This is a genomic window from Paenibacillus rhizophilus (genome assembly GCF_003854965.1).
GTDB classification, from domain to species: domain Bacteria; phylum Bacillota; class Bacilli; order Paenibacillales; family Paenibacillaceae; genus Paenibacillus_AQ; species Paenibacillus_AQ rhizophilus.
On the sequence record NZ_RQPI01000021.1, the window covers coordinates 1 to 57,671 of the forward strand.

Below are 57,671 nucleotides of genomic sequence, written 5' to 3' on the forward strand. Positions count from 1 at the left end.
TTTGCCTCCAGCTTCCTTCAGATTCCGCCTCGCGACGGACACCCTTGCCTTTGGCTAACAGTTCCTACTGCCAAGCCTGTAGCGGACTTTCACCGCCTAGTTATCGCCCATGCCGGGCGCACTATAAAAAGAGGGCTGCCGCCTCTGCCGATCAACGGCTTGCGGGCAGCAGCCCTCTTTTCTATCCCCGCGCGGCGGCCAACAGGATGATATGGCATACGCGGACACACTCACAGCGTTCGGAAAGCTTCGGAAGCGGCAAGCACCGCTTTTGAATCAGCCGCACGCCGCGCGCTGATCCGAAGGAATAGCCCCGATAGCGACGCCAGAATCTGCTGAAACAGCATGCCGGAAATAACCGGCAGCGCGACGGCCGGCGGGAAATACTTCAGCGCCAGAACCGCTCCCGCGCTGAGATTGCGCATACCCGAATTGAACTGGACGGCAACCGAGTCCTCGTAGTTCCAGCGGAAGCGCCGGGCCGTCAGCGCCCCGATGACATAACCGAGCACAACCGTCGCGAAGGTGACGGATATGATGATAAACAGCTGGCCGTCCGGATGCTTCAGATAGCGGGCGATGCCTGCCCCGTTGATAGCCACCACGGCGAACAGCCCCAGCTTCACAAAGGGCGCAAGCGGCGGCCCCCATACCTTGTTCACCCGCCCCTTGGTCCACTGGTTCAGCAGCATGCCCACAACGGAAGGGGCAACAATCATGTACAGCAGTCCTTTCATCATATCCCACAGCCGGATTTCGATGCTCGTGCCCATCAAAAGATGCAGCGTGCCCGGCACAATCAGCGGCGACAGCAGCGTGTCGATCAGGATCAGCGCCAGCGTAAGCGCGATATTTCCGCCGTATATCGACACCCAGACAACGCTGACCACACCGGTCGGAATGGCAAATAGAAGCACATAGCCCGTCACCGTATAGGGATCGTCCAGAAAGACCGCCCTTGCGGCAAGCCAGCCGACGACCGGCATAATGACATGAAGAATAATCATCAGAATGATCAAACGCTTCGGCTTCGCCAGTACGGCGAGCAAATCCCAGATGTTGGATTTCAAACTGCCGACCAGGGTCATCACGGCAAAAATCCAAGGCACCAGCCATGCATACGGCAGCAGCCGGCTCTCGTTCAAGACACCGAACGCAATCGCGCTTGGCGTGAGCAGCGGCATGATTTTTTCCAGAAAAGAATTGGACCGCATCAGTCCATCGCGCAAAGACAATGATCTCCCCCCCTGTGTGTACGTAATCCGACCTGTTGTCTCGATAGGGTTTGCCCGGTTTCGCATACCCAAATCATAACAGATTTTAAGCTTTATGAGATGTCGAAACCGTGGCTTATTACAGGCACGGCGGCAGTTCCGGGAAGAATTTACGGCGGAATGCCGACTGGTCATTATTACTGAGACGGCCATCTTGAGACGGCTCGCCCCTTGCAAAACGCCGTCAGGGCCGTCCCCCGATGCGCTGCTGCGCTTGGGAAACGGCCCTGACGGCCTGTCTATATCGGCTGCCGATTGGCGGAGTGTCAGCTTTCCGACCAACTGACCGTAAATTCGTTATATCCTTTTTTCGTCTTGGACGCCGCCCCATTAATGGTCAAAGGGCTAGTTCCTCCGAGCCGTCCCTTTATTGAAATCGAGCTCGAAGTCACGCTCTGTGTTCCTTCGCCGAGGCCCTTGATTCGAACGTACTCCGAATAGACCATTCCCATCGTATCCAGCGTTTCCTGCGTATAATACGTCAGCTTCGACTGCCGTACTCCTCCAAGAACGGAATCCGAAGAAACCGTAATTACGGCATCGTAAGGAACCGGAAAATCGAGCGGCAGATACTGCGGGCGCTCCTTGCTCTCGGACGAGCTTCCGCCGCTTGCCGTACTTCCGCCCGACCCGCTTGCCGCCGACCCGGATGTGGAACCGATCTTCACCTTCTGATTGGCCGCGTCATACGCAATCGGAATATCGAGTGCATCCGCGAGCGCCCGGGTCGGCAGATAGGTCAATCCGCCATATGTGATCGGCGTCAGCGTCTTGCCGTTCCCGTCCTTGAGCTTATAAGCGGAGCCGTTCACCTCAATGCGAAGGCTGTGATTGAGATACGCCTTGATCTGCTGCAAATTGGCCCCGGCGAAGACTCCCGCCGAGCCGGACGCCAGCATAGCGGTCGTCAGACCCGCAATGAACCACTTCTTTTTCACAAGTATCCTCTCCCGTCCCAAGAAATGATGAATCTTACAATCTCTTTATCATTAACACATTCGGAAAAAGGCTAATCGCTCCGGAACGCGTCCGTCGGGAAGTCTAGACTCCCTGCGGAAACAGCGCATCCAGCGCGGGGCAAGGCTGGCGGTCCAGAAAGCGTTCCAGTTCCGCCGGCATCGGTTTATAAATATCTTTAAGTGAAGTCCCTTCGTAAATATTTCCGATAACGACCGGATGGCATAATTCGGAGATCAATATATCGCCATTGCCGTGCAGATGCAGCTGGGTCTTGCCCTCAATGCAGTGCGGAAAATAAACGCCGGGCTGCTCCCGGAAGCCGAGCGCTTCCATGAACCGGTCCATGCAGGTGAAGTACAGCACGGTATCCTCTTTTTTGTGGGCAATCAGATCGTTGACTGCTTGTTTAAGCGCCTCCCGGGCCGCAATCGATTTCCAGCCGGTGTGGTCCATAACGATACTGTTCTGAATTTCGTGCGTGCGGACGCCCATGGAGTAGACATGCTCGCTGATTTCCCGCATACGATGCTCGGTCTCGCTGAACAGCAGCGTTTCCAGCACAGTGTCCACTTCCGTCTTCGCGAACAGCGAGATGTTCTCCCTGATTTTTTTGTACACGTTAGGATGGATGTTGTAATACCGCGAGAATTCATCTGCCGAAGTGAAATTAAACGAAATATGTATGGTCGTCAGTCCCGCGAGGGCAAGCTTGTCAATTCTCGCCGCGCTCAGCAGACTGCCGTTGGAATTAAGCTGCGTCTGGATTCCTCTTGATGCGCAGTATGCGACCACCTCCAGACAATCGTCGAACTTCAGCGTTACTTCACCGCCGGAAAGGCGGACTCTTTTTAAAGAAGGAAGCTCTTCAAGAATTCGGATAATCTCTTTCCCCTCAAGGCCCTGCCCGTCGTTCCGTTTATATGCGCAGCAGTAGTCGCAGCGGAAGTTGCAGTTCGACGTAACGCCGATTTCCAGCCCCTCCAGCTCCCAAGTTTGCGGTTTGACAAGCTCCAGTGATTTGTAGGTCATGCTCTTAGGTCCTCCCGAGAAGTATTTGTGGGCTTCGCCCGATGCTTGAACCTAAGTGATTATAGCGGTTTACGCTCCCGGAATATGTGACTTTTTTCGTGATCAGGCGCACTACCTCCAAATACCGTTCATGTATAGTAAAACTATGAAAGAAACGCCAAGCCTCATCCTGAAACTTTCAAAATTTGATTCAAATCCTCTTTTTTGAACGGCTGCCCGGATACAATGAATTTGCTGGTCAACCAATCAACCTACAGGAGGTCAAATTATATGATTGCAAATCTCAAGATCGCCGATAACACCTATTGGGTCGGAAAAATAGACGACCGTGAAGTTCCGTTCCACCGTCTCGTGCTGGCAAAGGGCACCACCTATAATTCCTATTTATTAAAAACGGGCAAGCCCACCGTCATCGACACCGTTGATATGGAGTTTGGACGGGAGTATGCGGAACAACTGGCTGAAATGATCGATCCGCTGGACATTCATTATATTGTGATCAACCATACCGAACCCGACCATTCCGGCGGACTGGCCGCACTCGCGGGAAAAGCAGTCAATGCCGTCATCGTTTGCACGGAAATCGCTGTACCGGAGCTTCAGGAAATGTACAAGCTTCACAACCGGAACTTCCTTGTTGTAAAAGACGGAGACACGCTGGACATCGGCGGCAAGACGCTGCTGTTTAAAGAAACGCCTTACCTTCACACAGCGGAAACGATGATCACCTACTGCATCGAAGATAAAATACTGTTCCCGTGCGATATTTTCAGCACGCATGTCGCGGCTAAGCGCCTGTTCGCTGACGAAGCCGGCTTTGATATTACCGAAGATTTCAAGGGCTATTACAGCGCCATTATCCATCCGCACCGCAGATATGTAAGAACACTGATCGAAGCGGTCAAGGACCTTGAGATCGAAATGATCGCCCCCTCCCACGGATTCGTCATCCGTCAGGATGTGCGCAAATTTATCGACCTGTACGCCGAATTGAGCCGTGAAACGACTCAAGGAAAAAAAGCCGCCATCGTCTATACCACCATCAAGAACAATACACGGAAAATGGCTATAATTCTGCAGGATTCCCTTCAGGAGAATGGAATCGAGACAGCGGTCTGGGATGCCGACAAAGCGGATGCGGCGGATATTCTGGCCAGCGTCACGGCAGCCGATGCCGTCTTCGTAGGCAGCTCCACCCGGTATGCGGATATGATCGGAAATCTGGAGCCGATTTTGGAGCAGATGCAGACGATGAACCTTGAAGGCAAGCTGGCCGCCGCCTTTGGCTCATACGGATGGAGCGGGGAAGCGATCGAGGTAATCCAGGACTATCTGAACGGGACCAACATGAGCGTGCAGAGCACTTCGGGAGTTATCAAGACGACCGGGATGACCCATGTTGAATTTCCGGTAAGAGTCCGTTTCTCGCCCAAAGAACCCGAGAAAGAACAAAAAATCAGACATGCGGCGGAATTCGTTTCAGACCTGCTGCTGAGCTCATTTTAGAAAGGAGGAAGCGTTCATGACGAAACCATATGTCATTATAGGCGGCGGGGTGGCTGCCGTTCATGCGGCAAAGGCGATCCGGGACCGGGACGAAGTAACGGAAATTATCATTTTCGGCGAAGAGAATCATCTTCCTTACAGCCGGATCAAGCTGACTAAGGGCCTGTTCACCGACCTGCACAGTGAAAAGGTGCTGATTAAAAAAGAAAAATGGTATCTCGCCAACCGGATAACCGTGTGTACATCCACGCGCGTCGTAGCTCTCCGTCCGGATCTCCGCCAGATCGAGACCGAAGATGGAAGAACGTGGGAGTACGGCAAGCTTCTCCTGTGCATGGGAGCCCGGAACCGCGCGTTCCCCGTTCCGGGAGCCGGACTCCACGGGGTTCATTCGATTCGGGACATGAAGGATGCCGATACGCTCAAGTCAGGCCTTACAAGCGGCAGCCGCGTCGCCGTAATCGGAGGAGGCGTTCAGGGCCTGGAAACGGCATGGGCGCTGCGTGAAGCCGGTTACGCGGTAACCGTCATCGAAGCCTCTCCCCGACTGATGGCCCGCCAGTTGGACCGCCATTCCTCGGAGCGCCTCCGTTTGGAGCTGGAAAGCTCCGGCGTCACGGTCCGCCTGCATTCCGGCGTTGCCGCCATCGAGGGAACCGGATCGGTTCAGGGAATCCGGCTGGAAGACGGCTCTCAGGTTCCCTGCGATCATGTTGTCTATTCCATAGGCATCCAGCCGAATACGTCCATTGTCAAAGATACGGACCTTGAGGTTCGGAACGGCATCGTTGTGAACGACCGCCTGGAAACCAGTATAGCGGGTATTTATGCCGCCGGAGACGTAGCCGAACTGAACGGCCATGTGGAGGGGCTTTGGGGCGGAGCGCTCGAACAGGGGCGTACGGCGGGCTTCAACATGGCTGCCGACGACCAGGAAGTCTACGTCAAAGCGGTGCCTGTTACTCTGTTCAACGCCTTCGGCATCTCGCTGTTCTCCATCGGAACGGTCGATGAAGACCGGTGCGACCTCATGCTGACCGGCGAGCAAAACGGAGTGTATACGGCCATCTTTGTGAAAGAGAACACAATAATCGGCGCCGTTTCCTGGGAGGGCGCAGCCGCCTCCCTGAGCTACAAGGAAGCCGTCGAGCGGAAAATCGGGCTTGAAGGCATGAACCTTGCCGGTATGGATATAGCCTCGGTCATGGACGAAGTGAAGTCCCGGCTGAGCGGGAAGACATGCAGCGCCTAACCCAAATTACATTCAGGAGATGAGTAAGATGAAAAAATACATCTGCGAGCCTTGCGGTTATATATACGATCCGGCGGTTGGCGATCCCGACGAGGATGTCGCTCCGGGAACCGCTTTTGAAGATCTGCCCGAAGATTGGGTCTGCCCCGTCTGCGGCGAGGATAAAGATCATTTCGCGCCGGTCGGGGGCGCGTAAGCTTAAGCGCCTTTTCATGAAGCAAAGACCGGAGCCCAAACCGTGATAACAGGAGTGATGAGAGATGACCGAGCATTCATGCCAATACGCCGCTGAGCCCTGCACCCGGAAGGTACCGATCTTTGCTTCGCTCACCGATCAGGATCTGTCCCGCATCGGAGCTATGATCAAGCATCGTAAATATGTTAAGGGACAGCCGCTGATTCTGGAAGAGCAACCTTCGGATACGCTCTTTATTATTCGCCGGGGCCATGTGAAATTGTCCAAAATGACCCCCCAGGGGAAGGAGCAAATTTTGCGCATTTTGACGGCGGGCGAGTTTTTCGGCGAGCTCAGCATTTTTGGCGGCGGGGAGCTCAGCAACTTCAGCGCGTATGCGCTGCAGGACACCGATATCTGCAAACTGACCCGGGCCGATATGGAGACGATTATTACCGCGAATCCGGATATTTCGCTCCGGCTGCTGAAGGCCGTTACCCAGCGCCTCGCCCATACGGAAAATTTGGCGCAGAGCCTTGCGACCAAAGATCCGGAAATCCGGATCGCCCATATGATTCTGGAGCTTAGTGTAAAATACGGCAAGCTGCGGGACGGCAGTCTGGACATTCAGCTTCCCCTGTCCCGGGAAGAAATGGCCAATTATGTCGGTGTGACCCGGGAGACGATCAGCCGTAAATTCGCCCGTTTCGAGGAACTGAAGCTGATCAAGCTCATCGGCAATAAGCGGATGATTCTGAAAGATCCGGCCGCCATGGAGAAGTATTTGGATTAGCGAAGAAAGAGATACGGGTGTCATGCCGTTTGGCTTGACACCCGTTTTTTATGTTCTTTTTCTGTGTGTAAATATGAAATAATATTTTATTTGACAGTTACTATCATTTTATATAGAATGCCATTATCGAATTCATTTTTTTGAAAGGTGGTTTATCTATATGACAGGTTCTTTAAGATCGAAATGGTGGGTCCTCTTCGCGCTCACCTTCGGTCTGCTCGCTGTCGGGCTGGATATGACCGTTCTGAATGTGGCATTGCCGACACTGGCCGTGGATATGCAGGCATCGACGGGCCAACTTCAGTGGATTTTGGATTCTTATAATTTGGTGCTGGCCGCCATGCTGCTTCCAGCCGGCATGCTGGGCGACCGTTACGGACGAAAAAAGCTGCTTCTATTCGCTCTTGTCTTGTTCGGCGCCGCTTCGGCGGCATGCGCCTACTCCGGCACTCCCGCTATGATGATCGGCATGCGGTCGCTGCTCGGGCTCGGCGCGGCGTTTCTGGTTCCGCTGTCGATGTCCGTGCTGCCGGTGATGTTCACCGGGGCGGAACGGACCAAGGCCATGATCATCTGGGCTTCCGCCAATATGCTCGGCATCCCACTGGGTCCCATCCTCGGCGGCTGGCTGCTCAAGCATTACAGCTGGGGCTCCGTCTTTCTGCTCAACCTCCCGCTGATCGCCGTCGCGTTGATCGCCGTCACGCTGCTTATGCCGGAATCGCGCAGCGCTGTGCGCCCCCGTCTTGATATTCCCGGCGTTCTCGCTTCCAGCCTGGGTCTCACCGGTGTTACCTACGGAGTGATCCGTGCCGGTGAACACGGCTGGGGAAATCCGGGAACGCTCGGCACGCTGATTGTGGGGGCTTTGATTCTGACGGCCTTTATTCTTTGGCAGCGCCGGACGAAGCATCCACTGATCGAGCTGTCTCTTTTCCGGTCTCCCAGCTTTACTTGGGGCACGATTCTTGCCACCAGCGTATCCTTCGCCATGTTTGGCCTGCTCTTTGTGATGCCCCAATATTTTCAGGCCGTTAACGGGGCAGATGCTTTAGGCACCGGGCTCCGCCTTCTCCCCATGATCGGCGGGCTGCTGGTTGGAGCAAAGGCAGCCCAGGCTCTTCTTCCCCGGCTTGGCGCAAAGTACACCGCCGCGGGGGGCTTTGCGTTCATGACGGCCGGGCTTGTTGTCGGGACAGCCACCGGCCTGGATACCGGCTACGGATTCGCTGCTCTCTGGATCACCGTTGCCGGGCTTGGCCTTGGATTCGTGCTGCCTACCGCCATGGACTCCGCGCTCGGCGAGCTGTCTGCGGAGCGGAGCGGCGTCGGCTCTGCTCTAATCATGGCGATGCGCCAAGTCGGAGGAGCCGTAGGGGTAGCCCTGCTGGGGGCGGCGCTTAACTCGACCTACCGCGGCAATCTCGCGCTCGGCGGACTCGATAGTCAAACCGCGGACACGATCAAGCAAAGCGTATCCGCTGGAGCCGCTGCGGCGCGGCAGACCGGCTCAGAAACGCTCCTCGCCGCTGTCCGGTCCGCTTTTGTCCATGGGATGGATACGATGCTGTGGATCTGCGGAGGCATTGCGGCGGTCAGCTTCCTGCTTGCTCTCCTTTTCCTTCCCCGCCAAGCTGTCCGCAAGGAGGCCGACGCGCCTTCTGCAGAGCTTATTTGAACACCGGGGTTGTCCCTCTCCCGAAAAAAAAGGTACACTGGAGAGAGGGCTCCTCTTCCGGAGTCCCGCTGAAAAGGGTTGATGGAGGGATTGCCGTGCCGGATTTAACTCGGCCGAAGGTCGGACTGCGTGAACGAAAGAAGATCAAGACGAAGGCCTCAATTCAGCAGAACGCGCTGCGGCTGTTCCGCGAGCAGGGCTATCAGGCCACCACGGTGGAACAGATTGCCGAAGCCGCCGAAATTTCGCCCAGTACTTTTTTCCGGTATTTCGCGACAAAAGAAGCTGTTGTGCTGGAGGATGACTACGATCCGCTGCTAATTGAAACGTACCGGAACCAGCCTCCCGAACTGGACGCCGTCCAGGCATTCCGGAATGCCGTCCGCGAAGGCTTCCTGCAAATTCCCGAGGAGGAACAGGGCGGCATCTGGGAGCGGGTCTCGCTGGTCATGTCCGTACCCGAACTGCGCATCGCGATGATTCACCAAATTGCCGGAACTACCGAGATGGTGGCCGGCATTATTGCCGAACGCGCGGGACGCGAAGCGGGCGAGCTGAAGGTCCGTAATGTGGCCGCTGCTGTTATCGGTTTGGTCATTTCCGCGCAGATGTATTATGTCGAACACCCGGAAATGGATTTTTTGGAGATACTGGATGAATCTCTGGCGCATATGCAAGCCGGGTTCCCGCTTTGATACAGCGTCCGGCTCTGACAACGCCTGCCTGGATTCTCGGGCGCCGCGCGGCGTCTGTAAACTAAACGAGGCTGTCCGAAGATTTTAAGTATCACCTTCGGGACAGCCTCGTTCGTCTTATTCACTTAACTATTCGCTAAATTACTCGCTTAATTCCACCGACTTGTTCATCTCATTCCACGCCTTTTGGCCGATCAGGCCCAGACGCCAAACGGCAATCCCTTTCAGACCGTAACGCTTGGCAAGGCCGATCTTCGTATTGACGGAGCTTTCGTTCTCGCTGTAGAGAGAGACGCCCAGCACCAGCTTGTCCTTCGTCGTCTGCTTCAGGGCGAGCCGGATCGCCTCGTCTACTTTGGCCGTCGGTTCGGGGCGTTTTTCGTCCTCGTAGGCGTAAGCCATCACAATCAAATCGTCGGCCAAAGACGCGAGCGTCTTGTAATCGTAGCCGGTGTAAGAACTGTTGATCGGATGGACGGCGATGCTGAGCTTAAGCCCCTGCGCGCGCGCTTTGCCGGACAGATTCTTCACAAAAGCGTTATACTCCGCAGCAGCCTTCGCCTTGTCTCCAGTCATGCCGAGACCCTCCAGATCCAGCATGATGCCTTTGAAGCCCTTTTGCACGGCCAGCTCCATAATATTCGCGATCGTTCTCTCCTGAAGCGCCTTGTCCTCCAGGTTCTTGGTCACTTCCAGGCCGTCGTCTCCGGAATAGACCATAAGATATGGCGTTGTTCCTCCGGTGTCTGCGTTCTGCACCATATATTCCGGCGTAATGTCGCCGTCTGCCTGCGGCCAGTAGTGATCCGCGCCCGTGGTGGTCAGCTCGCCGTTCTTGTCCAGCCGGCTCCATCCGAACGCCATCGCGTCAAAATCCGGAAGCAGCGCATATTCGCTGTAAGAGGAAATCGCATAAAAGCCTAGTGTGTACATCTCCGTCTTCGGCGACGTGATCGACACTGTCTTCGTCAACTGGTTCCACGATACTTTCGCGCCAAACTGCTGGCTGAAGAAACTCAGCGGGATCATCGTTGTCCCGCGTATCGTCTGCGGCGCAACGGCCAGCTTCGCGGAACCGCCGTTCACCAGCGCTGTCTTGCTGCCAAGCGTCAGAACCACCTTTTTCACTCCCGCTTTGTCCAATCTGGAGGCGGTAATTTGCTTCGCGCTCTGATTCCACAGCACCGTAATTCCCAGCGCTTCGGAAATGGCCCGGAACGGCACCATCGTCGTGCCATTCATAACCGATGGCTCCACCGGAAAAGGCAGCGGATAGCCGTCCAGAATAATGCCGACTCCACCGGCCGCCGAAGCGGTCCCCGGCGCGGCCGCCGGGGCGCTCCCCAGCAATAGCGCGCCGCACAGCAATATTTTTCCCCAATGCTTCATTAGTCCAATTCTCCTGTTCCCTATAAAAATAGCAACCCTATCTTTAAACGCTTTAGGAAGCATATAGTTGCCATTTTTCAGGGAATTTTTATAAATGTAACGACGCCACAGGCGCTCGCCGACCGCCGTTTGGGACTTTTCACCCTAAAGATGACGCCCATGCTGGGCGTACATTGAAAAAAGGCCCTTTCGGACTGAATCCGAAAAGGCCTTGGAATTTTGCCGTCTACTGCGGGTCAATCGGCGTTGAATCAGCTCAGCGTAGCAAGATCCTCCCGCTTGAAGGGCTGCAGTTCTTCGATGCGATCGTTGCGGATCTTGGCCGCCCAAGCGGGGTCAGTCAGCAGTGCTCGACCGACGGCGACGAGGTCGAACTCTCCGTGCTCCAGACGCTCGATCAGGTTGTCAATGCCGGCATACTGCCCGCCCTTGCCCTCCTCGAACAGGCTTGTGAAATCGGAGTCCAGGCCGATAGAGCCTACGGTAATAGCCGGCTTGCCGGTCAGCTTGCGAGTCCAGCCCGCCAGATTGAGGTCCGAGCCCTCGAACTCCGGTTCCCAGAAGCGGCGAGTGGAGGCATGGAAAATATCGACGCCTGCCGCAGACAACGGCGCGAGGAAGCGCTCCAGCTCCTCCGGGTTCGCTGCAAGCTTGGCGCCGTAATTGACCGGCTTCCACTGGGAGAAACGGAAGATAATCGGGAAGTCAGGGCCGACCGCAGCTCGCACCGCCTCGATGATCTCCACCGCGAAGCGGGTGCGGCCAACCAGGTCGCCGCCATACTCATCCGTACGCTTATTGGTAAAGTCCCAGAAGAACTGGTCAATGAGATAGCCGTGCGCGCCGTGGATCTCCACCGCGTCAAAGCCAACGCTCTTCGCGTCGGCAGCGGCCTGGGCATAAGCCTGTACGAGACCGCGAATCTCTTCAACCGTCAGCGGTTCTGATACCTGCTCACCGGTCAGGCTGAGGCCTGACGGCCCGATCGGGTCGGCATTCGAATCCGGGAATTTCTTCCGCTCGCGGGCGGTTCCGGTATGCCAAATTTGCGGAGCGATTTTGCCGCCCGCTTCATGAACTTCGCGAACGACGCGCGCCCATCCTTCTAGAGCTTCCTCCCCGTAAAAATGCGGCACGCCGTGGTCAGCAGCCGCAGCAGGATGGTTAATGACTGTTCCTTCGGTGATGATGAGACCGACGCCGTTTTCCGCCCTCCGGCGGTAATATCCGGCCACGTCTGGACCTGGAACGCCTGTTGGCGAAAAGGATCGGGTCATCGGCGCCATGACAATACGATTTTCAAGCTTAAGTCGGCCGCCTTCAAAAGGCTTGAACAGAGCCGCAGCAGTATTGGATACAGTCATCTCATTCTCTCCTCCTATATATAAAAAGTATTAATATGTAAATACAAATATATAGATTAATCGATGGAAATGCAAGCTATACGGAGAAATCCTCCAGGGCTGCTACTTCTTCGCCTGCAGTCCGGCCGCAAAGCCCTCCAAAAAGGCTGTGATCGCTTCTTCATTTCGTCTGTAATAGGTCCATTGGCCATAGCGGCGGGACTCCAGCAGTCCGGCCTTCTGCATAGATGACAGGTATGAGGAGATGACCGACTGCGCGAGACCGGATTTTTCCTGAATGCTTCCCACGCAGACACCGCCCGGGAACTCTTCTTTAATGACATTAGGCAGATTCTCATTCATTTTTTCCGGCTCCCGCAGCCAGCAAAGGATGTTGAGGCGAGTCTCATTAGACAGAGCCTTCAGTACCGCAAGAATATCTTCATTTTTCATTACTCGACACCCATTCTTGGTTGATTTGTTCCCAGTATACCAAAAGTTCTACCTTTGAGAATAATCATAAACACATTATTTATTCAGACTGCGCATTCCGCCGGGAGACCTGTTAAAATTTGATGAGCGTTAAAAAGCGCCCTTTTTATATGTAAAGCTTAACTGCTTCTATAAGCAATGGCGTCCAGCATACATAGGCATGCCTCGTTCACGAAATCTGTAGTCGTCGTCATTCGCGCAGGAAAATGATCCTTCTTGAAATATTTATAAAACACATCCTTCGCCGCGCTGAAATCCTTAATATTCTTGAGATACAGATTGATCTGGATAATATCGTCAAATGTAGCTCCGGCCGATTCCAAGGTAGACGTCAAGCTGTCAAAGCTGGCTTGCATTTGGTGTACGATATCATCTGATTCATGCCCGCCTGCGTGATGCGAGAGAAAGATAAAATCCCCTGCCGATACGTAAGATGAGCAGGTATCATCTCCATAATGCGATGGCGTTCTAACAATCATCCCAAACATCCCTTTCCGGTGGAAAATAATTGCGTATGCCCATTTTACCAAACATATGTTCGTAATACAACCTCTATTTTACATGAAAAAAGACAGCCGCCAGGCTGCCCTTTTCCGTTAATTCAATATTAAGTTTACCTTAGACTTACGACAACCGGCCGCTGTAATCCTCATAGCCGAAGGTGCGGATCACCTTGATGCCTTCTTCTTCGTTGTAGGACACGATCGAAGGCAGGTTGACGCCGTTGAACATATGGTTCTTGACCATCGTGTAATGCGCCATGTCGAGGAATACGAGACGGTCGCCGTTCTTCAGCGGCTGCTTAAACGAATAATCGCCGATAATGTCGCCTGCGAGACAGGTCAGTCCGCCAAGGCGATACGTATGCTCATACTCGCCCGGCTGCCCGGCGCCGATGATGTTCGGCCGGTAAGGCATGGCCAGCACATCGGGCATATGGCATTCCGCCGAGGTGTCGAGAATGGCGATTTCCATGCCGTTCTTGACCACGTCCAGCACTGTCGCCACCAGATATCCGGTATTCAGGGCGATGGCTTCGCCCGGCTCCAGGTAAATCTGGACATTGTATTTTTCCTTCATATATAAAATACAGCGCACAAGCGTCTCCACATCGTAATCGGAACGCGTAATATGATGCCCGCCGCCGAAGTTCAGCCACTTCATGCCTTTCAGATAGGGGCCAAATTTCTCGTCCACGACCTTGATCGTCCGCTCCAGTGTATCCGAGTTCTGCTCGCACATCGTATGGAAATGCAGACCCTCGATACCGTCCAGCTCCTCCGGCCGGAAGTTGTCCAGCGTCACGCCCAGTCTGGAGTTGTTGTAGCAGGGATCGTACAGCGGAATCTCGATTTCGGAATACTCGGGATTCACGCGGATGCCGCAGCTGATGTGCTTTGAAGCGCTCTGAACCTTCTCCTTATAGCGATTCCACTGGTCAAAGGAGTTAAAAACCAGATGATCGCTGTACTTCATCAGCTCGTCAAATTCCGAGTCCACATACGCCGGAGCGTAGGCGTGAACCTCTTTGCCCATTTCCTCATAGCCGAGACGGGCTTCAAACAAGGAGCTGGAAGTGACGCCTTTCAGATATTTCCCTACCAGCGGATAGAGAGCATGCATGGAGAAGCCTTTTTGGGCCAGCAGGATATGCGCGCCCGTACGCTCTTGAACATAGTTCAGCAGCTCAAGATTTTTGACAAGAAGCCTTTCGTCTACAACGTAACTTGGTGTAGGAACCGCGCTGAAATTGATCTCTTTCATCGTTCTTCCTAATCCAACAGCGTAGGCGAGAAATCTTCCTGCCACGGCAGTCCTTTAGTATTCAGCAGCTCCATAAATGGATCCGGGTCAAGCTCTTCCACATTATATACGCCCGGCTTCATCCAGGTGCCCTTGATCATCAGCATAGCGCCGATCATGGCCGGTACGCCCGTTGTGTAGGAAATGGCTTGGGAGCCTACTTCACGATAGCATTCCTGATGGTCGCATACATTGTAGACGTAGTAATTCTTCGGCTCGCCGTCTTTGGTGCCTTGAGCGATGATGCCGATGTTCGTCTTGCCCTTCGTTCTCGGTCCGAGCGACGCCGGGTCCGGCAGAACCGCCTTCAGGAACTGCAGCGGAATGATTTCTTTGCCTTCGAACATAATCGGCTCGATTGAGGTCATGCCGACGTTCTCCAGAACCTTCAGGTGAGTCAGGTAGTTTTGGGAGAAGGTCATCCAGAAGCGGATTTTCTTGATTCCCGTAATATTTTTGGCCAGGGATTCCAGCTCTTCATGATACAGCAGGTAAATATCCTTCGGTCCGATTTCCGGCAGGTCGTATACCTTCTTCTCGGAAAGCGGCGGCGTTTCGATCCATTCGCCGTTCTCGTAGTAACGTCCGTTAGCGGTAATTTCGCGGATGTTGATCTCCGGGTTGAAGTTGGTCGCGAACGGATAGCCGTGATCACCCGCGTTGGCGTCCACGATATCGATGGTATGAATTTCGTCAAAATAATGCTTCAGCGCATAGGCCGAGAATACGCCGGTTACACCCGGGTCAAAGCCGCATCCAAGGACAGCCATAATGCCGGCTTCTTCAAATTTCTTCTTGTACGCCCACTGCCAGCTGTATTCGAATTTCGCCGTTTCCGGCGGCTCGTAGTTCGCGGTATCCAGATAATGCACACCCGTTGCAAGACAGGCATCCATAATGGTCAGGTCCTGGTAAGGAAGCGCGACGTTAATAACGACGTCCGGACCAAAGCTTTTGATGAGTTGAATAACCTCGTCGGTATTGTCCGCGTCAACCTGGGCCGTCTGAATCTTTGTGCGGCCTCCGTCCAATTTATTTTTCAAAGCTTCGCATTTTTCGACCGTTCTGCTCGCAATACAGATCTCCTCAAAAACATCCGGGTTCTGGCAGCATTTATGAACAACAACGCTTGCGACGCCGCCAGCGCCGATAATTAACGCTTTTCCCAAAATGAAAGACCTCCTCAAAAAAGTTTGTGGTGAAACAGCTTCATTAAAATATGATTTCAGCACAATTCGCTTCGAAAGCGCATGCTTATGAAAAATCAACAACGCTGATTATACAAAACATGCCGCAAATAATCAATAAAAATCGACGAATACCGTGATAAATTTACACAAACGCTAATTTTCCTTGGGAATCCTCAAAAATCCAAGGTAATCCTCCGTTTTTCATCGCTTTAAAACGATAAAATCGGCAGAGCCTACAGTTTAGCTATACCCTTTTCCGGCAGAAATAAACGGCCCTTGTGAGGCCGCCATACTGAATGGATCAATTAATTCATTGTATCACAGTCGACTTTAGGATCACAGCATGCCGGGTTTTACCCGGGAACTGATCGTTTCGGCCATATCGGCATCACCGAGCTGCCGTTCGGCTTCCGCGCCTCCCATCGGCGGCTGCTCCGAACCCAGCGTTTGAGTGGCCGGCGTAGGGGGCTGGCATTTTCCTACTAATGTGCAGGTTTTTCAGGTGAATTTGGCCCGTTCCCCGACTACGGAAATAGGGACGACACAGACACAGTGATAAAACGATCAAGGACCCAATCTCCCGGCAGCCCGGGGATGGGTCCTATTGAATGGTCATGACGGGGTGAAATCAAGCTTCTACTGCCCGAATCCCACCCGCGGACGCTGCCGCTCTTTCGTCTCCACACATACCGAACGGACGGACGTAATCGGAATGTAATGAATCTGGTAGTCGGTCACATATTTGATGAACTTCTCACCCACCTCTTCCAGAACGCCATCATTCAGGCAGGAACCGTCCAGAAAATAAACCGCCGCTTTCTCTCCTTGCAGTGAATTTAACATGTTCTCTCTCCTTCCAGTTACTACAAATGGGTAATCACTTTGTCGATAATGCCGTAATCCAAAGCTTCCTCGGCGGACATGAAGAAATCCCGGTCCATATCCTTCTCGACTTTCTCAACCGGCTGACCGGTCCGCTCCGAGGTGATACGGACGATCCTTTCCCTCACCTGCAGGATGCGTTTGGCGCTGATCGCAATGTCACTGGCCTGCCCCTGCGCCCCTCCGTGCGGCTGATGGATCATAATCTCGCCGTTCGGGAGACAGCATCGTTTGCCGGTCGCCCCCGACAGCAGCAGAAAGGCGGCGAAGGAAGCCGCGAAGCCCGTGCAGATCGTATTCACCTGGGGCTTGATCAATTGCATCGTATCATAAATGCCGAACCCCGCGGAAGTGGAGCCCCCCGGACTGTTAATATACATATGAATATCCTTGTCCGGGTCCTCCGCCGCCAGGAACAGCAGCTGGGCGATAACGCTGTTGGCCAATTGGTCGTCGATCGCCGCCCCTAGGAATACAATCCGGTCTTTCAGCAGCCTGGAGTAAATATCGTAGGAACGCTCCCCCCGGCTCGTCTGTTCCAGCACATAAGGAATATAGCTCATTTTCGCTTACCTCCACTGATTGAATTTTATGTCCGTTTCCTGACCCGTATACGGTTGAAGGCACCAAAAAGATACCGAGGTAGAGACCTGATAAAAAAGTTTTCAGCCGCGTATCGTTTCCGCTTCGTTATTCGTTTACACTGGGAAGAAAGAATGGATTAGAGACATCTCTTATGCGGAGGAGGAATGCGCATGATCACCCCGAAACGCGCGGATGAAGGGAAGCTGCTGGATGAGAGCGGAATTCTTCTTTTGCAGGCGGCACTGAAAAGATACTGTCTGTCGCTTACCCGCTCAAGCTGGGATGCCGAGGATTTGGCGCAGGATACCTGGCTAAAGGCGCTTACCCCCCTGCGGGCCGGGCACGGCAATCCGGAAGCCTTCCTGCTGCGCGTCGCCAAAAATACATGGCTCGATGCGGCGCGGAGAAAATCCGTGCTAAGCCGAAAGCTGCCGCTGATGAACGAACCGGCGAAGGTTGCTCAGGGCAGCGGAGATTTCGCGGCGGAAATGGCCCTTCAGGCGATGATGAAGCATCTGTCCCCGCTTCAGCGGACGGTGTTTCTCTTGCGGGACGTGCTGGAGTATTCGGCCGTTGAAGCGGCGGAGCTGCTGGGCACCACGGAGGGAGCCGTCAAAGCGGCGCTGCACCGGGCGCGCCGGGCCTTGCCCGCGCTGCGCGAGGAGCTGGCCCCGGACGGTCCTCCGCTGCCGGAGGAGCCCGGCTTCCGCGAACTGCTGAAGCGGATGTCCGCCGCCTACGAGCACGCCGACATTGCCGGGCTGATCGCACTCGCGCGGCAGGAGAACGAAGAAGCGGCCGATGCCGTCGGCTGGATGCAGGATGCACGGCCGTACAACACAGGCCGAAGCGGCTGCGATACCGTCATGTCCATGGCAGCGTAATTCCAAGCTGAGAGCTGCCTGCTTAAAGCTGAACATCAAGAAGCGCCATGCCGGCTTCGGCTATGGCGCTTTCTTTTGTCGCTCCGTTTCATATTCATAAATAAGTTGGTCCCTAACCGCGTCCTGTTCTTTACTGTGAACCACCCTGTGCAGCCGCCTTCTTCCCTATTCCAAAACGTGACGTTATTTTTCTGGCAAGTCCGGGCAGAAGCGCAAACCCGTCTTTTTCAAACAGGGAATTGACTGTAAAATAAATCGGGAAGATCAGCGCCGACAGCATGATTCCCCACATTACAAACGATAAGTAGGAATGGACAGGGAGACTGACACTCTCCACGACCAGATGGATGAAGACGAACAGCGCGATATTGGCCCCCCACTTTTTAAAGGTGAGCCACGGACTGCGGTCCATAAGCCTTCGGTTGGCATAAATAATCATATCCGTCGAGCGGTAGAGCAGCGCCGCAATCGTGCCCATCAATACCCCATAGATTCCGAACAGCAGGACAAATCCGATGGAACAGACGAGATTGATGACGGATTCCAGAATCGATCTTCCCTGGGTGCTGCGGAAATGGCCGGCGATTTCGATCACATTGTCCACCGGAGCCCTGGCATTCATCAGCAGCTTGGCCGTTGCGAACAGCAGAGGCAGCAGATAATCGATGTAGTTGTTGTCTCTGATCCCGGCCGTGTACAGATGCATGAACGGCAGAATCATAATCGTAACCACACTGATCACCGCAAAGATAAAACCGGTATAGTACGTCTCGTACAAATTGTACATTTTCATGAACTTCTCCCGGTTGTCGAAATAGCTTTGGCCAAGCGCGAATTTGAAACTGCCTGTGACCATATGCACGAGATTGTCTACAAAGTTGAACACCATATTGTACAGAACGTAGATACTGACGATTTTCAGATTGGTAAAGACGGTCAGCACCAAAATATCCGTATTTCTGAATATCAGATAGGACAGTTCGTGGATAAGCGCGGAATTCTTTTGGCTGATCGCCCCATAATCGGGTTTCCGGTTCAGATCGATCCAGCTGTAATATTTACGGATATAGATCCGGTAGAACACGATCTGCAGCAGGATGACGATGAAATAAACCGCTTGCACTGCGATAATATTAAAGCCTTGAAGCAGCAGCACAATGCGGACCAGACTGTTCGCGACATTGGCAATGGTGCCGACCGAAGAATCGATGTAGCTCTTCCCCTCGGCAAGCAGCAGCACTCTAAACTTCCCCTGAAAATAATAATTGACCGCGCCGCCCAGTCCGCTGAGCGCCACAACCGCCATGACCGTCACCGCGTTGAATCCGGATTCAATCACAAATGGATAAACAACCGCAATCAGGACGACCGCTGCAAAATAATAAAGTCCCGTTTTTTTGTAATAAATCGAGGTAGCAGCCAAAATATCATTGATCTTGGAACGGTCATTCTGACCGATCGGCCGATAGAGGGCCTGAATCGACGCGGCGCCGACGCCAGCTTCCAGCAGGGATAAATAGGCGATGATCTGTGTGATGGAGGCGACTAGCCCATTGGCTTCCGAACCGTAATTCAGCATAATCAGCCGGGGAATAAAGAAGCTGAGCGCAATGGTAACCAACTGGCTGAGCAACCCGATGGAGATATTAAGAAAGCTGCGTTTGGCAATCATACCGTTCCTCCTTTATATGATGGTTTAACTGCTTCGTTAAGCTGCTTCGATTAACCCCGCTTATTGGACAGCTGCCCGCCGTTTCCTGTTACGCCGTCGCATGACGGAGTGTGGAGCGGATGCGGGACTTGAGCTTGATGGCAGCCTGCTGGCATCCGAGCAGCATCCGGTACAGCTCCGGCGCGATCAGAAAAGCGCGCACATGCGCTTTCGCATTGCCGTTCTCTTTGGTCCAGCGCTTGATTAAATCACGCATTTCTTCATTTAAACGGGGATAATGCCTGTCGATATCCCGCATCAGCGTCCGGATTGAGACCTTATCGGAGCTTCCCAGGCAAGTCTTTAAATTGTAAAAATAGTTCTCGATCATATGGCGGTACATCAGCGTATCCTTAACCTCCTTAAGCTCCGGACGTCCGTCCATAAACGCGCCGGCACGCTTGAAGGCATCGGCAAAGTCAAATTTCTTGACATTGTACACGCCGGAGATGGAGGTAGTCCGGTGGAGATAGAAAGACAGCACCCTGTCGATAAAAACAACGTCGGCCGCCCGCGCCAAAGCTTTAAACGTATATTCCTGGTCCTCGCCGTTCACGCAGCCGGGTGTGTAAAGAATCCCTTCCTCCTCCAGAAGCTGTCTTCGGTAGGCGACACTGGCCGTCCAGATCCGCATATCCTGATCGACGAGCACATGCCGCAGCGCATCCGCGCCCGACATTTGCGCCGGGAGACGGGGGGTGTCCCGATAAAAGTCGTAGAGCTGCTTCCCCTTCTCGTCGACCAGCGTCCATTTCCAGCATACAATATCGGGAGTTCCCTTATCCGCCGCCTGGGCAAAGGCTTCAACCAGACCGGGGTCCACATGATCGTCGCCGTCCAGAAACAGAATATAGTCGCCGGCCGCTTCCTCTGAGCCCCGGTTCCTGGCGGCGCTGACTCCGCCGTTCTCCTTGGTGATCAGCCGGCAGTTCGCCAGCCTTCCACTGTCGATAAAGTTCCGGACCGCCTGCCCCGTCCCGTCGGTGGAGCCGTCGTCAACGACAATCGTCTCAAAATCTGTACTGCTCTGTCTTGCGAGCGATTCGAGCGTATAACCGATATACGCCTCGACATTGTACGCCGGAATGATCACGCTTAGCTTCACAAGCTCTCCTCCTTTTGACGGCTGTTTCCTCATTTATTTCCGGTCAGAACGGCCGGCTTGAATTTTACGGCGTCGCCGCCGCCTATACTGTCGTTAAACAGCGCCTTCAGCTTGGCGCCGATGATCTCCTCGGAATATTGGGTGCGGACAATTTCCATCGCCCGGTCTCCCATTTCCGAGCGAAGCTCCGGGTTCGACAGCAGCTTCCGAAGCGCGTCGGCCAGCCGGAGCGGGTCGAGATTTTCTGCGAGAAGTCCATTCTCCCCGTCCCGGATAAGGCCTCTGACCCCCATGACGTTGAAGGCCGCGGCGGGCAATCCGCAGGCGCCCGCTTCCAGAAGGACCAGCGGAAGTCCTTCGTAGCGCGAGGGAAGCACAAACAGCTCGCAGGCGTTATAATAATGCCTCAATTGATTTTTGTCCCGGACCGAGCCAAGCAGGATGATTTTATCCTCAAGACCGGCATCCGAGATCCGTTTCCGCAGCTCCTGCTCATCCGGTCCGCTTCCGGCGATCAGTACCTTCAGCTCCGGAAAGTCATTGAGCGACTCGATCGCCTGAACGAGCAGAGAGTGCGCTTTTTGGTGCTCATCCAGTCTTCCAACCGTTATGATATAACGCGAGCCGGAGTCCAGGCCCAAAGCGCGGCGCGCTTCTTCCCGGTCTTCCCGGTGGAAGATGGAGCGGTTAACGAAATTCGGAATGATGCGGATGCGGTCTTTCATATTGGGCAAAGACGACAGCATGCTCCGATGTTCATCTTCATTAAGCGTCGTCAGATACGCGGCCTGGCTCAAGGTCCGTTTCTTGAGCGGCATCAGGAACTTCGGTATGCTGCCGCCGTGATAGGCGGCAACGATCGGTATGCCCAAAGATTTGGCAACGCCCGCCAGCCGTTCGAACCGTCCGGATGCGTATTCCTGCGCGTAGAGAACATCGATGCCGTCATCCCGCAAAATCTGCGCAAGATCGGGCTGAATCGTGGAGGTGTACTGGGAGATGTATTTAAAGACAGGGGTCCGGCTCGAGAACGGAATCCGGTCATACATCCGGTACAGCGTGCCGATCGGTATGAACTTGACCGTACAATCGACCACTTTATGATGATAGGTCCGGGCTTCGCCGCCGGTTTTTGTGAAATTGTAGATGGTGGTTTCGATCCCGTGCTCACGGAGCAGACGGGCATAATCAAACGAAAAGTCATTGTGGTAGGACTCGACATACTCCCGTTCGTTGATGCCGAGGCCCTTCACGAAGAAATCCTCGAAGTAATTGGTGTGCATGAAAATGCCGATATGCATCATACGTTCCTCCCCGTAGATAAGAATTTGACCCGAACGCGGCTCTCTGCCGGGCAACCTACATCAGGCTCTGATTCTTCTCTTTGCGGAACGGAAAGATCAGGGTGCTGTACAGCAGGCTGTAGAATGCCTCGCTAGTCGACAGGATAAGGGCGGCCATTTTCAGTTTCGGTCCGATCGGCTTAGCCGTCATAATTACGGACAGATTCTCGCGCAGGAACCTTTTGACCTTTTCGACATCCTCGCTTTGACCGGTTCCGCCTTTTTGCCTGAGCAGATAATTATACAGCTCCATCGCTTCATTAATTACGACGTTAGCGGCCCAGCCCCAGGTAGCCTTGTCGATTTGGTCCCGGTACTGGCTTCTCACCTTATCGTATTTCTCATAGGCTCCGTAGAACTTGTCCTGGAGCTTTTTCAGATTTTTGCTTCCGGTGATGCTCTCTTTTCGCTTGAAGTAATAGTATTTGGGTATGTTGACCAGAGAGACCTTGGAGGCCTGCAAGAACAGTTTATAGGTTGTCGGAGTATCCTCGTAATACACGCCGACGGGATAGTTTACATTGCGGAACAGCTCTCTTTTGTAAAGCTTGTCCCAGGCCAGATTCTTGATCCGGACGTCCATCAGCAGCTCGCTTAGTCCTTCCACATTGCTCAGCACTCGGGGATAACCGTCGTAGTTGTTAATTTGGAACAGCTCGCCTTCAACCACCTCGTAGTGGCAGCATACGGCGATATCCGCTTCATTTTCGATCAGAGAGTGGTAGAGCAGCTCGTACATATCATCGGCAATCCAGTCGTCCGAATCGACAAAGCCGACGTACTTGCCCTCGGCGACATTCAGCCCCCAGTTTCTGGCGTCGGACAATCCGCCGTTCGGTTTGTGAATGGCCCTGACCCTCGGGTCCTTGGCCGCATACTGGTCGCAAATGGCAGGACAATTGTCGGGAGAGCCGTCATCGACAAGAATCAGTTCAAAGTTCTCGAAGCTCTGTGCCAGAATCGAATCCACGCATTTGTGGATATAGTTCTCCACGTTATACACAGGCACAATGATGCTGATTTCCGGTTTCATCGAAGCAGGCACCCCTTTTCATGGAAAATAAAGTTAAACTTAAACACTCACGTTCGGAGGACTGCAGACTCGTTAATTTCGTTCAAGGCACACTTTGAAATTGACTGGAATCCGTAAGTCCGACATAGTCTTAACCTCAATATATTTATCGCCAGGAAAAAGGTCAATGGACTTTCAGAAAACACGGCAAAAATGGCTCTAACGTAGTATAAGGGGGTAACTTTGAAGAGGGGGAAATGTACGCAAAAGGAATTGCCGCTCCCGCAAAGGTCCGTTGCAAGCCGGATCAAAAGGAGAAATGTCAAAAAAAGGAGGTATTCCGCGCATCAGGCGAAACCCCTCCTTTCTCATCCATATATAGTTGTAAAATCCATAAGTTCACTCTCCGCGCAAACGGTCCGGCTACTCGGCAATGGCCTTCTTCAGCTCCTCGACATAAGCGAGACCCAGTTTCGAAAGCGCGGCATCCTTATGGCAAATCCAGCCGACATTAATACTCTCGTCACAATCCAGCGGAACGGGAATGATCTCGTTGCCGTTAAGGTCTGCGCTGAGCACGCCGGTGGAGATCGTGTAACCGTTCAGGCCGATCAGCAGGTTGAATAGCGTCGCCCTGTCGTTGACCCGGATGCTTTTGGGATGGGACAGGGTGCTCAGAATTTCTTCCGAGAAGTGAAAGGAGTTATATTCCCCCTGCTCAAAGGACAAGTACGGGTATTCCTGAAGCTGGTCGATGGTCACGATGGACTGCTTGGCCAGCGGGTTGTGAATGCTGATAAAAATATGCGGCTTCGCGATGAACAGGCTGTTGAATATCAGCCCCGCGTCCTTCAGCAGCCTGCCCATAACCTTGGAGTTGAACTCGTTCAGATACAGAATGCCGATCTCGCTGCGCAGGCTTTTGACATCCTGAATGATTTCGTAGGTCTTCGTCTCGCGAAGAGCCACTTCATATTCGTCCTGGCCGTGCTGGCGCACCAGGTTCACAAAGGCGTTGACCGCAAAAGCGTAATGCTGAGTGGACACGGAGAAATGCTGAGGCGACGGTTTGGCGCCGAGATACCGGTTCTCGAGCAGTTCGGCCTGCTCCACCACCTGCCTGGCATAGCTCAAAAATTCCGCGCCTTCCTTCGAAAGCGAAATGCCTTTATTGGTGCGTTCAAAGATCGTAATCCCTATTTCTTCTTCCAGATCCCGAATCGCATTGGACAGGCTGGGCTGGGAGATGAAGAGCCGCTTGGCGGCTTCGTTCATCGAACCGCGGCCCGCCACCTCGATGACATATTTCAATTGTTGTAGAGTCAATGGGACTTTTCCTTTCTCACAGGCTTAAGGCTTACTTCGAATCCGGGTCCAGGTTGCTGCAGGTAAAGCCCTGTTCCCGGAGCGTGCGCTTTGCGTCCCCGTATTCCGGATTGGCGGCGAAGAACGCGGCGACCCGGGCAGTCCAGTCTTTTTCCTCCAAGCCCTGGGCTTTCAACGTCTGGCGGTTGCTTTCGTTGATCTCCTGCAGATATCCTGCCAGATCAGGATTATAGCTCTCCTCATGCCATACCGCGCGCAGCGGGAGCCGCGGCTGCTTGGACACCTGCGCTTCGGGATACCCGACGCATAGACCGACTACGGGGAATACGTATTTCGGCAGGTTCAGCAGGTCGATGACGCCGCGCGTATTCCGCCGGACGCCGCCGATCGGAATGATGCCAAGGCCCAGAGATTCCGCCGCGACAATCGCGGCCTCCAGCGCAATTCCCACATCCGTCGCCCCGGTAAGCAGAGCATCCACATCGCGTTCCGCGTCAAATGAAACATTCTCGATCTCGCCGGCCAGCTTGGCGCGGTAAAAATCCATGCAGAACACCAGAAACACCGGCGCCTCGGCCACATGCCTCTGGTTCCCGCTGAACTCTGACAGCTTTCGTTTCCGCTCCTCGTCCCGGACGGAAATGACCGTCACATGCTGGCCGTTGATCCATGAGGGAGCGGCCTGCGCGGCTTCGATTATCGTCTGCAAAGCTTCCGTTTCCACAACCCGCTGCGAATACTGCCGGTAAGAGCGGTGATTTCTTAATGTTCCAAGCACTTCGTTCAAAAGAATGTCCTCCTTAAATTTTCTGGCTAAGCCCTATTATAACGGAAATCGGCACAAAAAACGCCCGAGGCGCTCATGCGCTCAGGGCGTCATTTTAAATCGGAATGGACGGAACGTCCGGATAGAGATACGGTGAGGTTTTTAGCGGCGCCACACGTCGGCATATTCGGAATGGTCACGGAACTGGACGAATGCATAAGAACAGGCGGGAACAATCTGCTTATTCTGCCGTCTGGCCTCGCTCACGACCCGGTCCAGCAACAGCTTGGCAATTCCTTTACCCCGGTAGAGAGGTGCGACATAGGTATAGTTAATCAACCAAGTATTAATGCCTTGAAGCGGCAGAAACGTCACCTCACCGATCAGGGTGCCGTTCTCACGCAGAACGAAGCCGTCCCCTTCCTGTACGGGCACAAGTTTCTCCGGCGCTATATCCTCCGCCGCTGTCCCGGCCGCGACCTGCGCGGAAGCTAGCGTACCGGCTGCCGGAGCGCCTTCCATAACAGCCTGCTTGGCCTCAAGGACCACCGCCTTTGTTTCCTGGACCGACTCCTTCATGCGGTTCATTCCTTCCTTGATCCCCGCGGCTTTGCCCTTTGCCTGCCCAACCGTCTCCTGAATATTCCGTTTCGCCGAATCCAGCGTTTCCTTCATGCCGTTCACCGATTGCTTGACTCCGTCCAGCGACTGCTTCAGACCGTTCACGCTGTTCATCATTTCCTTCACAGGATTACTCATATCCTTCGCCTCCTTAATCTAGCCGCATCGCTTAATCATTTACCCATAAAATCGGGCAACCCGGCGTTCCGGCAGCAGCGCCAACATCATTATTGAGGCTCTTTGGTGAGACTTAGAGATTACATCGCAGTCGTATGCGCCCTTGAACTCGGCCATGCGGAAGACCGGAAGCTTGTGACGCTCTCAGACCGATTGGACGAGGAGATCAGCCCGAGAGAACATGCGGAGCTCGCATTGCGGATTGAAATGAACGGACAAGGTTTTTACTTGAATCTGTTTCAGTGAACTCCCTCGGCTTGGTACATGCCGGATATCTCCCTGAATTTAAACTGGCATTTAAGAAATACTTGAACGATATCCGGATCGAAATGTCTGCCCGCATCCTCCGTGATAATTGCCACTGCCTGTTCATGGGACATGGCTCCCTTGTACACCCTCTCGCTTGTGAGCGCGTCATACACGTCGGCCACGGCCATCAGCCTTGCCGAGAGCGGGATGTTTTCCCCCGAAAGTCCTTCGGGATAGCCTGTGCCGTCCCATTTTTCGTGATGGGAATACACAATTTCCTTGGCATAGCGGAAAAAAGTCTCGGTCTTGTTCATCAGCTGCTCCGCCCGCAGAATCGCCTCTTTACCCAGCGTCGTATGAGTTTTCATAATCTCGAACTCTTCCCGGGTCAGCGGGCCCGGCTTCAGCAGAATATGATCCGGGATTCCGACCTTCCCGATATCATGAAGCGGAGCCGAGGCGGCAATCAGATCGACGCTCTCTTGGCATAAATATTCGCTGTATTTAGGGGTCCGGCTGAGCTGGTTGGCCAGCTCTTCGATATACAGCTTCGTCCGTTGAATATGGTTTCCTGTATCAATATCCCGGATCTCGGCAAGAGCGGCCATGGACATGATGCTGACTTCCTGAATCAGGGATATTTCTTTGATCCGTCTGGAAATCTCCATTTCAAGAAAATAATTCTTGTCCTTGAGGAAATCCTTCGACTGCTTGAGCGTCAAATGGGTCTTAACCCGGGACAGCAAAATCGGCGAGCTGATCGGCTTCGTAATATAGTCAACCGCTCCCAATTCGAACCCTTTATTCTCGTCCTCCACCTCTTCTTTGGCGGTCAGGAAAATGACCGGAATATCCTCAAGCTCCCTGTCCGTTTTCAGCCGCCGGCATGTTTCGTAACCGTCCATCACCGGCATCATGATGTCGAGCAGAATCAAATCGGGCGGCGCGGCTTTGGCTACCGCGAGCGCCTTCTCGCCGTTCGTGGCGACTTTCACTTTGTACCGCTCTTTCAGGAGGCCGCTTAGTAACGCAATGTTGTCAGGCGTGTCGTCCACCACTAAAACAACGGGTCTTAGGTCAAGCATTTTTATCAACCCCTATATACAGATTGCTATTACGTACCGCCCTTTCAATCCGCCCTATCGCGTCTTCATAATCAAATATTCCGATCGAGCGTGCCGTTAAGCGCCATTCCTCCGGCTCCATCCATGCCTTCAACTGATCCTTCACCGATATAAAATAATCGACCGCCTCGCTGTCGCTGTCCTTCAGCAGAACGAGCAATCTGCTTACGACCTGCTCCACAGGCTGGCTGTGCGGGACATACTCCTCCGTTTCGAGAAGGGGGGCTTCCTGCAATCCGGACCGGATTTCTTCCGAAATGCTTAGGACGGCAGCTTCAAGCTTGTCCAGTATAGAACCGGTCTCCTCCCCGGCCAGCCCCGCCGCCAGCATAATGCCGGCTTCGTCGGCCAAGGCCTGCACTCCCAAGGCGCCGATATTTCCGGATACGCCTTTTAAGTTATGCGCGAGCCGATGCGCCGTATCGAAATCCCGCCGCATTGCGGCTTCCCTGATCTGCATCACGGTATTCCCGTGGTTGTCCGCATATTTTTGCAGCAGACTGAAGTATAAATTTACATTGTTTCCAGTGCGCCTAAGGCCGTTGCCCGTATCGATTGAGTTAAGCAGGGGGAGGTACGGCGCCTCGAAACCTATCTCATGCATCTCATCGCGGATTTTATCCGGCAGTGGCCTGTTTTTCTGGTCGTCCGGAATCCATTTGTCCAAGATCGCAAACAGGATATCGGGGTCGATCGGCTTCGACACATGATCGTTCATGCCGGCCGCCAGGCATTTCTCCCTCTCCTCCGGCATCGTCCGGGCCGTCATGGCGATAATCGGCAGCCGCGAGTCCATCTCCCGGATAGCTCGCGCGGCTGCAAAGCCGTCCATTTCCGGCATTTGCATATCCATCAGCACCAGTTGAAAATGCCCCGCCGGCATTTCCCTGACCATGCTGACGGCCTCCGCTCCATTTGGGGCGATCTCCGTCCCGATTCCCTGGCTTTTCAGCAGCTCAACGGCGATTTGCTGGTTGATTTCATTGTCTTCGGCCAACAGGACACGGATTCCCGCCAGCTTATAATCCTTCTCCTTTAAGCTTGGGACAACGGATATTCCCCCGTTATGGGGAGCGAATAGATTGATAATCATATCGTAGAGCAGCGACTGATTGACCGGCTTGACCAAATAATCGTCCATATTCTCGGCATCGGCCTGCTTCAGAAAATCGTCTTTCCCGAAAGCCGTAACGAGTATAACCGCGGGAACATGCCTTAAAGACAAGTTGTTTTTAATCCTCCTGGCGAGTTCGGTTCCGAGTTCGCCCTCTATCTCCCAGTCCAGAAATACGACATCGTAAGGCTCATTCGCGTCCGCTTGTTCAAGAGCGAGAAGCGCTTCTTCACCCGATGACAAGGCGGTAGCCCTGCATTCGAAATCCTGCAAATATTCGACCAATAGCTCTCTGGCGGCCTGATTGTCGTCAACGACAAGCATCCTGAGAGACCGCAGCTCTATGGGTACCGCTCTGGCTGAGGAGGCGGTCTCCAAGGAGACGCCGAACCAAGCCGTAAAGGCAAAGATGCTTCCCTCTCCCTCCTTGCTCTCCACCCACAGAGTACCACCCATTATTTCGACGAGTCTCCGGCTGATGGCAAGCCCCAGCCCCGTTCCTCCGAATTTGCGTGTGGTGGAGTTGTCCGCCTGGGTAAACGCCTGAAAGAGTCTGGCTTCCGCTTCTTTGCTGAGGCCGATGCCCGTATCCCGCACGCTGATTTTTAGCTTGATCCTGTTGTCCACGCGGCGGACTTGCTCGACCCGGACGACGACTTCGCCCTTCTCGGTGAATTTTACCGCGTTGCTTACCAGATTGGTCAGGATCTGCTGAAGGCGGAGAGGATCGCCGATCAGATTCTGCGGAACATCGGCCGGTATGTAATACATCAGCTCCAGGCCTTTATCGTAAGCGGACTGGCTCGATAAGGCGACCGCATCCGTGATCACTTCCTGGAGTTCAAATCCGGTGTCCTCAAGCTCCAGCTTGCCGGATTCGACTTTGGAGAAATCCAGAATCTCGTTGACAATGCCAAGCAGCGAGGTCCCTGCATTGTGGATTTTGGACAGATAATCTCTCTGCTTCGGGCTGAGTTCGGTTTTAAGCGCCAGATGGGCCAGTCCGATAATGGCGTTCATCGGCGTTCTGATTTCATGGCTCATGTTGGCCAGAAATTGCGACTTGGCGGCTGTAGCCTCTTCCGCGATGCGCAAAGCTTGTTTAAGCTCTTCTTCCTTCTTCTTGATCTCGGTAATATCCTCGGAAACGCCAAGGAGAAAGAGCGGATTGCCGTCGGCGTCCAGAATCGGCAGCTTCGAGGCATGGACATACCGGAGCGTTCCCTGCTCGCTGTCGTTCGGCAAAATTTCGATCTCGTTCACGGCCTGCCCGCTCTCCAAAACTTTCCGGTCCGTCGTGTTCAGCTTCCTTGCCACCTCTTGCGGGAACAGATCGTAATCGCACATTCCCGGTATTTCTTCCGGGGACAGGCCGAGGAAATCGGCGCAGGCCTGATTTGCTTTATAGAAGTTCAACGTTGCGGCGTCCTTGACGTAAAGCATGACGGGAATATGATTGATGATCACATCCAGGAAATTTCTGCTTTCCAGCAGCTCCTTTTCCTTGGACTTCAGGTCGGTAATATCCGTCATTATGCCTAAGTACCCTCCCTCGGAGCCATCGGACAGGTGATAGGCCGACAGAGAATACAGAATGTCGTGATCATTTCCGTCGGCAAAGGGCCTTCTAAGCTGCCTTTGGGATGGCCGGCCATTTCGGCTCACTTCTTTCCGCATGTCGTCCAGGACACGGTAGTTGTCGCGGGGCATATACGACAAATCCCTCGCATGCATCCCGGTCAGTTCCTGGCGGTTCACGTTAAACGCCCGCTCGTAAGCCGCATTGCAGCCAAGGAAATAGCCCAGGGCATCCAGATAAAATAACGGGTGAGGCAAAGTATCGATGAGCTGGGAGGTAAAGTAGAACTGGTCGGAAAGCTCCCTTTTTATACGGTTGTACTCGGACACATTCTCTTTAATGCCGACATAATGGGTAATGTTTTGGTTATTGTCCTTGATGGATGATATAATGGCGGATTCCATGTACCTCTCTCCGCTCTTTTTCTTGTTGATGAATTCCCCCTGCCAATTGTCGCCTTGACTGATTGTTCTCCACATCTCCCAGTACGTCTCCGGCGCCGTTTCTTCCGACTTCAGAATTCCCGGCGTTTTACCGACCAGTTCTGCTATGCTGTACCCGGTTAACTCCGTAAAATAAGGATTAACGTACTGAATCCGGCTGTGGGCGTCAGTTATAACGATGGAAAGCGGCGATTGTTCGATGACATTCAGATAGAGGCGCAATTGTTCGTTGTACCGCTTCTCTGTTTCCAGCAGCTGTTTGGCGGCTTTGAACTGCTTCACGTACAGACGAACAATAAAATAAGCCATGATGAAAATCGCTAAATAAACGATGCTATGTATGGAAGCCAAGAACGGCATCCCCCTCTCAGGGTCTTCCTGTTTTTTTGAAAACTCCCTTTATCTTTTCTTCGACATTATTCAACAAAAAAATTAGATCGCGCACTCAATCGAAGCGCTTACAAAAATAATATTGATGCAGATTGCCACAAGAAATTCAAATGGCCGCCAAGCGCCCTTTTCAGGCAGCCTGACGGCCTTGTCTCCAGAACCCTAAATGATATTATTTTACCGTTTCATTGTACTGCTTGAGCTTGTCGGTTATCTGCGCCGCTGCGTCCTGCAGCGCCTTTTTCGGCTGCTTCTGTCCGTTCAGCGCCTCTTCGATGGCGCCTTCAACGATCTGGCGCGCTTCCGGGAAGACACCCATTACCGCACCTGAAGTGGCATTTGAAGCGCTGGAAGCATGAAGCTGATCGATGGCTGTCTGGAACTGCGGGTATTTGACCATGTTGTCTTTCAAAACCTTCTGATCGTATGCGGCCTTCGTGATCGGGAAGTAGCCGGTGCTAACGCTCCACTCAGCCTGCACTTCAGGTGAAGCCACATATTTGATGAATTCCCATGCGGCTTTCTGCTGCTCTTCCGGCTTGTTGTTCATGATATAAAGGCTGGCTCCGCCGACGACCACGCCTCCTTCTTTGGCATCGGCCGGTCTCGGCAGGAAGCCGGTTCCTACCTGAAACTTGCCGCCAACCGCGTCCACCATCTTCCGCAGGGCGGCTGTCGAGTTGAGAGTCATCGCCACTTGTCCGGCGGCAAATGCGCTGTCCGTGTCATCCGTATCCCGTCCAAGGTTGGCGACAGCTTTTTCATCCACCATCTTTTTCCACCATTCCAGCGTCTTCACCCCGGCATCCGAAGCAAGCAGAGATTCCGTCGCAGCCGTATCCCGTCCATTGCCGCCGTTGACATACTCGGCATTCTGATTGGCGAACAGCTGCTCCATGAACCAGCCGTAGATCGCGATCGCCGCTCCCGGCTTGCCGTTCTTGCTCAGCGCTTTGGCGGCTGCTTCAAATTCTTCGAAAGTCTTGGGTGGATTCTCGGGATCGAGTCCCGCCGCTTTAAACGCGTCTTTGTTGTAATAAAGAATCGGATTGGACGTATTGAACGGCATCGCGTTCAGTTGGCCGCCGATCGTATAATAGCGGGTGATGTTCGGTTCCAGGGAGGACAAGTCAAATTTATCCTCGTCGATAAACTTCTGCACAGGAGTAATCATCTTGGAGTCGATCATGAATTTGCTGCCGATCTCATATACCTGCATCAGATCCGGGCCGCTGTCAGAACCGAGTGAAGCTTTCAGCTTGTTGAGGCTCTCGTCATACTTGCCCTGATAGATCGCTTCAACCTGAATCTCCGGATGGCTTGCGTTAAAATCGGTTGCAATCTTGTTGATGGCCTTCTCTCCAGCGCCCGACATGGAATGCCACCACGTAATTTTCACCGGTGCGGCTGCGGCGCTGACCGCCTTATCACTGGTTTCTGCGTTGTTAGACGATGTTTTGTTTGCTTCCGTATTCGAGCTCGCGCCCGAATTCCCTCCGCAGCCTGCCAACAAAACCACCATAAACATAGCGAGCACCAGAATCATGCCGCGTCTGAAGCGCAGCCTTCCCAAGATAAACCTCTTCATGATACGAACCTCTCCTTTTCGATTATCCATCTTTTGGTTCTATCTATCATCTGCAAGAAGCAGTTGATTTCTCCCAAAGGCCCAAGGCCTTCTAACCTTTCAGCGCTCCCGCCGACATGCCGCGCACCAGCTGCTTCAAACCGAATACAAGCAGCAGCAGCGAAGGCAAAATCGCGAGCGTAATTCCGGCGAACACCAGATTCCACGACGTCGATTCCTGAAATTCCAGCATGGATATGCCGATCTGCACCGTCCGCATCATTTCACTATTCGTAATCAGCAGCGGCCACAGATAGGAGTTATACATATTCAAAAAGGAATAGACGGCCAAGGTGCCGATCGCAGGCCGGGACAGCGGCAGCACATGCAGCAAAAAATAGCGTATATGTCCGCAGCCGTCCATCCTCGCCGCTTCGAAAAGCTCTTTCGGCAGCTGGAGAAAGAACTGGCGCAGCAGGAAAGTGCCGAACGCCGTCGCCAGAAAAGGAACCGTAAGGCCCTGATAGGTGTCGAGCCAGTTCAAGCTGCGGACCGTCAAATAATTCGGGATCATCGTCACTTCCCAGGGAACCATCATCGAAGCGACAAACAGGCTGAAAATGAAGCCTTTACCCTTGAAATCCATTTTGGCAAAAGCGTAAGCCGCAAGGCTTGCCGTAATGAGCTGGCCGGCCATAACGATGCCCGATACGAGAAACGTATTTCCGATAAAGGCTGCGATCGGCACGATGCCGAATACGTCGATGAAATTTGCCGGATTGAACGTATGCGGAATGATTGACGGCGGAAAGACGCTTGCTTCCTCCGGCTTCATCACCGACAGAAAGAAGCTGTACACCACCGGATACAGCACCAATACGGCAGACGCGGTGAGGATAAGATAGACGGCGGCTTGTTCAGCGGTATGCTTTTTCATTGATAATGCACTTTCCTTTCGACCCATTTGAATTGAAGCAGGGTAAGGAGCATGATGACCAGGAACAGCATTAGCGCCTGCGCACTGCCCGTTCCAAACCGGAAATTAACGAAGGCCTCCCGGTAAATGGAGTAGACAAAGACATTGGTACTGTTCATCGGACCGCCTTGGGTCAAAATATTAATCTGTCCGAATGATTGAAAGGCGCTTATGATCGATACAACCAAAACGAAGAACAGATTCGGAGAAAGAAGCGGAATCGTAATTTGGCGGAACATCGCCACCGGACCCGCACCGTCGATCTTGGCGCTCTCGTACATATCATCGGGAATGCCCTGCATGCCGCTGGAAATAATAATGTAATTAAAGCCAAGATTCATCCAGACGGTCATAAGCGAAACGGAGAGCAGCGCCCACTTCGGGCTGATCAGCCAGGGAACCGGCGCAAAACCGGCCAGCTCCAGTCCGTAGTTCAGCATGCCAAGCGACGGATGAAACAGGAACTTCCAGATGACGGCCGCGGAACCGACGGAAAGCACCATCGGAAGAGAGAATGCGAATTGGAACAGCCGTTTGCCCCTCAGAAGATTGTGCGTAAAAGCCGCAAGCACGAGAGCGATCAGCATCCCTGACGGAACTGTGAGGAGCGCAAACAGCGCGGTCACGCGAATGCCATCCAGGAACAGGCCGGAGGTAAACAGTGCCGTGAAATTCTCCGTCCCGACAAATGAGGCCACTCTTCCAGCCGGGTCCGTGCTGTACAGGCTAAGATAGACCGATCGCAGCAGAGGATAGAACATAAACACCCCGAACAGCAGCAGCGAAGGCGCCAGAAAGGCATAGGCAAGCATATTTTCCCGTATTCTCAGCCTTTTCAACGAAACCGTCCGCAGGCCGGCACCGGCAGAAGCCCTTCTTGTTCCAGCGGGAAGGCTCCATTGATTATCAAGCTCGCTCATTGCGAATGCCTCCTTAAGATTAACAATCTTCTCATGTACAACCTCTGCCAGTGTAAGACTTGAATGTAAAACAAAAACATTGGAAAATTCAGGCTGAAGTAAAACTTTCGTAAAACAGTTAACGGAATGAAAACATGAAGAAGCTGTCCCGTAAGTGGCTTCTCTATACTGGGGGACAGCTCGTTTTTATATTTTCGGTGGACGGCTTGCAGGCTTGAGCTTCAAATGAAAGGGAAATTCTCAACCTTATTTTAATCAAAAAGAGCCAATGCCAAGCCTGAAACGGAATTCCTCCCTCTAAATCAGGCTTTTTGGCCGAAAACCAAAAAATCGCAGAGCATAAGCCGGAGTTTTTCCCGCTTATGCTCTGCGACGCTCTTTTTTCTAAAAATAAAAGGGAGGTTTTCCCGTTCATGCTTATTCCTTCTTGCAGATAATACTAAAGCATATCTATCGCTCACGTCTCCCATTCTCTTGACAGGGATATCCTAATCCTGCGTCATGCTCTTAAACAGCCTTTCGGTATCCTCCCGTTTGCACAGCTCCCTCTCGGGATTCATGACGGCAGCCGCTCCGGCGGCGATTCCGAAGCGGGCGGCCTCCGTCAAAGACCCTCCCTGCTCCAACCGGTAGACAACTCCGGCTACCAGACTGTCGCCCGCGCCCACAACGCTGGCAACGGGAACCTTGGGAGCGGAAATATGCTCGGTTCCTTCTTTGGAGATCATAAAAGCCCCTTTGGCTCCCAGCGAGACGATGACCGCTTCGGTCCGGCCTTCCGCGATGAGCCTCTTCGCTGCAGCCTTCAAATCATCATCGCCCGTAAGCGTCATTCCGGTCAACTCTTCAAGCTCGCGTGCATTGGGCTTTAGCAGATACACGCCCGCATCGGCTGCCAGTTGAAGAGCTTCTCCCGATGTATCTACGATTACCCGGCAATTCCAATCCTTAACGGACTTGATGATCCGGGCGTAGAAATCTGTTGGGCATCCGGGTGGCAGACTGCCGCTCAAGACAAGATAATCCGGTTTGGCCGTTAGCTTATTTAATTGATCGAGACACCGCTGCCGGTCTTCCTCATTGAATGTCGGACCCGGCATATCGAACCGAAACTGCTGCCCGGTCGACTCCTCCAGAACAATTAAATTCTCTCTCGTTTGTCCTTGAATCGGAATCGGCTGATGAGCGACGCCTTCTTCCTCCAGCATTTGATGAATAAGCTGTCCGTGCAGCCCTCCCGACGTATACAGAGCCAGAGCCTCTCCACCCAATCTGTGGATGGCTCTGGATACGTTGACCCCGCCGCCTCCGGGTTTATACGTCGCTTCACGGCAGCGGAGTTTATGGTCGGGAACGACCTCATGGATTCCGGTGCTGGCGTCTACGCTTGGGTTAACCGTCAAAGTAACAATCATTTCCGCATCTCCTTTTTTGGAACCTCGTCATATTCATTCTAACGGTATACTTCACATTTACCCTTTTTATACATGGATAAGCTGCGCCAGTCCCTCTTCATACAAATCGTCCGCCACAGTATTGTCAATTAACTGTATATATAATATACTGTTTATTGTCAAATCAGTTTACAGTATAAACAGTAAGGAGATGTCGCCATGAAATCTTTGGCTATTGAGATTCAGAATCTGCGCAAAACATTCGGGGATCACGTAGTGCTTGACGGAATCAACCTCTCGGTGCAGCCGGGAACCGTATTTGCGCTGCTCGGTCCGAACGGCGCCGGCAAAACAACGCTCATCCATATCTTGTCCACGCTTGTAGCCCCCGATGAAGGAACGGCGCGGGTTGCAGGCTTCGACGTCGCCGCCGAAAGAAATAAAGTAAAGCGTTCAATCACCCTTACCGGGCAGTTCGCCGCCGTGGATGATGTGTTGACCGGAGAAGAAAATCTGCGGATGATTTGCAGGCTTTCCGGACTATCGGCTGCGGATTCCCGTGTCCGCACCGCCGAACTGCTGAAGCATTTCGAACTTACGGAAGCTGCACGCAAACGCGTAAAAACCTATTCGGGAGGCATGCGCCGCCGCCTGGATTTGGCCATCAGTCTGGCCGTCAGCCGGCCGGTGATGTTCCTGGATGAGCCGACAACGGGTCTGGATACACGCAGCCGGCGCGCCTTGTGGGATATCATTCTTCAGTTGAAGGAGCAGGGCATCACTATTTTTCTCACAACGCAGTATCTGGAAGAAGCGGATCAGCTCGCCGATACGATAGCTGTCATTTCAGGCGGACGCATCGTTGCGACAGGGAGCGCCGGAGAATTGAAGTCGCGAGTCGGCGGCGAGGTAATCGAACTGCGAAATACCGACGATGAAATCATTCGCAAGATTCCGACCGACGGCACCATCCTGGATATCAGCCGAACGCTTCATGAATTGGCTTCAACCTTGCCGGGCGAGACGCGGGTGAGCATCAACAGGCCGAACATGAACGATGTATTTCTGGCAATGACCGCCGGAGGAACGGAGGTGGCGCCGGCATGAAGAATCCTCAAACCTCAGTCAAGAGCGCTTCCCTCGCTGTAACCAACGCCGTCTTTATCAGCCGCAGCATCCGCCACAGTCTGCGTAATGTAGAAGCGTTAGTTATGGCAGTTGTGCTCCCGATTATGCTGATGCTGCTGTTTACCTACGTCTTTGGCGGCGCCATCGATCCGGGCGGAAATTATGTGAATTATGTCGTGCCGGGCATTATACTCCTTTGCGCCGGTTTCGGATCATCCAGCACCGCCGTGGACGTTGCGGAAGATATGACGAACGGGATTATCGACCGGTTCCGAACGATGCCGATCAAGAGTCTGGGCGTCATCACCGGACATGTCGCCGCAAGCCTCGTCCGCAATCTGATTGCGACCGGTGTAGTAATCGGGGTAGCGCTGCTTGTTGGATTCCGTCCCACTGCTGCAGGCCTGGAGTGGATCGCGGCGGCATGTCTGATCGCCTTGTTCATCCTGGCCTTCACCTGGCTTTATGCGGCCATCGGCCTGGTTGCCGGGAGTCCGGCGGCCGCCAGCGGATACGGATTCGCGCTGCTCTTTCTCCCCTATCTCTCCAGCGCCTTCGTGCCGACCGATACGATGCCCGCATGGCTGCAAGGAGTCGCGGAGAACCAGCCGATCACTCCGGTTATCGAGGCGATTCGCGGACTTCTGACCGGAGCTCCGGCTCACGATCAGATTTGGAAAGCTGCCCTTTGGTGTATGCTTATCCTTCTTGTCTCGATGCTGTGGAGCATGTGGACGTTCCGGCGTAAAGCCGGCCGCCGCTGATGACATAGAAGGAAATATCGCCGCAACCGGGAATATTGGCGTTAAATCAATAAAAGCACAGCGGCTCGAAATCCTTCGAGCCGCTGTGCTTTTTGCATAATGCCGCTTACTTCCGCCTTGAATCAAAATAATAGGCGATGCCGTCAAGGATTCGCTCCAATCCGAAGTCGAAGTCGTTGCCCACGGTATTCTCCTCTTCATTCTCTCCGGTATAAGCGCCGGACATGACAACCGGATACAAATTCGGAAACTGGTCCGGCTTAATCAGACCTTTAAGCGCTGCGGTGTAATCCAGCCCGCTGAATTCACCGGGACGGGCGCCCGCCTGAATGGCCAGATCCATATCCCGCTGGATAAGTCCGCTGGACCGCGCATAGCTGCTGAGCAAGAGAACGATGGACATCTTTTCATAATCATTCAGGGGAAAATCCCGCATCGGCCGCAGCGCCCAGTCGATCACCCGAAGATTATTCGGCATCACGGGAATCCCGCTGATCGGTAAGTCACCGAACCACGGATGGTCCCGGAATACTTGAATCGTGGCGCTCACATATTCCCGCATGCTCTCACGCCAATCCCCGTCTTTTTTCTCTGGAGGAATTGGGATGCCGCTGACCGCGTCCTGCATGAGCAGCAGAAGATCGCTTTTGCTGGGAATATACCGGTATAGAGACATTGCGGTAAAACCCAGCGCAGAGGCTACCCGATTCATGGAAACGGCGGACAGCCCCTCCTTATCCGCAATGGATACCGCTGTTTCGACAATCAGGGGAATGCTGAGCTCCCGTTTCGGTCCGCGCTTGGGCGGTTCAACCAGACCCCAACTCAGCGCCGCTCCAACGGGCAGATTACCCGCTTGTTCACTGATCTTATCGTTCTTACTCATACTAATTAAGCCTCCCACGCCATAAACAGTTTACCATATAAACAGTATATCACAGGACAGCCTTGGCTATAAAATGAGCCGGAAGCTGCCTAATCATCGGCTATGCTTGTCCATGCCAATCTCAGAAAAGATCCCTCACCGGCTTCAGCTCCGTCTGCGCCTCCACAACCTGTAACCTTTCCTGACCGCTTCCAGCACCGTGTCCGGAACCGGAAACACCCCGAGGGAGGCTACCGGCCGGTACAGGCGGCTGTATGCTTTTTTGAAATCGTCCCACATGGTGCAGTCTTCCTGCTTCAGAAAATCCGAGATGTCCACAATCAGGCCGCGCCCGTCCCCCAGCATTACATTTTTGGCGTGGACATCATGGGGGTGAAGCCCCCGTGAAACCGCATATTTCAAGGCCTCATCAATGTCGCGGATGGCCTGATCAGTAATGGAAATTCCCCTTTTGATGCAGTCGTAGAAGGTAACTCCCCTAAGCCGCTTGAGCAGGAGAAAATCAGGTCCGGCATGATAAAGCACCGAATAGGCGGGGTGAGCGCCGAGACGCCGGTAAACCTCCGCTTCTTCCGCAAGGCCCGGTCTTCCGGGCGCATACACCTTCACCGCATATTCCTCGTAATCGGGATGGAAGAGTACCGCCGCATAATTCCCCGATCCCAGCAGCACCCATGGCCCCGGAACATTTCGGACCTTGATCGGGTCCTCCGGTTGAACGCTCTCCAAGACCAAATGCTTTAGCAGTTCCTCCTTTATGGCTTCCAGCAGCTTCTCCATGCCTTACCCCCTGCGGCTTCATTCGACAATTTCACTGCCTCGGTTCTGCATTCAGGCAGGCTTCTTATGACTCCAGTTTAAGGCATAACGCGAAAAAACACATCCAAAGACTGCAAAAATGAGTCAATAGCGGAGTTTTGCGGCTTACACAAGCAAACAGGCCGGCCAAGGTTTTATCCTTGATCGGCCTGCCGATGGACGGCTCCTGACGGAACCGGGCGGAAAGCTGTATCCGCTTTATGCCAATACGCCCAGCGCGTATCCGATAATGCCTACCGCAAATAATGCAAAGATAAGAGCGATTGCGTTCACTTTCTTCTTCAGCAGCTTCATGCACAGGAAAGTCAACAGAAGAGGGAGCAGTCCCGGCATCAATTGGTCCAGGATCATTTGGACCGTAGTAATCACTTCTTTGCCGTCCGCACCCGTATATTTGGAGACTACCAGCGGCACATTGATACTGGTCCATTTGGAAACCAGTGCTCCCATGACGAAGAGTCCAAGTATGGAAGCCGATTCCGTAAGCTTGCGCAGCCGGTTGCCCGACATATCGGAAACAATCTCCGTTCCCTTCTCATAACCGTATTTCAAGCCGTACCACTTGGTCGCCAGACGGCAAACGTTGAAGAGGAGGAAGAACAGGAGCGGTCCGACAATACTGCCGGTCAGGGCGATGGAAGCTCCGAGCGCCGCGAGTACCGGACGCAAGGTTCCCCAGTAAATCGGATCGCCCACACCGGCGAGCGGACCCATCAGGCCGACTTTCACACCGCTTATGGTAGCGTTATCAATTTCCTGCCCGTTGGCCTTTTGCTCTTCCATTGCGGCCGTTACCCCCATAATCGGGGCTGAAATAAACGGCTGCGTGTTGAAGAACTCCAGATGTCGCTTCAAAGCTTCTTTTTGATCTTCTTTCTTGCTGTAAAGCCGTTTGATTGCCGGGATCAGCGTGACGCAGAAGCCGATCGACTGCATCCGTTCAAAGTTGAACGATCCGAGCAGAAACCAAGAGCGAACAAACATGCTGTTTAAATCTTTTTTCGTTAATTTCTTTTCTTCCATTGTATAATCCCCTCTTTCTTTGGAAGCTTGCTACAGCTCATCGATTTCTTCCACCGCCGCGCTCTGCGCGTTATATTTCGGATTCAATTGGATGTACAGAATGGCCAGAACCGCGCCCACAATACCGAAGCCGACCAGGTTGATGCCCGTAAAGGCGGCAACGACGAAACCGAGGAAGAAGAAAGGCATCAGGTATTTGGCGGACATCATATTGATAACCATGGCATAACCGACGACGACGATAAATCCGCCCGCAATTTGCAGACCTCTCGTTACGACCTCCGGAATAGAATCCAACAGGCTCGTAACAAGCCCGGTTTCGGCTGCAACCGCTACCAGAACAGCCGGCAGCGCGACGCGCAAACCTTGAAGTAGCAGCGCTATAAAGTGACATAGCTCAATTCCCTTAAAATTCGATGACTCCGCGTATTTATCCGCCAAATGCTGGAAGAATACGGTGATCGTCCGGACAAAAATAGTAAGCACCTGGCCTGCGGCCGCAATCGGTATGGCGACAGCAATACCGGCGCCTATCGACTGATGCCCTACGATAACAAGGATCGTAGATACCACACTCGCGAGCGCGGCGTCGGGAGCCATGGATGCGCCGACGTTCATCCAGCCCAGCGCCATCAGTTCCAATGTGCCGCCAAGAATAATCCCTGTCTTGATATCGCCAAGGACCAGACCGATCAGCGTACATGCAATCAGTGGCCGATGCGTCTGTCCTTCGTCGAGTACGCTGCCCATTCCGCATATGGCCGCAACCAGCGCTACCATTACGATTTCAAAAGTACTCATGTTATAACCCCTCTCTTATTTCCTCGACTATAAATTCTGAATCTTGGATATCAGATTCACCTTCGGATCGCTGGCGACTTTTCTGATCTCCAATTCGATTCCCTTTTCATGAAGCTTGCGGAAAGCATCGACGTCCTGCTTGTCGACGGATACTGCTCCTGTAATCTGTGTCTTGCCTTCCTTGTAGCACATGCCGCCGACATTCACCGACTTGAAAGGCACCCCTCCTTCTACCACCCGCACTACGTCTGTCGGATTGGTAAAGAGGAACAAGGTCTTGAAATCGGCATACTTCGGATTGTTATAAGCCTCGATCGCTTTGTCGATGGTAACGACGTAAGCCTTGATCCCCGGGGGAGACACTTGCAGCAGCAGGGTTTTCCGCAATGTATCCGCTGCCACTTCATCGCTGACCGCGATAATCTTGTTGCACTTCGTTTCTTTCACCCATACCGTTGCCACTTGGCCATGAATCAGACGGTCATCAATCCGAACAAATGAAATTTCCATCTTACAACTCCTCCTCTGCTTGACTGTTTCTAATGCTGCGGAACGATTTCATTGAATCACAACCTGCGTTGATCGCCAGCTGAGCCAATCCTTCCAGGTGCTCCGATGAACGGTTGACCAGAACATCAACAACCATGGGCAGGTTCACTCCGGATACAATATCTATGTTCTCATAACCGGCCGCAATCCGGCTGGCGGCATTGTACGGGCTTCCGCCGAACAAATCAACAAGAAAAATAGCACCGTCGCTCCAATCAAGCGTTTCCAAAGCTGCTTTGAATTTATCGACAAGCCCGCTGACGCTCTCACCGGGTTCAAAAGTAACTCCCGCTACATTCTCCAGCTCTCCGTAAACCATGGACGTCGACCTCAGCAGCTCTTCCGAAAATTTCCCATGTGTGCCAACAATAACTCCAATCATTTACTTCACCTCCTTGAATTGCCCTTCGTCCATATTAAATATGCAAGACCCGTGCCAAACTTCTGTATAACCCCAAAAAAATTTGAGAAACAAAAAATCCCCGACTGTATCAGGGATTTTCGCTCTTTTGAAAACGCATGTTTTTGTTCTATTTTTAATCTGTCATACACTAATGAAAACGCTTCATACTCTTGACTTCTATAATGGAGCCATTTTATATACATCGCCCAACATTTCACAAATATAATATTTTTCATCGTCGGACAGAGTCAAATTAATACCTGAGGCGAATATGCCGCAAGCGCGGTTCACCGCATCCATGATATGAGAATCGAGCATCTCCGTCTCCCCGCGGTAAACCAGCCCGTCATGTATGACCATCCGCTCCAGCGCGTGGGCCGTATGGATGGCAATTTGGACTTTCATCGCATATTCGAAATCGGTCTGCAGTTCCCGTTCAAGCTCCTGAACAAATCTCATCAAGGTTCCCAATATTTTGTGCGGATTCAGATACGTCAGGAATTCCTTCAGGCTGTCTTCGCATAAATCCTTGATGACCACACTCTCATTGGTCTGTGCGACAGGAAACTCATTGTGCAGCAGCAGTTCTCTCAGCAGCTCTTCGCCGCTTGCGTCAATCAGCTGTTCCAAAGGAATGAACGGAACGCCCCGGTCGCTAGGCCGCTTTACTCCAATAACGGCCAGAACGCTTTGCTTGGCCTGCAGCTCTTTGACCACTTTGTCCAGTTCCTTGATCTTCGCCGGAATCACCGTCATTTTCTTCTCCGTAAGATCGTAAACGATTTTCTCCACAAATTCCTTAACCTTGATCGCGGCACCTTTGCCGGAGGAGCAGACCGTGACGATGACCTTGTTATCCAATATGGCGTTTACCGAAGCTTCCATATTGTTGTAACCTCTGAAATCCTTCAGCGACCGGTAAATATCCTCAAGCTCCATATCGAGTATGCTGGCCTTTCGCACAGCCTCAAGGGTAAGCGGCGTGGACACCATGTCGATCGTCTTGACCTTGATTCCGACCCGTTCCATAATGGTTGCTTCGAAACTCAGCAGGGAGCCCATATCCACCAGCATCAGGACGCCCCTGCCGCTGTCGATGCTCTTTACCTTGTCGATAATAATCTCCAAAATTTCTCTTGGGCTGACATCAAGCGGCATATCAACCGCGCAAATATTCGAACTGCCGAGCAGACTGTCGACAACGCCGACGATGCTGCTCGCCGTACTGTTGCCATGCGCCGCGACGATTATTCCCACATTGCCCTGCCGTTCCTCCTCCACCGATTTGAGCAGGATCGCCACATACGTAATTTCGGCTCCGGGCACGTCTATCCCGAATCTGGCTTCGATCATGTCCTTGATAGTCAGGGCCACTCTGTATTCTTCATCATTCTGGTTAACGGGATCATAGACGGGCTTGCCGCCGTATTTCTTCTCCCGGATTCGCTTGAGGAAAGCGCTCAGATGAAGACTAAAGGCATAGACGAACCGTTCGCTGCATTTTCGGTCAAGCTCCTCCTCGACCAGCAGCTTGACCTCCTCGGCAAATTCAAGGACTTCATTGTCCACGATTTTCAGGATTCGTTCCCTGCTGCCTTTCAGGTTGTAGAACCGGTTATAGAAGCTTTTGATATGGATGTTGACGTCCGTAGTGATGAATCTGTTGATGTAGCTGTCGTCGAGGCCTTCATCCTTGAGCAGGCTTATTTTGTCTTCAATTAGCTTGTACAGGTTGAACGGCGGTTCCAGAACGTCCTCTTCTTCCGTCGCATGGCTTCCTTCGGGCGTAATATACAGCTGGGATGCAATCGCTCCGAATTCCTCAATCTCCCTGCGGTTCTTTCCAAGGTTGAACAGACCTTCTCGGATATTCCCCGGCAGCAGTTTAAAATCGAGTATAATTTCATCCCTGTTCTCGCGGATGCTGTTCAGAAACCCTTTGGCGCAAACGAGCTGGATATTCGACTTCAGCTGCCCGATATTTCCGTAGGTAACACTGCCGATTAGCGCTTTGACAACCTCCGATTCGACCTTGATCGGCTTGTTGACGCGAAGGGCCTCGCTCTCCAGCAGATGCTTCAGAATCTGCAGCTGTTCCGCAGGCGTGCGCTCCTGCAAGGGGGGAATGTTGATTGTGATCGGGATGCGCCGGATAAAGGTCTTCAGCATGGAAGAGCCTGGGTCTTCCGTCGTAGCCGCAACAAGCAGCACATTCGCACTCCGGTTCCGCTCCGATTCGCCCAATTTGTTGTACGTATGCGTATCCATGAAGTAGAAAATCATTTCCTGGCCTTCCGGGGGCAGGCGGTGAATCTCGTCGAGAAACAGAATGCCTCCGTCCGCTTTTTCCACCAGTCCCTTTTTTTCCGAATCGGCTCCGGTAAACGCACCTTTGACATGACCGAAAATATGGGAAATCAGAAGCTGGGGATTGTTGTAATAATCCGCACAGTTGAATACGATAAAGGGAGAATCCTCGGAAAATCGCTTCATATGCTTGCCGTAGTTGTACATCAGTCTGGCAAACAGCGTCTTGCCCACTCCCGTCTGACCTACAATCAGCGTATGCAAGCCTCTCGGCGGATACAGAATGGCAGCCTTTCCCTGCTCCACCTGGTTGCGCATACTGTCCTTGAAGCCGATCAGGGAATGAAACGGATCAACCTGTTCTCCGGGCCGCAGGATCTCGTCCAGACTCCCAACCTCAATCTGCTTCTCTTTAAGTTGAATCCGGAAGAAGTCCTCGATGGTCTGCTTATGCAGAAACTTGACCGGTCTTCCCTTGATTTTGATGATATGGTCAGCGCGGAGAAGGTCGCTCAGCTCTTTGCTCACGTTGTTTCTCAGCATATTCTGATGAACGGCGATTTCCGCCGCGGTAATTCCTCCGTCGTACAGTAAATGTTCTTCGGCGAGCTTTCTCGTATTCTCCGCGATATATTCCAAAATCCTTTCAACTCTTTTCATTTGCACACCTCCAGCCCAAATCTTGTTTGCAGTAAGCGCTTACCATTATAAAATACTTTAGATATTCAGTATATATGAACCGGAAATGAATCTCTATAAAAAATGCACCCTAATAATATGTGATAGATTCGATGTGCAAATGCAACAAAAAAAGTGTAAATAAAAGCTCGATATTTAGCAGGAAACCGGTATACTATTCGCGAAATGCTCTTCTTAAATAGATAACTGACACGGTAAAGCTGCCGCTGTTTTGTTCCCGAAGGAGCTGTGACGGATCGATGATACGATTCGGATTGAAACAAGAACAGGCATTGAAGCTGACAATGACGCCCGAATTGCGGCAGGCCATCCAAATCCTGCAGTATTCTTCGGCCGATCTGATGTCCTACTTACGCGAACAGGCGAATGAAAATCCGGTAATTGATCTGCAGGAATACGATATATCGATATCGGGCGCAAGCAGCCGGCAGGAACAAACAAGAGATGAATATTCCAAGTCAAAAAGCGTGAATCCCGTTGACCTGCTGGATTGGATCGCCGAACCGCCGGATACTCTGTATGTGTATCTGAAAGCGCAGCTTGGGCTGGTGCGCGGTCTGACCGGCACCCGGCGGAAGACGGCGTTATATCTTATCGGCAATCTGGATGAAAAAGGCTATCTGGAGACGGACGCCCGGGAGGCCGCCGTGCTGTTGGGCATCCCCGTAGGTGAGGTCCTGGACGCCCTCGCGCTGGTGCAGAGTTTCGAACCGTCGGGAATAGCCGCCCGCAGTCTGGATGAATGCCTTCTTCTGCAGCTTCGGCGCAGCGGTGAGGAAGATACGCTTGCCGTATCAATGGTGCAGCGCCATTTGACTGATATGGCATGCAATCGGTTGCAAAAAATGTCGGATGCGCTCGGGGCCAGCATTGCCGAGATCCAGGAAACAGCCGACCGGATACGCCGGCTGAATCCGTCTCCAGGCTCGGTGTTTGCCCATAACGAGCACCGGTACATCATTGCGGATATAACGGTTGAGAAATCGGACGGCGGGTACCTGGTCCGGCTGAGCGACCTCGGTTCTCCGCAGGTCTCGGTTAATCCCTATTACGGGCAAATGCTGCAGGAACTCCCCAATCAGGAGGAAGCCCGCCAGTTTATCCATGACAAGTTCAATACGGCCTCCTGGCTCATCAAAAGCCTGGAACAGCGCCGGCAGACCCTGACGCGCGTCGCCGAGGCCATCGTGGAAATGCAGCGCGATTTTTTTGATGAGGGCATTCATGGACTTAAACCGCTTACCCAAAAAGAAATCGCAGAAAAGACCGGCCTGCATGAATCCACGGTCAGCCGGGCGGTCAGCAATAAATACATGCAGACGCCACGCGGTCTATTCGAATTGAAATATTTCTTCACCTCCGCTCTCGCCGCGGCGGACGGTGAGTCCGCTTCCTCGGAGAGCGCCAAAAGGCGCATCAAGCAGTTGATTGATGACGAGGATAAGCGCAAGCCGCTGGCGGATCAGTCGATTGCTGAACTGTTAGCAAAAGAAGGTCTGGAGATTTCCCGCAGGACCGTGGCCAAATACCGGGAAGAAATGCGGATTCTGTCTTCCGCCAAGAGAAAACGGTTTTGAAATTCTGGCATGTTCTCCAATTTGTAATATTTTGCGCGCCTGCTTGTCTGAATACTTTTTAAGTTAGGAAAAATGCCTCCACTGCCACTTATTATTCGAAAAAATGTCCAATCCCGATCCAATCCATGTAATATTTATTGACATACTCATCTTGAAATGTTTCTCCATTTTTCTGAAAACATGATATTTGTCAATTATTTTATTGGCCGGTATTGGTATATTATTAGAAAAATTTTAGGCATGTGGAGGGAATACCGATGTATTATGTACAAGAAATCGCATCCGAAATATTTTGGGTGGGCGGAACCGACAAAAGACTGGAACGCTTCGAGAATATGTTCCCGCTGCCCCAAGGGGTTGCCTATAATTCTCATTTGATTATGGACGAAAAGACCGCGCTTATGGACACGGTGGATTCCGCGATCAGCGCCCAGTTTCTGGAGAATATCGAGCATGTGCTGAATGGCCGTTCCCTGGATTACCTGGTTGTGGGGCATATGGAGCCCGACCACTGCGCCAATATCGAAGAATTGCTGCGCCGCTATCCGGATCTGAAAATCGTCGGCAACAAAAAGACGTTCCAGTTCATGGAGCAATTCTACACGTTCAGCAAACCCGACAATTACCTCATCGTCAAAGAGGGGGACGAGCTTCCGCTCGGCAAACGCACTCTCCGCTTCTTCATGGCTCCTTTCGTTCACTGGCCGGAGGTCATGTTCTCGTATGAAGTTTCGGAGAAGATTCTGTTCTCCGCCGACGCCTTCGGCTGTTTCGGCTCGCTTTCGGGAAATATTTTTGCCGATCAGACGGATTTTGAAGGAGTATACCTCGATGAGTCCCGCCGCTATTATTCCAACATTGTCGGCAAATATGGGCCTCAGGTGCAGACGGTGCTGAAAAAGCTGGCCAAGCTGGAGATCGAGATGATCGTTCCGCTGCACGGCCCGATTTGGCGCGAGAACCTGTCCTATATCATCGACAAGTATCAGCAATGGAGCACCTATCAGCCGGAAAAGAAAGGCGTTGTTCTGGCCTATGCCTCCATGTACGGCAATACGGAAAATGCAATGAACCTGATCGCGGGCAAGCTTGCAGCCAAGGGAGTTCAGGACATCCGCATGTACGATGTGTCCAAAACCCATCCGTCCTATATTATCGCGGATGCCTGGAAGTTCAGCCATCTCGTATTCGGTTCTCCGACTTATAATCTCGGATTGTATCATGGTATGCAGGCACTGCTTCATGAGATGGCATCTTTGAACCTGCAGAACCGCAAAGTGTCCCTGGTCGGCAACTATACCTGGGCGAATGCAGCAGTCAGAGACATGACGGAAATTCTGGAGAGCATGAAGAAAATCGAGTTCATCGGCGAGCCGTTTGAAATCCATTCCGCGATTAAGCCGGAGCAGCTGCCGGAACTGGACCAATTGGTGGAGGCTATCTACGCTTCCCTGAATGCCGATTCGGCGGAATTGGTCGCTGAAGGCGCCGGAACAAGCGCGCGGTAATAAGCGGGTAATTGATCAAGCTTGGCTTTTCCTCACAAAAAAGCTGCCTCAAACGTCATGGGACTGACCCCAGTCCCAATAACTTGAGAGCAGCTTTTTTATTTTGGTAAATAAACAATCCGAAATGGGACCGTACGCCCTTGTTCATGTATTTTCCGTAAAGTAAAATGGACAACGTGTCTATACATACATAATATGGAAGAAGGAATGAGGATGAGTTCAACCATTACTTACTCCCGGCTTCTGCTGTCCGGGCTGATGCTTGGCGGTCTGCTGGCAGGCTGCACGGACCAGGAACAATCGGGACCAAACACGGAAGACAAACAGCCTGTTCAGGGGGCTCAGGCCAAAACGGTACACTGGTCCTATGAGGGAGCGACTTCTCCTGAACATTGGAGCGAGCTCGGCGATGAGTTCAAGACCTGCGAACTCGGGAAGCAGCAATCGCCGATAGATATTGAGGACGATGCTGTGGAGAAAGACAGCAATCTTTCACCGGTTAAAGTCAATTATTCTCCCTCGGATGTGTCTCTCGTCAATAACGGCCATACCATTCAGGTAAGCGTTAAAGGGGAGAACAACGTTATCGTTCTGGAGGGAAAGACCTACAAGCTGAAACAGTTTCACTTTCATTTGCCAAGTGAGCATGAAGTAGGCGGCAAGCACGGTGAGATGGAATTGCATTTGGTTCACCAGAGCGCAGACGGGGATTTTGCGGTGCTGGGTGCTCTGATTAACAGCGGAACGGAGAACGCGGAACTGAACAAGCTGTGGTCCCGGCTCCCTAAAGAAGAGAACGAAAAGGCGACGGTGATCGAGGGAAAGTTCGATCTGAATGCTCTGCTTCCGGGAGATCTCCATTCTTACCGCTATCAAGGTTCATTGACAACACCGCCGTGCAGCGAGGGGGTGCAGTGGATCGTCCTGAAGCAGCCGGTGGAATGGTCCGAAGACCAGATCGCCGCGTTCCGAAACATTTTCCCACATGATAACCGCCCGGTCCAGCCGCTTGACGGCCGCAAACTTGAGACGGAAGGGTAAGCGCCGGAATAAACAAAAGACCGTATTCCTGGGTAAGGGCACGGTCTTTTGTAACTTAAACTTCCACCCCGTTTAATCGTCTGCTCAAACCGCCCGGACCGCCTTTTGACTTGCGCATATCATCGTGATCCGGCCGGACGGCTTCGGCAGCAGGCTTTATTATTTCCGCTTCGGCTTGTTGTACCCTTTGTCCCCGAAGGGCTGAAGCTTCTCAATCCACAACTCCAAAAGGGCATCCACCTCTTCTTGGTAATCTTTTAATTCGGAAATATCGTTCATGGTTTCTTCACGGGGCTTGATCTGATCCAGTTCCTCAAATACGAAGCTGTCCCCGCCGCATTCCTTCCAGTCCTTCTGCAATTCATGGATCGAGTTAAGGTTCGATTGCTGCATAAAAGCAAGCCGGTTTCCGGCGCCGGTCAGATCCATGCTGCCGAGCACCAGAATTTTGCCGTTCTTTACATTCCGTATCTGGTAAACGCCCATCGGGCGAAAAGACTGCGCGTACGCCGAAGCCAGTTCTTTCTTCTTTTGTTTGTCCAGTGCCATCATTCTTCCTCACTTTCTTCTCCGGGCCGCTTAGTAGCCCATTTCCTTCAAAATAGTAGACAATGTCTTCAGACGTTCTCCGATCAGTTCGCCGTCATCGCTGAGGGCCTGGCTGAACAGCTTGATATCTTCATTGATTCTGTCGTTGTCCGTGCATACGGATACGGTCATCGCATCTCCCTGAAGGCCTACCCGGTCAATGACTGGATTCTCGGGGTCGTACAGATTCTGATACTGGTATGCCTCACGAAAATGAACCATGCTTCTCGTTACCAGAATGGCGAGATCGAGCACGCGATGCAGCGGCAGTTCCTCCGATTGTCTGGACCACTTCTCGCCGGTGTACCGCCACACTTTGGCCGAGATATCCACTTTTCCCCGGTCGTTCCACTGGGCCAGCCCGAGCGACAATCCCTTGGCGTCCGTCTGATTGGCGTATCTGCCGTCTACATTTTCATAATTCTCGGATACAATGACCGGTTTATGTTTAAGCGTTGTGGGAATTTTCATTTTTCGTTTCACCTGTTCCTTTGATCTTTTTATTTACTAATTTACTAATTTACTAAATCAGTGATAAGAGAAGAATAATTCAATCCGTGAACGAAGTCAACAAAAAGACGCCCGGGTATCCCAAGCGTCAATGCAATGCCGTCTTTAAACCTTGATCCCGGCTTTTTTCCTGATTCTTATAACTGCGCTCTTAGGGATTCTCGCGTCATGGTAAACGATGAATGCTTCGTTAAAATGCCGCAAATAATCCGATTCATGGGATTTAGGGGACAGGATGATCATTTTTCTCGACAGTTCCCGCTCATACAGCTCGAACACCTTAGATTTTCTTCCCTCATCCAGGGCGCTGTCGAATTCGTCCAGCACGATATATCCCGGCTCCGCCTGAATCGTCTTCAGCAGCGCGAGGGCGAACAGCAGCGAGCTTAGCGATTCCTCTCCGCCCGATACTCCTTTCCCGACCCGTCCTCCCCTGCCTTTCATGCCGATTTCCTCCAGAGGACCACGGTGGCCCTGCTTTCTGGCTCTGATGTTCAGATAATACTTTATATTCCCCTGCTTCATCTCCTGCATATCCCAGCTCACTTCGCCGTCAAACGAGAACAGGTCCATATAGCGGGCAAACCGGCTGCTTACCCGTTTGATTTCATAATTGGTCGTGCTGACCAGCTTCTCTTCAAGCTCGGCCAGACTTTCCTCCAGCTGGCGAAGGAGCGTGCGGGCATCCTGTACCTCCTGTTCGCCCCGCTCAAACTCCAGCTTTACCTTTTCGTAATTCTCCACCGCATTCTCGTCGACGATTTCGTTCAGAGCATGGTTTAACTGCACGAAAGCATCTTCTTTATGCGACTTTGCCTGAGCCGGAGTCCAGTCGGGGACCACCGGGAATTCCGGAGATTCCTCAAGAAGCCCGGTGTATACGGCAGACAGACGAACGGTCCAATCACCGTAAAACTGCCGCTCCGCGGCACGGTTTTCCTGGGTGACCTCCAGCCGTTCAAGCATCTCTCGTCTCTCCCCGTCCAGCACCTCCAGGGTCTTGTTTGATTCTTCGATATATTGAAGCTTCTCCCGGATTCTTCTCCTTGCCGATTCCAACGAACGGTCCAGCCGGTCGGCTTCTTCCAAGCGGTCCTGAAGCTCTCTCTCCAGCCTTTGTATCCGCTCCCCGGAAGCTTCCAGCTCTTGGCCAAGCTGCCCGAACCGCTCAATCTTCATGCTTTCAAGGTCGGCCCGCTCATAGATTTGCCGGTATCCTTCGAGAGCTTCGAGCCGGAACGCAAGCTCAGCCCCCTCCCGGATCTGTCTCTGTCGCTCATCGCCAGCGTTGTTCCGGATCTCTGTCCATTTCTTCCGCTCGCCGGTCTTCCGGTCCAGTTCGCGCTTTCTCAAATCCCGCTCGGCAACAGCACCCACAACCGCTTCCGCTTCCTTAATGAGCTGGTGCACCGAACGGACTAGACCCAGACGTTCTTCGCATTCCGACAGGTCATGGCGGGCGGCTTCAAGCTGAAGCTCCAGCTTTTCCAGCTCTTCGGCGGCACGTTTCGCCCGCAGCTTGATTCCGCGCGGATTAAGTATCCACCGTCTCTCCTCCTGCGGGCCTCTCCGGCCCAAGGAATCGACAAGCTGACCGTTCTCCAGCCGAGGCTTTGAAGAGCCGGAGGCAATCATCCCGACCCACCATAATGCTTTTTGAGCCGCGGCGTAAGTCTGGTCGTCAAGCTCCTTTCTCACCCGAAGTCCGAGGTACGGCAGCTCATTCGCCGTTCTTTCCGGCACAACCGCCGGCAGCTCCACATGATAAATATCCGTCGGAGGCGCAAAACCCTTCGCATCCACAAACAGCGTGTACTTGATGGACTCAAGCTGTTCCTCCCGCTCCAGCGGAATTTGCTCATCCATTTCCAGCAGATCGCGCAGGGTATAGACGGCGATGCCCCTTCCGCGCAGCCGGCGGATGGACGCCTCCTGTCTCAAACTGTACATTCCGTTACTCTTGGTCAACGACTCCAACTCGTCCGTCAGCGACTGAATGCTCCGCTCCAGTTCGCGCTCGCTGTCGCGCAGGGAAGACCGCCGGATTTCCAGACTGTCCGTTTCACGTTCAAGCGCGGCGCTGCCGCCGTACTGGGCAAGCATTTTCTTGGCGTCGCCAAGCCTCCGGAAGTCCTCCTCAAGCGTGTAATTCAGCTCCCCGATCTCTTCGGCCAGCCAATCCAGATGCGTCTGCGCCTCCTGATATGCCTCGTCCGTCTCCCGGCCCTTCGCTTCCTTCTCCCGCAGCTCTGTACGGCCCTGCTCCAGCCTAGCGTCAACCTCGGCTTTGGAATAGGGTATTGCCCTTATCTCTTTGTCCAGTTCTTTGAGAATATCTTCAAGCTGCCGGTACTCCCCGTTCAACTGCTCACGCAAGGCGCGTTCTTCCGCCGCTTTGCCTTCCAATTCCTCTATCAGCCGGTTCAGCTCTTCCATGCGCCGCGTTCTTTCCTCAAGCTCCCGCCGATGTCCCTCATGCTCCTCCTCCAGCTGCATCCGGCGGTCCCGCTCGGCCTCATGGCGCTGTTCAAGCTCGTCCATCCGCTCCTTCAGAAGCTCCTGCTCTTTGCCGTACAGCCGCTCAAGCGCGGCCGAGGCGGTCAATACATTCCCGAGCCCCAGCCTGCGCCGCCCGTTCCGGCTGAGCAGCCGGTCCCGCTCCTGCTGCCAGTTGCCCAAGTTCAGCTTGTGGGAATGCTGGTTACTTTCCGCTGTCTGGAGCGCGGAAAGCGCGTCTTTTCTATCCTCCTTCACTTTTTCCCAGTTATGCTGTATCCGCTCTATGCCGGTCATCTCGCTGAAAATACGGAAGCGCTCCTCCGGCCGCATCACGGCGAACTGGTTCACATCCTGCTGATACCAGATCAGGTAAAAAGCATCGGGGTCCACTTTATATTTGTGCCGGAGCTGATGACGGTACTCATGTAGATGGTTCGTTTCGTCTCCCGGCGTATAGCGGGTTTCTTCCTTCCAATTCCACGGCTCATCTCCCTCGCAAATATAATATTCCTTTCGCAGGGGATCGCCGGGCTTCTGCTCCAGATTCAGCCGGAAACCGATGTAAGGCGCGGCGTCGACGGAACGGGCTCCGGTATTGGCAAAAACCAGCTGAATCGTCGCTCTCCACATTCGGTCCGGCGGCAAATTACGCGAACGCAGTCCCTCCAGGTCGACTTTGGAAGAGGCCAGCACCGCCCCCAGACAGAATGTGATCGTCGACTTCCCCGAGCCGTTCGGCCCCCCGATCAGCACATGGTCTTCGGGTCCCCCCCATTCCAGCCGGGTATCGGTAAAATCGCGGATGCCGCTAAACTCCAGCGCCCAAGGGTTCAAACTCCCTCACCTGCCTCGAGATTATAACGTTTGAAAAATTTCAGCACATCCTCCATATTCAACTGCTGGGAATGGCTGAATTCCGCGAAGCGTTTTAAATAGGAATCCGAGAACAGACGAGCCCCGATCGCGGTCAATGTATAGGCTTCCTCTTCCGATGGATTCTCATATCTGGACACGGCGCCCAGCTTGATAAGCGTATCCAAGTTCGCAAGTATTTTCCGTCTTACATCGAGCGACTCATGCCCGAACGCCTCAAGCAGCTGGGTGAACAAGGTGAAATCGTTCTGGAGCACTTCCTGGTGGTAAAAAATAAACATCAGCAGAGCCAGACTTTCAGATGACAACAGCTCTCTCGCCTGTCTGGCAGGCACATGAATCAGCACGACGGCACGGTCTCGCCGATGGTCATAAACAAGCCTGTAATAGCGGGCGACCGACTGATTTACTCTTTTTATAAAAGAAATAAATCCCTGGTCATCCCCCTGCTCCAGCTTCAGAATCTTCATGACCTCGCGCCGGGACAAGCCAAAGCTGTCGCTGCGGACCGCTGCCGATGACGAGAACATAATCTGCACGAACGCATATTCCTCATCGGGACTGAGCACCGCGGGCAACCGTTCCATCGCTCCCAGCGGCAGGCTGCCGTATGGGCTCTCCAGTTCTTCTAACGACATCATTTTCTCCCCCTTTGTTCATAAGCTGCCACCCCGCCTGCGCACCCAGCGCCTGCGAATCCCCGGTACCGTCTTCTCTCCTTTCAATCGCCGCCCGCTGACCTCCCACTAGAGCGGAAACGGCCAGAAGCGCGTTCAAGGCATCGCTCCAGTTCTCCGAACCCGCCTCCAGTACAAGCTTCTCAAGCCCAACAACCTCCCGTTCCTGCAAAATCCTCTCCGCTTCATCCGTCCGAATCCGCTCTTTGGTCAACTGCCATTCGATCTGCGCCAAATGAAGTCCGATTTCCTCTTCGGTCCATTCTTCGGCCCCCGCGTATTCCGGCTCCAGCCGCTCGAGGATCGGCTCTGTGGAAGGCACATAGCCTTCAAGATAGCTTACGGTATCCGCCAACTGAAGATTGGACACGGGGGAAGCGAACTGCACGGGTACCCACATGCCGTCCATCCGTTCTCCGGGGACGCGGTCCTGCTCCAGAAAGCTCAATATTTCATGGCCGTTCGGCAGTTCGGAATCGGCGGTTTTGTAGAAGGATTGGATAATGAACCGGCGAATGGCTTGCGGAGAAATCTCGGACCTGATCTCGGTCTGCTGCAAGTGGGCGAAATGGAGAAACTTATTCAGCATGCTCAACGATACGTTCGTTCCTTCCAGCATGATTTCCTTTCCCTGTTTGAGCAATGGAGCCAAAGAGCCGCCTTCTTCAAAATCGGTAAATGGGCCCAGCCTTTCATTCATACGCACGTTCAGCTCCTGCATCAAATCCACGATCATCCGGATCTGCGGAAGAGCGTTCCGGTCGGCGAGCAGCTCGAGCTGCCGCTCTTTCAGCTTGTCGACGGCATCCGCGGCATTGCGGATCATGCTGGCAAGCCGGTTGCCTCCCGAAATCCCCTTGTCGTCGTAAGCTTCGCTGAGATCCGCATCCCTTCTTGCCTGGAACAAAGACCGGGCCACATCATCCTGCATATAGTAAGCCAGTGAATCGTTTGCCAGGCGGATCAGCATATCCATCATCCGTTTGCCGACATCCATCATCGTAAGTCTCCGCTTGCCGCGAATGATCCAGTTATATTTCTGCAAAACATTCAACAGGCGGTCCATGCGAATGCCCGACTCGTATCCGTACCTGTTCCTAAACCGGTAAAATAGAGCATTGGCATCCGAAAGCGGCTCATCCAGCCCCAACGCTTCCTGCTGAATCAGGTTCAGCATTTTTAAAGTTTCCAGCACCTTCAGCGGTTCTTCGAAATATTCCCGCAGTTCGGTCAGTACACCCGCAAGCTTGACGAGATCGCGCAGCGATTCCTTTCGAAGATGATCGGGCGCCCCGTCGCCAAAGATAGAGATCAGATTATCATTCATAGGTTCCAACTGTACGTATCCCCCATTTCCGCTTCCTGTTCGTCCTCCAGGCTCAGCTTGATCGCCCCCGAAACCTCTAGAAATACAGCAGAGTTCGAGCTTTACTGCCATATCCTCTATAAAATTCCATAAAGACTGCCGGTTTTCCTTCCCGTTCTAGCGGTTGCAAGGCAATATTCCGATCTTCCGATGCATGACCCCTACCGTTGAAGCAATGATCAGAATGATTGTTGAATACTCTTGTTGTCTCGATAATAATGGAGTAGAATCAGGAAAAAAAATACATATTCACTGAAGGGAAGCATGAGCATGATCAGATTAAGCGCCCCGGATTACGCCAAGGCGGAAGAACCCTTGCAAAAGGTGAAAATCAACACGCTGTTTGCCCAAGCCGTCATACGCGGCCGTGTACCGGGAGAAGTATACGCGGATGATAGCCGCTTTCCGGCCGCCTTTTATATTGTTCATCCATCCGGAATGTCGCTGTTGTTCGGAGAAACAGACCGCCTGCCATATAACCGCAAGCTGATTGACTATGTGATAAGCGGCAAGCGTGCGAGAACTATGACTGAGTGGCTTCAGGTTACCCCGGTGCCTGGAGTTCTCTCATAGATGACAAAATCACAAAATTTACGAGAGTCAATTTCAGGTTTGACCGGATTCGCTATGAGAATGCAGTCAAGGATCGGGGCGGCCTTCGCCATGCGATTACACCCACAACTCAAGAGATATTTCTGAAATTGGAAGGGCGCGTGGCCCCGAAGTATTTCTGGAGTAATGCGGAACAGTTCGCGGAACGGGGAATCGGTTATACGCTGACGGACGGCGGCGAGGCCGCCTCGACCGCGTTTTCGGCGTTTGTAGAGGATAATCAGCTGGAAATCGGAATTGAAACGAACGAACAGCACCGGGGAAAAGGCTATGCCTCTCATGTCTGTTCGGCTCTGATTGATTATTGCCTGGAGAATGGCTTGGAACCGGTCTGGTCCTGCCGGAAAGAAAACGAAGGATCTTATTATCTGGCGCAAAAGCTGGGGTTCGTGCCAACGGTTAGCATTCCCTATTTATCGATTGGACGTGTGACGATGAAGCTCACCGGACTCCCTGTCCGGAGAGCCCGGCCCGAGCGTTCATTTTAACGGAACATTCACTTTAATGTCGAATTTCATCCTATGCCCGCTTCAGCGTTTCAATATCCAGCTTGTCCATTTGAAGCATCGCGTTCATGACTCTTCCCGCTTTTCCAGCATCCTTATCCTGCAAGAGCTCTCCCAAGACAGTGGGCACGATTTGCCAAGACAAACCGAACTTGTCCTTAAGCCAGCCGCATTTCTGCTTCTCTCCGCCTTCCGAAAGTTTCTCCCACAGCTCGTCTATCTCCTGCTGCGTTTCGCAGTTGACGAAGAAGGATACCGCCGGGGAAAAAGAAAACTGTGGACCGCCGTTGAGAGCCATAAACTCCTGTCCGTCAAGCTGGAACGTTCCCGACATTACCGTCCCCTCCGGCCAAGGTCCTTCTCCCTTGCTGCGTCTGATGTCCTTGATCCTGGAATTCTTGAAGATTGAGGTATAGAAATTCATCGCTTCTTCGGCCTTGCCGTCAAACCACAGAAAAGGGGCAATCTTTTGCATACCTTCAACTCCTTTTCCACCAATTATAGAGATTGAATGAAACCAAGTACACCGGCTAAAGAGTGAGTATTCGTCCGCTGATATCCTGTTCCCGCAGACATGGAAAAGACCGCCTCCCATTAAAAGGATGCGGTCTTTTCCCGAGTAATAAAAGCCGCTGCCCTAAACAGCGGCTGCTCCAGCGGAAGCCGGATTATCTGCCGTCCAGCAGATTGCCCAATCCGCCGAGGATGCTGCCTTCTTCCTTTCGACCTGTGCCGCGGGCTGCGGACAGAATGCGGTCGGCCATCCGGTTGAACGGCAGCGACTGAAC

The 57,671-nt window shown here is 52.9% G+C and carries 54 protein-coding genes (1 of these 54 running past the window's edge); 15 read left to right on the forward strand and 39 right to left on the reverse strand.

Features of this window, described 5'->3' with window-relative positions; genetic code table 11:
- Nucleotides 1–230: 230 nt before the first annotated feature.
- From EH198_RS22290 to EH198_RS22300, 3 genes are all read right to left on the reverse strand, one after another.
- Entirely contained in the window at nucleotides 231–1,235 is a 1,005-nt protein-coding gene (locus tag EH198_RS22290) for a bile acid:sodium symporter family protein (protein ID WP_246014502.1), read from the reverse strand.
- 305 nt (nucleotides 1,236–1,540) lie between these two features.
- Nucleotides 1,541–2,212 (reverse strand): stalk domain-containing protein, encoded by a 672-nt coding sequence (locus EH198_RS22295; protein WP_124697725.1) that lies wholly within the window; start codon nucleotides 2,210–2,212, stop codon nucleotides 1,541–1,543.
- 103 nt (nucleotides 2,213–2,315) lie between these two features.
- A complete protein-coding gene (locus EH198_RS22300) occupies nucleotides 2,316–3,263 on the reverse strand; it encodes a radical SAM protein (protein ID WP_124697726.1) in 948 nt (315 codons plus the stop codon).
- A 270-nt stretch (nucleotides 3,264–3,533) separates the two neighbouring features.
- On the opposite strand from EH198_RS22300, the gene EH198_RS22305 reads away from it, so the two are divergent.
- The 6 genes from EH198_RS22305 (at nucleotide 3,534) to EH198_RS22330 (ending at nucleotide 9,362) form a co-directional block, all read left to right on the forward strand.
- Nucleotides 3,534–4,769, forward strand: a complete 1,236-nt coding sequence (locus tag EH198_RS22305) for an FprA family A-type flavoprotein (protein WP_124697727.1) — start codon at nucleotides 3,534–3,536, stop codon at nucleotides 4,767–4,769.
- A 16-nt stretch (nucleotides 4,770–4,785) separates the two neighbouring features.
- Entirely contained in the window at nucleotides 4,786–6,021 is a 1,236-nt protein-coding gene (locus tag EH198_RS22310; RefSeq protein WP_124697728.1) for an NAD(P)/FAD-dependent oxidoreductase, read from the forward strand.
- 28 nt (nucleotides 6,022–6,049) lie between these two features.
- The gene (rd, locus tag EH198_RS22315; protein ID WP_124697729.1) at nucleotides 6,050–6,217 is read left to right on the forward strand and encodes a rubredoxin; all 168 of its coding nucleotides are present in this window, start codon (nucleotides 6,050–6,052) and stop codon (nucleotides 6,215–6,217) included.
- Between the two features lie 64 nt (nucleotides 6,218–6,281).
- Nucleotides 6,282–6,989, forward strand: coding sequence for a Crp/Fnr family transcriptional regulator (locus tag EH198_RS22320; RefSeq protein WP_124697730.1), 708 nt, complete (start codon nucleotides 6,282–6,284; stop codon nucleotides 6,987–6,989).
- A gap of 160 nt (nucleotides 6,990–7,149) precedes the next feature.
- On the forward strand, nucleotides 7,150–8,667 hold the full coding sequence (locus tag EH198_RS22325; protein WP_124697731.1) for an MFS transporter: 1,518 nt from the start codon (nucleotides 7,150–7,152) through the stop codon (nucleotides 8,665–8,667).
- Between the two features lie 95 nt (nucleotides 8,668–8,762).
- The gene (locus EH198_RS22330; protein ID WP_124697732.1) at nucleotides 8,763–9,362 is read left to right on the forward strand and encodes an acyl-CoA-like ligand-binding transcription factor; all 600 of its coding nucleotides are present in this window, start codon (nucleotides 8,763–8,765) and stop codon (nucleotides 9,360–9,362) included.
- A gap of 141 nt (nucleotides 9,363–9,503) precedes the next feature.
- On the opposite strand, the gene EH198_RS22335 is transcribed toward EH198_RS22330, so the two are convergent.
- From EH198_RS22335 to clpP, 8 genes are all read right to left on the reverse strand, one after another.
- Nucleotides 9,504–10,751: a stalk domain-containing protein gene (locus tag EH198_RS22335; RefSeq protein ID WP_124697733.1), complete on the reverse strand. Its 1,248-nt coding sequence runs from the start codon at nucleotides 10,749–10,751 to the stop codon at nucleotides 9,504–9,506.
- Nucleotides 10,752–11,002: 251 nt separating this feature from the next.
- Nucleotides 11,003–12,115, reverse strand: a complete 1,113-nt coding sequence (locus tag EH198_RS22340) for an NADH:flavin oxidoreductase (protein WP_124697734.1) — start codon at nucleotides 12,113–12,115, stop codon at nucleotides 11,003–11,005.
- Between the two features lie 102 nt (nucleotides 12,116–12,217).
- Nucleotides 12,218–12,547 carry an ArsR/SmtB family transcription factor gene (locus tag EH198_RS22345; protein WP_124697735.1) on the reverse strand — a complete coding sequence of 110 codons (330 nt, stop codon included), beginning with the start codon at nucleotides 12,545–12,547 and terminating at the stop codon, nucleotides 12,218–12,220.
- A 158-nt stretch (nucleotides 12,548–12,705) separates the two neighbouring features.
- Nucleotides 12,706–13,065 (reverse strand): RidA family protein, encoded by a 360-nt coding sequence (locus EH198_RS22350; protein WP_124697736.1) that lies wholly within the window; start codon nucleotides 13,063–13,065, stop codon nucleotides 12,706–12,708.
- Between the two features lie 145 nt (nucleotides 13,066–13,210).
- Entirely contained in the window at nucleotides 13,211–14,350 is a 1,140-nt protein-coding gene (gene nspC, locus EH198_RS22355) for a carboxynorspermidine decarboxylase (protein ID WP_124697737.1), read from the reverse strand.
- Nucleotides 14,351–14,358: 8 nt separating this feature from the next.
- Nucleotides 14,359–15,558 carry a saccharopine dehydrogenase family protein gene (locus EH198_RS22360; RefSeq protein ID WP_124697738.1) on the reverse strand — a complete coding sequence of 400 codons (1,200 nt, stop codon included), beginning with the start codon at nucleotides 15,556–15,558 and terminating at the stop codon, nucleotides 14,359–14,361.
- 657 nt (nucleotides 15,559–16,215) lie between these two features.
- Nucleotides 16,216–16,422, reverse strand: coding sequence for a hypothetical protein (locus EH198_RS22365; protein ID WP_124697739.1), 207 nt, complete (start codon nucleotides 16,420–16,422; stop codon nucleotides 16,216–16,218).
- Between the two features lie 20 nt (nucleotides 16,423–16,442).
- The gene (gene clpP, locus EH198_RS22370) at nucleotides 16,443–17,024 is read right to left on the reverse strand and encodes an ATP-dependent Clp endopeptidase proteolytic subunit ClpP (RefSeq protein WP_124697740.1); all 582 of its coding nucleotides are present in this window, start codon (nucleotides 17,022–17,024) and stop codon (nucleotides 16,443–16,445) included.
- Nucleotides 17,025–17,216: 192 nt separating this feature from the next.
- Here clpP and EH198_RS22375 point away from each other — a divergent pair, with 192 nt between their 5' ends.
- On the forward strand, nucleotides 17,217–17,930 hold the full coding sequence (locus EH198_RS22375) for an RNA polymerase sigma factor (protein WP_185703020.1): 714 nt from the start codon (nucleotides 17,217–17,219) through the stop codon (nucleotides 17,928–17,930).
- A 130-nt stretch (nucleotides 17,931–18,060) separates the two neighbouring features.
- Here the strand turns inward: EH198_RS22375 and EH198_RS22380 are convergent, their stop codons facing one another.
- From EH198_RS22380 to EH198_RS25240, 7 genes are all read right to left on the reverse strand, one after another.
- Entirely contained in the window at nucleotides 18,061–19,602 is a 1,542-nt protein-coding gene (locus EH198_RS22380; RefSeq protein WP_124697742.1) for a lipopolysaccharide biosynthesis protein, read from the reverse strand.
- A gap of 88 nt (nucleotides 19,603–19,690) precedes the next feature.
- On the reverse strand, nucleotides 19,691–20,746 hold the full coding sequence (locus tag EH198_RS22385) for a glycosyltransferase family 2 protein (protein ID WP_185703021.1): 1,056 nt from the start codon (nucleotides 20,744–20,746) through the stop codon (nucleotides 19,691–19,693).
- 29 nt (nucleotides 20,747–20,775) lie between these two features.
- The gene (locus EH198_RS22390; RefSeq protein ID WP_185703022.1) at nucleotides 20,776–22,047 is read right to left on the reverse strand and encodes a glycosyltransferase; all 1,272 of its coding nucleotides are present in this window, start codon (nucleotides 22,045–22,047) and stop codon (nucleotides 20,776–20,778) included.
- Between the two features lie 58 nt (nucleotides 22,048–22,105).
- A complete protein-coding gene (locus tag EH198_RS22395) occupies nucleotides 22,106–23,122 on the reverse strand; it encodes a glycosyltransferase family 2 protein (RefSeq protein WP_124697745.1) in 1,017 nt (338 codons plus the stop codon).
- Nucleotides 23,123–23,524: 402 nt separating this feature from the next.
- On the reverse strand, nucleotides 23,525–24,427 hold the full coding sequence (locus EH198_RS22400) for a LysR family transcriptional regulator (protein ID WP_124697746.1): 903 nt from the start codon (nucleotides 24,425–24,427) through the stop codon (nucleotides 23,525–23,527).
- Nucleotides 24,428–24,458: 31 nt separating this feature from the next.
- Entirely contained in the window at nucleotides 24,459–25,205 is a 747-nt protein-coding gene (locus tag EH198_RS22405) for an NADPH-dependent oxidoreductase (protein WP_246014504.1), read from the reverse strand.
- A 150-nt stretch (nucleotides 25,206–25,355) separates the two neighbouring features.
- Entirely contained in the window at nucleotides 25,356–25,952 is a 597-nt protein-coding gene (locus tag EH198_RS25240) for a GNAT family N-acetyltransferase (protein WP_246014503.1), read from the reverse strand.
- Nucleotides 25,953–26,057: 105 nt separating this feature from the next.
- On the opposite strand from EH198_RS25240, the gene EH198_RS22415 reads away from it, so the two are divergent.
- Nucleotides 26,058–26,237, forward strand: a complete 180-nt coding sequence (locus tag EH198_RS22415) for a hypothetical protein (RefSeq protein ID WP_124697748.1) — start codon at nucleotides 26,058–26,060, stop codon at nucleotides 26,235–26,237.
- On the opposite strand, the gene EH198_RS22420 is transcribed toward EH198_RS22415, so the two are convergent.
- The 7 genes from EH198_RS22420 to EH198_RS22450 all read right to left on the reverse strand — a co-directional run bounded on the left by EH198_RS22420 (nucleotide 26,231) and on the right by EH198_RS22450 (nucleotide 35,768).
- Nucleotides 26,231–27,325, reverse strand: coding sequence for a response regulator (locus tag EH198_RS22420; protein ID WP_124697749.1), 1,095 nt, complete (start codon nucleotides 27,323–27,325; stop codon nucleotides 26,231–26,233). The genes EH198_RS22415 and EH198_RS22420 overlap by 7 nt on opposite strands.
- On the reverse strand, nucleotides 27,318–30,851 hold the full coding sequence (locus tag EH198_RS22425; protein ID WP_185703023.1) for a response regulator: 3,534 nt from the start codon (nucleotides 30,849–30,851) through the stop codon (nucleotides 27,318–27,320). The genes EH198_RS22420 and EH198_RS22425 overlap by 8 nt, the downstream gene beginning before the upstream one ends.
- Before the next feature lie 211 nt (nucleotides 30,852–31,062).
- Nucleotides 31,063–32,454 (reverse strand): ABC transporter substrate-binding protein, encoded by a 1,392-nt coding sequence (locus EH198_RS22430; RefSeq protein ID WP_379309646.1) that lies wholly within the window; start codon nucleotides 32,452–32,454, stop codon nucleotides 31,063–31,065.
- A 115-nt stretch (nucleotides 32,455–32,569) separates the two neighbouring features.
- On the reverse strand, nucleotides 32,570–33,394 hold the full coding sequence (locus EH198_RS22435) for a carbohydrate ABC transporter permease (protein WP_124697752.1): 825 nt from the start codon (nucleotides 33,392–33,394) through the stop codon (nucleotides 32,570–32,572).
- On the reverse strand, nucleotides 33,391–34,353 hold the full coding sequence (locus EH198_RS22440) for a carbohydrate ABC transporter permease (protein ID WP_124697753.1): 963 nt from the start codon (nucleotides 34,351–34,353) through the stop codon (nucleotides 33,391–33,393). The genes EH198_RS22435 and EH198_RS22440 overlap by 4 nt, the downstream gene beginning before the upstream one ends.
- Nucleotides 34,354–34,516: 163 nt before the next feature.
- Nucleotides 34,517–34,768: a hypothetical protein gene (locus tag EH198_RS22445; RefSeq protein WP_124697754.1), complete on the reverse strand. Its 252-nt coding sequence runs from the start codon at nucleotides 34,766–34,768 to the stop codon at nucleotides 34,517–34,519.
- Nucleotides 34,769–34,841: 73 nt separating this feature from the next.
- Entirely contained in the window at nucleotides 34,842–35,768 is a 927-nt protein-coding gene (locus tag EH198_RS22450) for a 1-phosphofructokinase family hexose kinase (protein WP_124697755.1), read from the reverse strand.
- A gap of 198 nt (nucleotides 35,769–35,966) precedes the next feature.
- Here EH198_RS22450 and EH198_RS22455 point away from each other — a divergent pair, with 198 nt between their 5' ends.
- Together EH198_RS22455 and EH198_RS22460 are read left to right on the forward strand one after the other, a co-directional pair.
- A complete protein-coding gene (locus tag EH198_RS22455; protein ID WP_124697756.1) occupies nucleotides 35,967–36,854 on the forward strand; it encodes an ATP-binding cassette domain-containing protein in 888 nt (295 codons plus the stop codon).
- Nucleotides 36,851–37,639 (forward strand): ABC transporter permease, encoded by a 789-nt coding sequence (locus EH198_RS22460; protein WP_124697757.1) that lies wholly within the window; start codon nucleotides 36,851–36,853, stop codon nucleotides 37,637–37,639. The genes EH198_RS22455 and EH198_RS22460 overlap by 4 nt, the downstream gene beginning before the upstream one ends.
- Before the next feature lie 106 nt (nucleotides 37,640–37,745).
- On the opposite strand, the gene EH198_RS22465 is transcribed toward EH198_RS22460, so the two are convergent.
- From EH198_RS22465 to EH198_RS22495, 7 genes are all read right to left on the reverse strand, one after another.
- A complete protein-coding gene (locus tag EH198_RS22465; RefSeq protein WP_124697758.1) occupies nucleotides 37,746–38,525 on the reverse strand; it encodes a TetR/AcrR family transcriptional regulator in 780 nt (259 codons plus the stop codon).
- A 144-nt stretch (nucleotides 38,526–38,669) separates the two neighbouring features.
- Complete coding sequence (locus tag EH198_RS22470; RefSeq protein ID WP_124697759.1) at nucleotides 38,670–39,305, reverse strand: serine/threonine-protein kinase; 636 nt, start codon at nucleotides 39,303–39,305, stop codon at nucleotides 38,670–38,672.
- A gap of 237 nt (nucleotides 39,306–39,542) precedes the next feature.
- Nucleotides 39,543–40,367, reverse strand: coding sequence for a PTS mannose transporter subunit IID (manZ, locus tag EH198_RS22475; RefSeq protein ID WP_124697760.1), 825 nt, complete (start codon nucleotides 40,365–40,367; stop codon nucleotides 39,543–39,545).
- 30 nt (nucleotides 40,368–40,397) lie between these two features.
- On the reverse strand, nucleotides 40,398–41,168 hold the full coding sequence (locus EH198_RS22480; RefSeq protein ID WP_124697761.1) for a PTS mannose/fructose/sorbose transporter subunit IIC: 771 nt from the start codon (nucleotides 41,166–41,168) through the stop codon (nucleotides 40,398–40,400).
- Between the two features lie 27 nt (nucleotides 41,169–41,195).
- Nucleotides 41,196–41,678 carry a mannose/fructose/sorbose PTS transporter subunit IIB gene (locus EH198_RS22485; RefSeq protein ID WP_124697762.1) on the reverse strand — a complete coding sequence of 161 codons (483 nt, stop codon included), beginning with the start codon at nucleotides 41,676–41,678 and terminating at the stop codon, nucleotides 41,196–41,198.
- A gap of 1 nt (nucleotide 41,679) precedes the next feature.
- The gene (locus EH198_RS22490) at nucleotides 41,680–42,099 is read right to left on the reverse strand and encodes a PTS sugar transporter subunit IIA (RefSeq protein WP_124697763.1); all 420 of its coding nucleotides are present in this window, start codon (nucleotides 42,097–42,099) and stop codon (nucleotides 41,680–41,682) included.
- Between the two features lie 198 nt (nucleotides 42,100–42,297).
- On the reverse strand, nucleotides 42,298–45,087 hold the full coding sequence (locus tag EH198_RS22495; protein WP_124697764.1) for a sigma-54-dependent transcriptional regulator: 2,790 nt from the start codon (nucleotides 45,085–45,087) through the stop codon (nucleotides 42,298–42,300).
- A gap of 278 nt (nucleotides 45,088–45,365) precedes the next feature.
- On the opposite strand from EH198_RS22495, the gene rpoN reads away from it, so the two are divergent.
- The 3 genes from rpoN to EH198_RS22510 all read left to right on the forward strand — a co-directional run bounded on the left by rpoN (nucleotide 45,366) and on the right by EH198_RS22510 (nucleotide 49,252).
- Nucleotides 45,366–46,703, forward strand: a complete 1,338-nt coding sequence (gene rpoN / locus EH198_RS22500; RefSeq protein WP_124697765.1) for an RNA polymerase factor sigma-54 — start codon at nucleotides 45,366–45,368, stop codon at nucleotides 46,701–46,703.
- Nucleotides 46,704–46,960: 257 nt separating this feature from the next.
- Nucleotides 46,961–48,211, forward strand: a complete 1,251-nt coding sequence (locus EH198_RS22505; protein ID WP_124697766.1) for an FprA family A-type flavoprotein — start codon at nucleotides 46,961–46,963, stop codon at nucleotides 48,209–48,211.
- Nucleotides 48,212–48,424: 213 nt separating this feature from the next.
- Nucleotides 48,425–49,252, forward strand: coding sequence for a carbonic anhydrase (locus EH198_RS22510; RefSeq protein ID WP_185703024.1), 828 nt, complete (start codon nucleotides 48,425–48,427; stop codon nucleotides 49,250–49,252).
- Between the two features lie 159 nt (nucleotides 49,253–49,411).
- Here the strand turns inward: EH198_RS22510 and EH198_RS22515 are convergent, their stop codons facing one another.
- From EH198_RS22515 to EH198_RS22535, 5 genes are all read right to left on the reverse strand, one after another.
- The gene (locus EH198_RS22515) at nucleotides 49,412–49,801 is read right to left on the reverse strand and encodes a GIY-YIG nuclease family protein (protein ID WP_124697768.1); all 390 of its coding nucleotides are present in this window, start codon (nucleotides 49,799–49,801) and stop codon (nucleotides 49,412–49,414) included.
- Nucleotides 49,802–49,831: 30 nt separating this feature from the next.
- Nucleotides 49,832–50,311 carry a DUF6530 family protein gene (locus EH198_RS22520; protein ID WP_124697769.1) on the reverse strand — a complete coding sequence of 160 codons (480 nt, stop codon included), beginning with the start codon at nucleotides 50,309–50,311 and terminating at the stop codon, nucleotides 49,832–49,834.
- Between the two features lie 144 nt (nucleotides 50,312–50,455).
- Nucleotides 50,456–53,683 (reverse strand): coiled-coil domain-containing protein, encoded by a 3,228-nt coding sequence (locus EH198_RS22525; protein ID WP_124697770.1) that lies wholly within the window; start codon nucleotides 53,681–53,683, stop codon nucleotides 50,456–50,458.
- Nucleotides 53,680–54,363 (reverse strand): hypothetical protein, encoded by a 684-nt coding sequence (locus EH198_RS22530; RefSeq protein ID WP_124697771.1) that lies wholly within the window; start codon nucleotides 54,361–54,363, stop codon nucleotides 53,680–53,682. The genes EH198_RS22525 and EH198_RS22530 overlap by 4 nt, the downstream gene beginning before the upstream one ends.
- Nucleotides 54,275–55,726 (reverse strand): hypothetical protein, encoded by a 1,452-nt coding sequence (locus EH198_RS22535; RefSeq protein WP_148091529.1) that lies wholly within the window; start codon nucleotides 55,724–55,726, stop codon nucleotides 54,275–54,277. The genes EH198_RS22530 and EH198_RS22535 overlap by 89 nt, the downstream gene beginning before the upstream one ends.
- A 309-nt stretch (nucleotides 55,727–56,035) precedes the next feature.
- Here EH198_RS22535 and EH198_RS22540 point away from each other — a divergent pair, with 309 nt between their 5' ends.
- Together EH198_RS22540 and EH198_RS22545 are read left to right on the forward strand one after the other, a co-directional pair.
- Complete coding sequence (locus EH198_RS22540) at nucleotides 56,036–56,338, forward strand: hypothetical protein (protein ID WP_124697773.1); 303 nt, start codon at nucleotides 56,036–56,038, stop codon at nucleotides 56,336–56,338.
- Nucleotides 56,299–56,865 carry a GNAT family N-acetyltransferase gene (locus EH198_RS22545; protein ID WP_124697774.1) on the forward strand — a complete coding sequence of 189 codons (567 nt, stop codon included), beginning with the start codon at nucleotides 56,299–56,301 and terminating at the stop codon, nucleotides 56,863–56,865. The genes EH198_RS22540 and EH198_RS22545 overlap by 40 nt, the downstream gene beginning before the upstream one ends.
- 31 nt (nucleotides 56,866–56,896) lie before the next feature.
- Here the strand turns inward: EH198_RS22545 and EH198_RS22550 are convergent, their stop codons facing one another.
- Nucleotides 56,897–57,358 carry a VOC family protein gene (locus EH198_RS22550; RefSeq protein WP_124697775.1) on the reverse strand — a complete coding sequence of 154 codons (462 nt, stop codon included), beginning with the start codon at nucleotides 57,356–57,358 and terminating at the stop codon, nucleotides 56,897–56,899.
- A gap of 193 nt (nucleotides 57,359–57,551) precedes the next feature.
- Nucleotides 57,552–57,671: the final stretch of a TIGR00266 family protein gene (locus tag EH198_RS22555; RefSeq protein WP_124697776.1), read on the reverse strand. It continues 678 nt past the right edge of the window; 120 of the gene's 798 nt are visible here — the last part of the coding sequence; the start codon falls outside the window, past its right edge; its stop codon occupies nucleotides 57,552–57,554.

Coding starts and splice junctions, on each gene's coding strand:
- EH198_RS22300 (WP_124697726.1), bottom strand. CDS start 3,263: ATGACCTACAAATCACTGGAGCTTGTCAAACCGCAAACTTGGGAGCTG.
- EH198_RS22305 (WP_124697727.1), top strand. CDS start 3,534: ATGATTGCAAATCTCAAGATCGCCGATAACACCTATTGGGTCGGAAAA.
- EH198_RS22310 (WP_124697728.1), top strand. CDS start 4,786: ATGACGAAACCATATGTCATTATAGGCGGCGGGGTGGCTGCCGTTCAT.
- rd (WP_124697729.1), top strand. CDS start 6,050: ATGAAAAAATACATCTGCGAGCCTTGCGGTTATATATACGATCCGGCG.
- EH198_RS22320 (WP_124697730.1), top strand. CDS start 6,282: ATGACCGAGCATTCATGCCAATACGCCGCTGAGCCCTGCACCCGGAAG.
- EH198_RS22325 (WP_124697731.1), top strand. CDS start 7,150: ATGACAGGTTCTTTAAGATCGAAATGGTGGGTCCTCTTCGCGCTCACC.
- EH198_RS22335 (WP_124697733.1), bottom strand. CDS start 10,751: ATGAAGCATTGGGGAAAAATATTGCTGTGCGGCGCGCTATTGCTGGGG.
- EH198_RS22340 (WP_124697734.1), bottom strand. CDS start 12,115: ATGACTGTATCCAATACTGCTGCGGCTCTGTTCAAGCCTTTTGAAGGC.
- EH198_RS22345 (WP_124697735.1), bottom strand. CDS start 12,547: ATGAAAAATGAAGATATTCTTGCGGTACTGAAGGCTCTGTCTAATGAG.
- EH198_RS22350 (WP_124697736.1), bottom strand. CDS start 13,065: ATGATTGTTAGAACGCCATCGCATTATGGAGATGATACCTGCTCATCT.
- nspC (WP_124697737.1), bottom strand. CDS start 14,350: ATGAAAGAGATCAATTTCAGCGCGGTTCCTACACCAAGTTACGTTGTA.
- EH198_RS22365 (WP_124697739.1), bottom strand. CDS start 16,422: ATGTTAAATTCACTGCAAGGAGAGAAAGCGGCGGTTTATTTTCTGGAC.
- clpP (WP_124697740.1), bottom strand. CDS start 17,024: ATGAGCTATATTCCTTATGTGCTGGAACAGACGAGCCGGGGGGAGCGT.
- EH198_RS22375 (WP_185703020.1), top strand. CDS start 17,217: ATGATCACCCCGAAACGCGCGGATGAAGGGAAGCTGCTGGATGAGAGC.
- EH198_RS22380 (WP_124697742.1), bottom strand. CDS start 19,602: ATGATTGCCAAACGCAGCTTTCTTAATATCTCCATCGGGTTGCTCAGC.
- EH198_RS22390 (WP_185703022.1), bottom strand. CDS start 22,047: ATGCATATCGGCATTTTCATGCACACCAATTACTTCGAGGATTTCTTC.
- EH198_RS22395 (WP_124697745.1), bottom strand. CDS start 23,122: ATGAAACCGGAAATCAGCATCATTGTGCCTGTGTATAACGTGGAGAAC.
- EH198_RS25240 (WP_246014503.1), bottom strand. CDS start 25,952: ATGAGTAATCCTGTGAAGGAAATGATGAACAGCGTGAACGGTCTGAAG.
- EH198_RS22420 (WP_124697749.1), bottom strand. CDS start 27,325: ATGCTTGACCTAAGACCCGTTGTTTTAGTGGTGGACGACACGCCTGAC.
- EH198_RS22435 (WP_124697752.1), bottom strand. CDS start 33,394: ATGAAAAAGCATACCGCTGAACAAGCCGCCGTCTATCTTATCCTCACC.
- EH198_RS22440 (WP_124697753.1), bottom strand. CDS start 34,353: ATGAGCGAGCTTGATAATCAATGGAGCCTTCCCGCTGGAACAAGAAGG.
- EH198_RS22445 (WP_124697754.1), bottom strand. CDS start 34,768: ATGAACGGGAAAACCTCCCTTTTATTTTTAGAAAAAAGAGCGTCGCAG.
- EH198_RS22450 (WP_124697755.1), bottom strand. CDS start 35,768: ATGATTGTTACTTTGACGGTTAACCCAAGCGTAGACGCCAGCACCGGA.
- EH198_RS22455 (WP_124697756.1), top strand. CDS start 35,967: ATGAAATCTTTGGCTATTGAGATTCAGAATCTGCGCAAAACATTCGGG.
- EH198_RS22460 (WP_124697757.1), top strand. CDS start 36,851: ATGAAGAATCCTCAAACCTCAGTCAAGAGCGCTTCCCTCGCTGTAACC.
- EH198_RS22465 (WP_124697758.1), bottom strand. CDS start 38,525: ATGAGTAAGAACGATAAGATCAGTGAACAAGCGGGTAATCTGCCCGTT.
- EH198_RS22470 (WP_124697759.1), bottom strand. CDS start 39,305: ATGGAGAAGCTGCTGGAAGCCATAAAGGAGGAACTGCTAAAGCATTTG.
- manZ (WP_124697760.1), bottom strand. CDS start 40,367: ATGGAAGAAAAGAAATTAACGAAAAAAGATTTAAACAGCATGTTTGTT.
- EH198_RS22480 (WP_124697761.1), bottom strand. CDS start 41,168: ATGAGTACTTTTGAAATCGTAATGGTAGCGCTGGTTGCGGCCATATGC.
- EH198_RS22485 (WP_124697762.1), bottom strand. CDS start 41,678: ATGGAAATTTCATTTGTTCGGATTGATGACCGTCTGATTCATGGCCAA.
- EH198_RS22490 (WP_124697763.1), bottom strand. CDS start 42,099: ATGATTGGAGTTATTGTTGGCACACATGGGAAATTTTCGGAAGAGCTG.
- EH198_RS22495 (WP_124697764.1), bottom strand. CDS start 45,087: ATGAAAAGAGTTGAAAGGATTTTGGAATATATCGCGGAGAATACGAGA.
- rpoN (WP_124697765.1), top strand. CDS start 45,366: ATGATACGATTCGGATTGAAACAAGAACAGGCATTGAAGCTGACAATG.
- EH198_RS22505 (WP_124697766.1), top strand. CDS start 46,961: ATGTATTATGTACAAGAAATCGCATCCGAAATATTTTGGGTGGGCGGA.
- EH198_RS22510 (WP_185703024.1), top strand. CDS start 48,425: ATGAGTTCAACCATTACTTACTCCCGGCTTCTGCTGTCCGGGCTGATG.
- EH198_RS22515 (WP_124697768.1), bottom strand. CDS start 49,801: ATGGCACTGGACAAACAAAAGAAGAAAGAACTGGCTTCGGCGTACGCG.
- EH198_RS22520 (WP_124697769.1), bottom strand. CDS start 50,311: ATGAAAATTCCCACAACGCTTAAACATAAACCGGTCATTGTATCCGAG.
- EH198_RS22530 (WP_124697771.1), bottom strand. CDS start 54,363: ATGATGTCGTTAGAAGAACTGGAGAGCCCATACGGCAGCCTGCCGCTG.
- EH198_RS22535 (WP_148091529.1), bottom strand. CDS start 55,726: ATGAATGATAATCTGATCTCTATCTTTGGCGACGGGGCGCCCGATCAT.
- EH198_RS22540 (WP_124697773.1), top strand. CDS start 56,036: ATGATCAGATTAAGCGCCCCGGATTACGCCAAGGCGGAAGAACCCTTG.
- EH198_RS22550 (WP_124697775.1), bottom strand. CDS start 57,358: ATGCAAAAGATTGCCCCTTTTCTGTGGTTTGACGGCAAGGCCGAAGAA.